We start from the raw sequence: 48,746 nt of genomic DNA, 5'->3' as shown, positions 1-48,746 counted from the left end.
AAAAAATGAATGGAGCCACCTTTAGTTGGGTATTTACTTTTTTGGCTCTAATAGAAAAAAGATTAAAACTGAAAATTCTGGTATTATTTATGCAACGCTAGTGAAGAAAGGAGAATGAAATATGGTAGCTTATAATCTTTTTGGTGGTGGAGCAACATTTGCAGCGATTATTGTTCTCTCTTCATGGGGCTCCCAGTGGGTCTTGCTGGAATGTTGATCTTTGTTGAAGCACTCATTGATATGGGACGTACAGCATTTAATATAAATGGTTCCATGATTGCCGGAACATTGACATCCAAGATTCTAGGTAGTCATAATGTAGAGAAATTCAACGATAAAAAACCTATTGACAACGTTTACATTTCTGGTTACACTAAGGTTAACAAGTTAATAAAAGGTGATTGAGACGTTGAGACCACACTATTTTTGTATTTCCTTTTTTAAGGGAATGCATATTACAGTGTGGTCTTTTTGTCATACCTAAAACTCAGAAGTATAACTTGTGAAAAACAATAAGGGGTGAGTCAGGAATGACCGAATTTTCCGGGGAACTTGTTGGTACCATGATTTTGATTATTTTTGGTGCGGGGGTAGTTGCAACGAGTGTATTAAATAAATCGAAAGGTCAAGATGCTGGATGGGTATTGATTACCCTCGGCTGGGGACTTGCAGTAGCACTCGGGGTCTATGCTGTGGGGAATGTTTCAGGTGCACATCTTAATCCAGCTGTTACATTAGGATTTGCAGCAATTGGTGATTTTCCATGGGATAAAGTTCCGATTTATATTACGGGACAAATGATTGGGGCATTTTTGGGAGCAGTTATCATTTATTTTGCATTTTTACCTCATTGGAAAGAAACGAAAGACACTGGTCCAAAGTTAGGAGTATTCGCGACAGGACCAGCTATACGCAGACCGCTTTCCAACTTGGTCACAGAGGTGATTGGTACATTTCTTCTTCTGTTAGGTTTATTATTTATCGGAGTGAATGAGTTTACGGAAGGATTGAACCCGGCAATTGTTGGTCTATTGATCGTCGCCATTGGGATGTCATTAGGCGGCCCAACAGGCTATGCGATTAATCCTGCTCGAGATCTAGGTCCAAGAATTGCTCACGCGCTTCTTCCGATCCACGGAAAAGGAACCTCTGATTGGGGATATGCTTGGGTACCGATCATTGGTCCAATTCTGGGCGGTATTTACGGAGCATTATTCTTTAAGGCTATTTTTGAAGGTGTTTATACGGCAGCGTTTTGGGTAGTAAGTGTTATTATTGCGGTACTATTCATTTCAGCAGCAATCATAGAGAAGCAACATGATGATAAAGAACAAAGTAAGAGTCGAAATATAAAGATATCATGAATGGAGGAGAATCAATGGGTAAATATATTCTATCCTTAGATCAAGGAACTACAAGTTCACGTGCAATTTTGTTTAATCATGAAGGAGCAATTGTGGAGACTGCTCAAAGAGAATTTGAACAGCATTTTCCGAAGCCAGGTTGGGTGGAGCATGATGCGAATGAAATTTGGACATCGGTCCTTGCGTGTATCGCGGAAGTCTTACGAAAAGCAGATGTAGATCCGGAACAAATCGCAGGAATTGGGATTTCAAACCAAAGGGAAACAACCGTTGTTTGGGATAGAGCTACAGGTAAACCGATCTATCATGCAATCGTATGGCAATCCCGTCAAACAGAGGAAATTGTTCAGGAGCTCAGAAACGAAGGATATAATGACTTGTTTAAAGAAAAAACCGGACTCCTTCTAGATCCATATTTCTCCGGTACAAAAGTAAAATGGATTCTGGATCATGTGGAAGGTGCAAGAGAAAAAGCGAATAATGGAGAGCTTCAGTTTGGAACAATTGATAGTTGGCTCGTTTATAAACTATCTGGTGGACAAGCTCATGTAACGGATTATTCCAATGCCTCACGTACCTTAATGTTCAATATTTATGATTTGAAGTGGGATGACGAGCTGTTAGAGATTTTATCGGTGCCAAAAAGTATGCTGCCGGAAGTTCGTCCATCATCCGAAGTATATGCTCATACCGTTCCTTATCATTTCTTTGGTAAAGAAGTCCCGATTGCAGGTATAGCAGGGGATCAACAAGCTGCATTGTTTGGACAAGCCGGCTTTGAACAAGGTATGGTCAAAAACACGTATGGTACTGGTGGATTCCTGGTCATGAACACGGGTGAAGAACCGGTAGATTCAAAAAATAGTTTACTAACGACCATTGCTTGGGGTGTGGACGGAAAAGTTGAATATGCGTTAGAAGGAAGTATCTTTGTATCCGGTTCAGCAATTCAATGGTTACGTGATGGTCTGAAATTAATTGAAACATCACCAGAAAGTGAAGAATATGCAACGAGGGTCGAATCGACGGATGGCGTGTATGTTGTACCAGCATTCGTTGGCCTAGGTGCACCTTACTGGGATAGTGAAGCACGTGGTGCTGTATTTGGAATAACCCGTGGCACAAAGAAAGAGCATTTTATCCGAGCTACCCTTGAATCACTGGCATACCAAACGAAAGATGTGGTAGATGCTATGGTTGCCGATTCCGGAATTGATGTGAAGTCTCTTCGCGTTGATGGTGGTGCGGTGACAAATGACTTCCTCATGCAATTCCAAAGCGATCTGTTAGACGTACAGGTTGATCGTCCAGTCATCAATGAAACGACAGCTTTAGGTGCAGCATATCTTGCTGGTTTAGCAGTCGGCTATTGGAAAGACAAAGAGGAAATAGCAAAACAATGGAAAGTTGATACTACGTTTACACCTGAAATGAAGCAGGAAAAACGCGATGAATTATATAAAGGATGGAAAAAAGCTGTAGAAGCGGCTAGAGTGTTTAAATAAAGCTCCCTTCTCAGGTTCAACCTAACAACAAATCGTAGAATCGTAGTTTCATGACTATCATCTTATAACGATGTATGTTATACTAAAGTCAAGTTAATATGTTGGACGGAGAATCCTGAGAGACCACAATACTCTATATACTATAGAGCTATTTGTGGTCTCTTTTTCGTCTAAATGATCACATATATTGAAAACAAATGAAGGAGTGGTCCAATGTTTTCTAGTTTAAGACGAAATGAAATTAAAACGAAAATGATGAATGAATCGCTTGATTTACTTGTGATCGGTGGAGGAATTACCGGTGCAGGAATCGCACTTGATGCCGTCACAAGAGGGATGAAGGTTGCTCTTTTAGATATGCAGGATTTTGCTGCAGGCACATCCAGCAGGTCTACGAAACTCGTTCACGGTGGACTTCGCTACTTAAAGCAGTTTGAAATTGGTGTCGTTGCCGAAACAGGAAAAGAACGTGCCATTGTCTATGAAAATGGTCCGCATGTCACTACACCAGAATGGATGATGCTTCCGTTTTATAAAGGAGGTACGTTTGGTCCATTCACGACCAATATCGGTTTACGTGTATATGACTTTCTTGCCGGAGTAAAAAAGGCAGAACGGAGAAAAATGTTCACCGCAGAAGAAGCGATGGAACGTGAACCATTATTAAACTCGGAAAATCTTAAAGGTGCCGGTTACTATGTCGAATACAAGACAGACGATGCGAGACTGACGATTGAAGTAATGAAAAAAGCTGTTGAAAATGGCGCGCTCGCATTAAATCATATGAAGGTCGTTAACTTGATTTATGAAAATAAGAAAGTTGTTGGTGTGGAAGTGGAAGATCGTACCGATGGTTCCATTCACCAGATTTTTGCAAAGAAAATCGTCAATGCAACAGGTCCTTGGGTGGATACGTTACGTGAAATAGATCATTCCAAAAAAGGAAAGTATTTGCATTTAACAAAAGGGATTCATCTCGTATTTGATGGCAAACGATTCCCGCTAAAACAAGCAATATACTTTGATACGCCGGATGGACGAATGCTGTTTGCGATTCCGCGGGACGGAAAAACATATGTGGGTACAACCGATACCGTTTATGAAGGCGATATTACGAATCCGAAAATGACGATAGAGGACCGGGATTATGTTCTGAAGGCCATTGATTATATGTTTCCGCAAGTGAATATCAAGCCTGAGGATGTCGAGTCAAGCTGGGCTGGATTACGTCCGCTTATCCATGAAGAAGGAAAAAAACCTTCAGAGATTTCCCGTAAAGATGAAATATTTGTATCCGAATCTGGGCTCATCTCCATTGCAGGAGGAAAGCTGACTGGTTACCGGAAAATGGCGGAAAGTATTGTTGATCTGGTTGGAAAACAGTTCCAAGAGGAAGAAGGTAAATTATTCTCGTCCGCACAAACGAAAGAATTGCGTATCTCAGGTGGAGATGTTGGCGGATCAAAAGGTTTTGCGAACTATATCAAGGAAAAGGTTGCAGAGGGCAAGCGGCTAGGTATGGAAGAAGAGCAAGCTAGAAGTCTTGTAAAAAGATATGGTTCCAATATCGATGTGATTTTTGAACTGTATCAACAAGCGAAATCCGAAGCTCAAACTGAAAATCTCGATCCAATCGTATTAACTGTTCTTCGTTATTCGCTAGAGTACGAATTAGCTTATAAGCCAGTCGACTTTTTCATTCGCCGGACAGGGGCAATGTTCTTTGATATTCATTGGGTCAGGGAGCATAAAGAACAAGTGATAGATTATATGGCGGAAGCGTTACAATGGTCCAACGAACAGAAGGAAGAATATACGAAAGAATTAGAGCAGTTGATGAAAGAAGCGACACATCCGGTGGCATAGCGACGAGAATATTTAGACAGCCCTGCAGGTTATAGACTGCAGGGCTTTCGTGTTGAGGGGGTAGTTTTGGGGATAGCGCAGGAACGCTGCCATTTATGATTCGATTCAAGGAGACAGTCCCCCCCTAGGTTGATTTCCCTAATTTCCTCTAAAAAAGTAAACAATTTCCCTACTTTTATCCTGTTATTATTTACAAGATTCGAGCAATTTTTTAACACCCCTTTGCTAGTATGGAAGATAGATAGACTATGTAAAGGGGAGGGGTTCTTTTGAATCGAAAATGGGTTAGCGGTTTATTAGTGGGGTTGGTTGCATTTTCAACGATTCTTCCAGCAGTGCAAGCAGAAGGAAATCCGGTATCGGAAGCACGTTCCGCGTCATCCAATAAAGCAGAACCAATGGTCACAGTTGGAGAAGCCGGGGAGACGCTGTTAGTAAATGAGAATTCTGTAAAGATTGGACCGGGGATTGAACTATCTCAATTTGAACGGTTTGATGCTCGGGGTTGGTTGAATGGAGAAGTGATGACGGTCGATCTTTCTCATGAGGCAGTTTCTACAGACTTGCTTTTTCCAGGAGTAATCTCCAGCGCCAAGCCGCTTTCGGAAATGGCGCAACAAGCCGGTGCAGTTGGTGGAGTGAATGGGGACTTCTTTGATATTAATAATACAAAGGCACCATCAGGCACAATGATACAAAATGGTGAGTTGTTAAAAGGGCCACAGGGATCACATAATCTAACGGCCGGTGTCGATGAGCAAGGAATAGGCAAAATATCCAATATTTTTCTGGAAGGGAACATTCAACTTCCGAGTGGGGAATATAAGCTTGATGCGTTGAACCAGTCCGGTATTCCGGCAAACGGTATTGGACTTTATACATCGGTTTGGGGACAAGCGCAACGAGCTGTTAGTGGAAGCAATGTTTATGAAGTTGTAGTGCGTGATGGTGAAGTGATCGCTGTTTCTGATCAAGTTGGCAGTGGTTCTATTGAAGAGGACACGTTCATCTTTGTCGGAAATGGGACAGGAGCAAATATATTAAAAGAACTTTCTATTGGGGATCCGGTAGATGTGAGTTATGCGCCAAAAATTGACGGAGAAAACCTCATGAAGTTTGCCATTGGTGGAAATGTTAAATTGGTGGAGAATGGACAAGTTCCCGCAAATTTAGATGACAGCACCACTGCTCCGAGAACTGCAGTCGGTTTTTCAGAAGATGGGAAAACGATGATTTTGACAGTGGTAGATGGCCGTCAAGTGGACAGTCGTGGAATGACTTTCAAAGAATTGGGTGAATTAATGAAGGAATATGGTGCTCATCAGGCGCTAAATATTGATGGCGGCGGATCGACTACGATGGTCGCACGTGCACCAGGTAAGGCGGATGCAGAAGTAGTCAATCAGCCATCTGACGGAATGGAGCGTTCTGTCCCGAACGGAATTGGCATTTTTGCGGAAGCTGGAAGTGGGGAACTAGCAAACTTTTCTGTGGACACGGTAAGGCAAGATGAGAAAAGTACGCGCATCTTCCCGGGCTTAAGCAGAAGTTTTGTAGGTCTGGGGCATGATGAAAACTACTTTCCTGTAGATGTAGAAGGAATCAAGTGGCAAGCGATACCAGGAAAGGTTGGTTCATTTGATGAGCAAGGCGTTTTTTATGCTGAAAAGTCAGGGTCAGCTGTAGCTCGAGCGCAAATCAAATCAGTAAAAGGGACAAAGGAAATTACAGTTCTTGGTGAATTGGACCGGATAGAAAGCAGCCAATCCTACCTCGGTCTTGAAATGGGCCGTACGACAACTTTTTCAGTGACAGGTTATGATAAAAATGGCTACTCCGCACCAATTGAAACTCGTGATATCGAATTGGATTATGATGAGGCTGTAATTTCTTTAGATGAGAATCAAGATGGAAGCTATACGGTCACCCCTTTACAAGACGGCGGATCGACAACAATCAAGATCAAGGTGCACGACCAAATGACGAACCTGCCTGTTACCGTAGGCCTCTCGACAGTGGAAATTTCTGATTTTGAAGATGACTCCGGCTGGTCGGTTACGAAATTTCCGGCAGAGGTTGGAGCTTCGATGGATATCGTGGAAGGAAGAACCGGCAATGGCTTACAAGTAAACTATGATTTTTCAACAACAACAGCGACGCGTGCTGCTTATTTACAAGCATCACCAAGAATCGAACTTCCCGGTGATGTACAAAAAATCGGTGTATGGGTGCACGGGGATGGAAATGGTGCATGGCTGCGCACGGTCATCGAGGATGCAGCAGGCACAAATTATACATTAACGTTAGCAGACCAAATCAATTGGTCGGGGTGGAGATATGTGGAAACCACCTTACCAGAAGGAATCCAGTATCCTGTCAAGCTCTGGCGGATTTATCCAGTAGAAACAAATCGAGATAATCAATATACGGGGCAGCTCATTTTTGATGACTTGACCGTAAAGGTACCTCCAGCTATTGAAGGTTCCGAAGAAGATAGCAAGACGGAAGATCCAATCATTATTAAAAACGGTGAAATAGAAGAAGACCGTTGGAAATTCGCGGTTTTATCGGATACTCAATTTGTCGCAGCATCACCGAACAGTCAACAAGTGCAAATGGCTCGGAAGTCGTTACAGCAAATTGTCGCTGCAGACCCAGAATTCCTTGTAATTAATGGAGATTTAGTCGATACAGCTTGGGAAGAAGACTTCACTTTTGCTAAGCAAATATTGGAAGAGGAAGTCGGAGATGCTTTCCCAATATATTATATTCCTGGAAACCATGAAATTACTGGCAGTGGTTCATTAGACAACTTTTTAAAGGAATTTGGAGAGAATCGATATGACTTTGACCATAACGGAACGCGATTTATTTTATTAGATTCTTCAACTGGAAGTTTCCGGACAAGTGATTTTGATCAGTTGATTGAATTGAGAGAATCATTGATTGAGGCAGCAAGCAATCCTCAAATTAATAATGTTGTCGTCGTTGGGCACCATCCGACACGAGATCCTTTACCGACGAAAAATAGTCAGTTAGCAGATGTAAAAGAAGCGGAATTGATTGAGAATTGGTTAACAGAATTCCGTGAGACTTCAAAAGGCAAAGGTGCTATGTATATTAGTGGACATGCACATACCGTTCATATGGAACGGGTAGAAGGTGTACCGTATATGGTGACTGGCTCAGCTGGGAAGGCTCCATATGGTTCGCCTCAGGATGGTGGATTCTATTCATGGACCATGTTTGGCATCGATCCAACTCCTATACCTGACCGGGCATTTGGACCGGAACGTGCAGCTGAAAATAGTAAGGTAGCAGGGAAAGAGTGGGTTCAAGCTGAAGTTAGACCAATTTTAGAATCGATTACTGTCCATGCTCCTGAAACGGTTACGATTGGTGAAACTGTCGAAGTTTCTGCCGAAGGACACCAAGCAGGAAATCTAAACTTCCCACTACGTTACCCGGCATCCGCTAAATGGGAAGGCAGTGACAATGTATTCATCGGAACCGGTGACGCATTGGAACGTGCGAAAAAATCCAATAAGTATGCAGCAGTATTCAATCCAGAGACTGGTGAATTGACAGCAATTCATAGTGGCAAGATTTCACTGAAAGTGATATCTAACTTTGAGGAGGCTGTGGCAGAAGTGGTTGTTCAATAGTGGCTTATTGCTGTAGAATATGTAAGAAGCCCTACAGGCTAAAGGTCTGCAGGGCTTTTATTTTATATGTGTTAAGATTTCGTTGCGGTCTGCTTATCCGACACACCAAGCACATCAAGCAGGAAAACAAACACCGGGATCCCGATGATCAAGCCCCAAACGCCGAAGAAATGCTGGGAAAAGATCAGGACGATGAATGTATAAAAGACTGGTAAATTTGTTTTCGATGACATCAGTTTAGGATTGAGGATGTATGCCTCCACCGCATGAATTACCATGATTCCGACAAGCAAGTAAAATACCGTCAGGAAACCGCCGATTGTAAAGGCGATCAATGATAAAGGAATCAGTGAAATAATAACCCCAGCGACTGGAATCAGTCCCAGGAAAAACACCATAAATGACAATGCGAAAATTTGCGGAAAACCGAGCAACAGCAAAATAATCGCTGTCAAGAATGTATTGATAAGTGCAATCATGAATTGTGCTTCAATAACTTTACCGAATGTGCGTGAGAACTTACTGCCAAAATATTCGATTTCATAATAAAACGGAGCAACTTTACTACTCTTGAATTGATTCGTGAATTGAATCAAGCGTGGTTTTTCGATTAGGAAAAACAAGCTTAGTATGAGAGCAATCAATACTTGCACGCTGAAGTTGCTGATATCGCTTAATGATTTAAGCAAGAAGGTAAAGCCATCTTGCAAGTAAGTCGTAACCTCGTTGCTGGTAATGATCGTTTCAATGTAACGGAAGATTGGATGATCATAAGAATCGGTGGAGAAGTTTGAAATATGCTTGATAAGCTGGCTGATCTCCATTGTTATAATTGGTAAGTATCTGACAACCCCAACCGTCAACAAGCTGACGATAAGCGTGTACAGCAGTAAGATAAGCAACGTACGATGAATTTTGACGCGTTTCAGGGTAAACTTGACGAGCCCATTCATTAAAAATGAAAAAATAAAGGTTAAGAGTATGATATTCATCATGCTCCTCATACTGAAAAGAATCAGGATGATCAAGGCAAAAATAATGACTCGTCTAACCTCTCTTTTCCTAAAAAAGTCGATAATTGATTCCATATGCAAGTTCCCCTCGTATTCCGATTAAAAGAATGATTTTTATTTTTTTATCTTATATTCTAGTATCCACTTTTATGGATGAAAATACAAGAAAGGAATCCGGGGTTTGATGCTTGGGGGATCTATTTTTTAAAAAAAATCTAACCGGATAAGTAGTAACCGACCCACATTTCTACTAGATTCCTCAGTATAATGATTTCCAGCCAATAGGAGGAATATCTTATAGACTGGCCTATTCCCCGCGGAATACAGGCTTTCTTTTCTCAGTAAAGGCCCGAACCCCTTCTTGAGCATCTTTTGTTCCAAAACATTGTTTAATAAAAGCATACTCCTGCTTTAGAATCGTGGTCAGATCCAAGTCAGGGCTTGCAGCTAGCAATCTTTTGGATAACGTTATTGCTATCGGTGGTCCTGCTGCTATTTCCTTGGCAACATTCATCACCTGTTCGAGGAACTCATGATGGGGGAATATTTCGTTGACCAATCCGACTCGTTCTGCTTCATCCGGATATATGTCCCGACCGGTTAGAATTAATTCCGCAGCCTTAGCTTGTCCAACCAATCGTGGCAAGAAATAAGTTGTCCCCGCATCAGGACTGAGACCGCGACGGATGTATCCAGTTGTTATCTTTGTATCAGCGGACATGAAGCGAAGATCACAAGCTAAGGCTAGCGCGAGGCCCGCACCGGCAGCAATGCCATTTATTGCAGCAATCACTGGCTTATCACAGTGAACGATTCCTAATGCTTGATGGCCAACCCAGCCTAAATCATCCAATTTTTGATAACGAGATGAAGTGTCTGCTTTCCTTTTCGCATAATCGTTCAAATCAAGACCCGCACAAAATCCTCGTCCGCTACCGGTAATGACAATGACACGGACTTCATCATCTGCAGAAGCCTCGGAAATGGCCTGGATAATTTCATTACTAAGTGTTTCATTTATAGCGTTTAAACGTTCAGGTCTGTTCAGTGTTAATGTACGGACGCCATCTTTTGTCTCAACCATAATATGTTCCATTCATCATTCCTCCTAATAGTTCAGAAATAGTTTGTTGTTAACCTGAAGAATATTCATTCACGTTTCTTTAAAGCTTTTTTCTATGGATAAAATCTAATTTGATGTAGATTGTTCTCTCTAAGGTGGAATTTATAATAGAGGTCATTTAAGGGTGTATCGTATTCCAGGTGACTAGTAGATTTAGGTGAGAGTCATTATTCCTGTAATTTTTCAATACCTAGATATACAGAATTCAACAGTTTTAAATAATCTGTAGATAAATCTTTCGCTGGGGTTTCAAAGTCTTCATTAATCCAACTTACAATCAAGCCAAACGTGCCGTAAGCCCAAAGAATGACGGCAGAATCCGTGTAGTTCGTACATAAGTTATTAAAGAGAGGATGTTCATTCTTCTTTAATTCATTAATTATCGTATCGACAAATTTGTTCATAAAGCCTGGAATGGATTCAGGTTTATTCCAAAGTTTATACAAGTTTTTATGTCTTAAAATGTGTTCAAAGATTGTAATTTCTTGTAGTTGCAACTCTTGAGGTGGCTTTAATATAAAGGATATCGTCCGAGAAAAATCTAATAAGGTCTCCCTAATAATCTCATCTACTAATTCTTCCTTATAATTGTAGTAATTGTAAAAAGTAGTTCGGTTAAAATCTGCATGATCTACGATATCTTTTACGGTAACTTTTTCATATGGCTTTTCTTCAAGCAACTCGATAAAAGAATTCTTTAAGCTATTTTTAGTTCGTCTCACCCTTCGACTTTCAATACTGTGGACCATTACCATGGAAAATCACCTTTCTTTTTGTTTTTTTCAACAGTTTTGGGAGAACTGTTGTATCTGGCAACAAAACATAGAAAATTAATGATTGATGTATCATCCAATGGGGTCTAAGATTAGTATTTAATAAAGCCTTTCTGAGTTGACTTCATCATTTCTTTGTTTCTATTTTACATCAAACTACAAATGAAAGCGATTACATTCAATCGACAATTTTCTCGTCTAGTAAACTCAGAAATTAGAACACTAAGGTAAAAAGATCAATGATGTTTGATAGAAAGGCCTCTCAATAAATGAAAAGGAGTGAGCTGTAAGCGCGAGAAAGTATCGTTACAAACCGTTCCATCAAGGGAAATTTATTGTTTCCCTATATGAGAAGAGTTGAAAAGGAAGTTCTATAGGAGACAGCTGTGAATATACTAATTTTAACCTTTCACTAAGACATAAAGATACTGATTGGTCAGTATGTAGCTGATTCATGTAACGAAAATACTAGTTAGTCAGTATGTACGCTGGATGATGTATTGAGGATACTGATTAGTTAGTATGCAAAGAAAGATCGCGTTTAATAAATACTGATTGGTTAGTATGTACAGCGGGTTCATTTCTAAAAGATACTAATCAGTCAGTATGTATCGGGGTAGTACTAATTTTTCTAATAGGTTAGTTCAATTTATTAAAAATATATAAGTCTAAGGAGATGAGAGGTATGGATTTCAGCTTATCAGATGAGCAACGGATGGTGCAAAAAACAGTAAGGGATTTTGTTAATAAGGAATTAATTCCACTTGAACAGGAAGTATTGAAAAATGAAAGGGAAGGAAGACCCGGAATTGCAAGGGAAAAAATTAGAGAGTTACAAAATAAAGCGAAAGATATTGGTTTCTGGGGAATAAATACGCCTGAAGAATATGGTGGAGCCAATTTAGGTCCGATGATGGCTGCATTAATTGCAATGGAGATGGGACGTACTTTTGTGCCGTTCAATTTTGGCGGATCAGCAGATAACATTTTATATGAGGGCACGGAAGAGCAAAAGGAGAAATATTTACTCCCAGTGATTAATGGTGAAAAGCGGTCCTGCTTTGCAATTACTGAACCTGATGCGGGGTCGGATGCTCGAGCGATTAAAATGCCAGCTGTGAAAGATGGGGACCACTGGGTGCTTAATGGAGAAAAGGTGTTTATCACGGGTGGAAATGAAGCAGATTTTGCAATGGTCTTTGCAGTAACGGATAAAGAAAAGGGTGCGAACGGCGGTGTAACCTGTTTCTTGGTTGATCGTGATATGGGCTGGCGCTCTGAATATATCCATACGATGGGAGAATGGGGACCGGCGACATTAGTTTTTGAAAATGTACGTGTACCGGAGGAAAATGTATTAGGTGAAGTTGGACATGGATTTAGATTGGGAATGAAATGGATTGGTCAAGGAAGATATATGATTCCAGCAGGAGCAATTGGTGCAGCGGAAAGATTGCTTCAAATGGCGATTGAGTATGCCAAAACAAGACAGACTTTCGGAAAGCCTATCGCTGAAAGGCAAGCTATCCAGTGGATGATCGCAGATTCAGCGGTGGAAATAGAGGCAGCAAAATGGATTGTTTTACGTGCTGCATGGATGGCGGAAAATGGGATGGATGCTCGACACCAGTCTTCGATGGCGAAGCTGCATGGGGCAGTTATGGCGAATGAAGTAGTGGATCGTGTGTTACAAATTCATGGTGGAATGGGCTATACAAAGGAATTACCGATTGAACGTTGGTACCGGGAATTGAGACTTACTCGTATTTTTGAGGGAACCGATGAGATTCAGCGTCGTACGATTGCTAGAAACCTATTAAAAGGACATGTAAAAGTAGGGGAATTACTATAGTCTTAGTCACGAATACTAATGATTACTAGTTTAATAAGTTCTCATGGCTTCAGGATACTGAATACTCAGTATGAAGGTGGGGTGTATGAATGAAAACAGAAAGAATTGCAGCAATCGTAGGAGTTGCAGAATCAGATCTCGGTAAAGTTTCTAATAAAAATGTTTTGCAGCTTCAAGCTCAAGCGGCAAAGGCTGCTTTGGATGAAGCGGGTTTAACTAAAGATGATGTCGATGCATTGTTTACTGCAGGAAATTGGACTTGGGCTCCTAATTTAATGTTAGCAGAGTATCTCGGCATCGAGACGAAATATTCGGATTCCACGAACATAGGTGGTTCATCATTTGAGTCGCATGTAGGACATGCGATGGCAGGGATTCAAGCAGGATTATTCGAAGTTGCATTGATTACTTATGGGAGTACGAACCGCACGAGTCCTACGAGAAACACATATAGTGCTCCTTTAACTGGCCAGTATGAGCAACCATATGGTTTACCGGGAACGGTTGGATCCTATGCTTTAGCAGCGATGCGTCACATGCATCAGTATGGAACGACTTCAGAACAATTGGCTGAAGTCGCTGTTGCTACAAGAAAATGGGCGACATTAAATGAGAGGGCTTACAAGAGGGAGCCTATCGATATCTCAGATGTCCTAAATTCTCGGATGATTGCTGAGCCTCTCCATTTATTGGATTGTTGTTTAGTGACTGATGGAGGTGGTGCAGTAGTTGTCGCATCAAAAGAGGTGGCAATGAGGACGAAAAAGCGTCCGGTTTGGATATTGGGACATGGAGAGGCGCACTCGCATAACACGATCACGAACATGCCTGATTTAACTGTGACGAGCGCCCGTGAATCGGGAGAACGAGCATTTCAAATGGCGGGAATTTCTCGGGATGAGATTGATGTCGCAGAAATTTATGATTCATTTACGATAACGGTCTTGTTGACTTTGGAAGCATTAGGTTTTTGTGAACCTGGTGAAGGTGGGCTGTTTGTAAGTGGTCAGCGGACAGCACCTGGAGGAGATTTTCCCATGAATACAAACGGTGGTGGATTGTCTTACTGCCATCCAGGTATGTATGGTATCTTCCTTCTCATTGAAGCGGTGCGGCAACTCAGACAGGAAAGTGAAGCACGACAAGTGAATGATGCAAAAATTGCTTTAGTACACGGTACTGGTGGAGTATTATCCTCAAGTTCCACGGTTATTTTAGGGAGGGATTAACATATGAATCTCCATATTCCCAAGCCCGTATACGATGAAGAATCGAAGCCTTTTTGGGAAGGTCTAAATAATGATGAATTACTCATACAGCAATGCCGTTCTTGCCATAAGAACATATTTTATCCGCGGTCCTTTTGCCCAAACTGCTTCTCTGAAGAAATCCAGTGGAAAAAAGCTAGTGGAAAGGGGAAAATCTATAGTTATACGGTTGTGCATCATGCATTCGGCCCATTTAAAGAAGAAACTCCATTTATCGTTGGAATAGTGGAGCTCGATGAGGGTGTAAGAATGCTGACACGGATTATTGGTGAGCGTAATCAAGTTCAGATTGATAAAGAAGTGACGGTCGTTTTCCAAAGAATAAGTGAAGACTTCACACTGCCGTATTTTATGTTAAGTAATGCAAATTGAATAATAAAATCTAATCCGATCATTCATAGATATGGTTTTGTCATTTAGATAGAACGGAGGAAGCTGTCGTTCTTTCGTTCTATCCCTCAAATTATTGGGCAGCGAAAGTAGATGAAGTGTAATGATGGATAAAAAGGTTTTTTTTTTACTAGGATTCATTATGTTTTTGACCATGACTGGTTATGGGATTGTTCTCCCTACATTACCTTTTATCGCCGATGATATAGGATTAACCTCTTTTGAAATGGGGTCCCTCATAACCGGCTGGGCAGTTTCTCAATTAATTACTGCCCCAATATGGGGGCGCTTTGCAGATAAATTGGGCAGGAAGCCTGTTTTGATTTTTGGATTGTTTGGTTTTGGGGTGGCTTTTCTTATTTTAATACTAGCCCAAAGCTATTGGCAATTGCTGGTTGCCCGGATTATTGGGGCTGCTTTAAGTTCTGGAACACACCCAGCTGTGTTTTCTATGGTAGCTGATTTTTCAACTCCGAAGAACCGAAATCTTTCCATGGCACAGATGGGCGCATTAAATGGCCTGGGGTTCCTATGTGGTCCGGCTATCGGTGGTCTATTTACGCCATTTGGGATTATGGTCCCCTTTATCGTTGCGGGCAGCTTAGCGTTAATCACGATACCTCTAGCGTGGATTTTTATTAGAGAGCCGATGGAGAAAGAAACTCAACTGGACGAAGAGGAACATCCATCGTTTTGGCGTTCGATCTCCATGGTGGCAAGAACCGGTTATTGGGATTTATATACGATTACGCTTGGTTTATCTATCGCTGCATCTAGTTTTTACGGATTACTAGGATATTTTATGATAGCACGGTACGATGCGAGTGCATTATATGTGAGTTTGGCTTTTAGTGCACAGGCAGGAACATCCGTTACCGTTCAACTATTTCTTCTAAAAAAACTGTATGCAGTCTTCGATGAAGAGAAATTAACCAAGATTGGCTTAAGCATTGTAACGATTGGATTTATCGCGATTGCTACAGCACCTGTTCCTTGGATGGTTATTTTTGGTTGTATTCTGACTGGATTCGGGCAGTCGTGTGTGAGACCAACAGTGATTTCACTCCTATCCAAGCGGGGGGAAATGGGGCAAGGAATCACCATGGGGCTGCAGCAGTCTATGGATAGTCTAGGGAGAATCATAGGTCCACTCTGGGGTGGGTGGATTTTTGTGTATCTTGTACCAGGACCGTTTATGACATCCGCTTTAATCACTTTCTTATTATTGGTCATGGTGTTGGTGAATTCAGGAAGACAAGTCCATTTACCAAGTGTGGGAAAAGAAAGATCTCGCATGTAGGGTGAGCGAGCCACTTAGATAATTACCAACTAAATAGACGGAAAATATAAATTATTCAATGTGTTGATTGTTGAAGAATTAGAAGTCGTTCGGTAATAAAGTTTTGTGGAGGGATACCATGCTTCTTACACAGTTATTAGAAGAGAATATTAAATCTTTCGGTGAGTACTCACTTCTCTATTATGGGGATAAATCGTATACGAATATCGAAACGAGGAATATCTCAAAAAAATTTTCGGCTTTAATTAGTGGGTTGGGGATAGCTGAAGGGGATCGAGTACTCGTTTGTATGCCAAACTGTCCAGAAGTAATCTTTTCCTATCAAGGTATTTTACGATCTGGATCAGTAGTTGTACCTGTCATGTATCTATTACATGAAAAGGAAATCAATTTTATTCTAGAAAACTCAGAAGCAAAAGCAGTAATCACTTCCTCACATCATCTTAGCAAAATACTAAGGGCCACGGATGGATTAAAAGAAAAGCCAAAAGTGATTTGCGTAGATAGTCCGAAAGTAGAAGATTTGATTCACAACCATGATGTAGAAATTATTGAATGTGAAAAAGTCCTTTCAAAAATAGATGTAACGAAAGAGCGGAGTCCTTTATTGGAAGAAGAGGATATGGCAGTTATTTTATATACTTCTGGGACGACTGGACAACCAAAAGGAGTAATCCTCACACACAAAAACTTATACTCGAACACTTCCAACGGTTTATCGCTCAGAGATAAGGATGAAGAACGAGGAACCACATTAGGTGTTTTGCCGTTGGCCCATATCTACGGATTCGGGGTCATGAATGGTATCTTGATGCAAGGTAACTCTGTCGTTATTTTTTCTAAATTTGATGCGGAGGAAGTATTTCAGGCGATTGAGAAATACAAGGTTAAATCTTTTGCGGGTGTACCGGCTATGGTCTATGCGATGGTGTATGACCCGAACGCTGATAAATATGATTTATCTTCTCTAGAGACGGTCGGTTCTGGCTCAGCGGCACTGCCGGTAAGTTTACGGAAGAAATTCATTGAAAAGTTTAATGCTGAAGTGCGTGATGCCTATGGTTTATCAGAAGCATCACCAGGGGTTGCCACACAACGGAATGATATGCCGATCAAGGAAGGGTCTGTAGGTCTTCCGATGCCAGGTGTCAAGATTAAAATAGCTGACGAAAATGGCGACGAGTTACCTGTAGGAGAAGTTGGAGAGTTATTAATCCAAGGTGACAATGTTACTCAAGGTTATTTTCGTAATGAAGAAGCTACAAGGGAAGCGTTTAAAGATGGCTGGCTATGTACTGGAGATATGGCCAGGGTGGATGAAGATGGATATTTATACATCGTCGACCGCAAAAAGGATTTAATCATTCGTGGGGGGTTCAATATCTATCCTCGAGACTTGGAAGAACTGCTTGCAAAACATGAAGCGGTCCTAGAAGTGGCTGTCATTGGCGTTCCATCTGAGAGAATGGGCGAGGAAATCCTAGCTTGCGTCGTTAAGAAGGAAGATGTCGAAGTAACGGAACAAGAATTATTAGAGTATTGTCAAATACACGTGGCTAAATACAAATCTCCAAGACAAATTGTCTTCATCAAAGAACTGCCAAGGAATGGTGTTGGGAAGATACTAAAGATGCGACTAAAGGATATGTACCGGGATCATCAATTTCAAAATTGACAAAAGCAACGGTTCTATTTGAAGGAGGAAGAGAATTTGGTAAACACTAAAACTCCATTGTTGCAGGTTGAAAAAATGACGACAGTCTTTCAAACAAGAAAAGGGACTGTTGAGGCAGTGAATGATATTTCCTTCAGTATAACTAAAGGGGAAACAGTTGCTATTGTTGGCGAATCTGGTTCTGGAAAAAGTGTTTCTGCCTTATCCATACTAAAATTATTGGAAAGTAACGGAAAGGTTTCATCAGGAGCAATCCTGTTTAATGATTTGAACCTTGCTGAGTTAAGTAATGAGGAAATAAGAAAAATCCGTGGGAAGGACATTGCAATGGTCTTCCAAGATCCAATGTCCTGTTTGGACCCGGTATATACCATAGGAGATCAAATTATCGAGACCATTAAGATTCATGAAGATTTATCGAAAAAAGAATATGTGGAGCGAGCAATAGAGCTTTTACGACTTGTGGGTCTGCCAGATCCTGAAAACAGAATACACACATACCCTCATCAATTATCAGGAGGGCAGAGACAAAGGGTAATGATTGCCATTGCACTCGCTTGTAGACCCTCATTAATTATCGCGGATGAACCGACGACGGCTTTAGATGTAACGGTTCAAGCGCAAATCATGGAACTATTAAAAGATCTACAATCAAAATTTGAAACTTCCATTCTGTTGGTGACACATGACTTAGGCGTCGTCGCTGAAATGGCAGATAGGGTTGTTGTTGTTTATGCTGGCCAGGTTGTAGAACAATCGAGTGTGATTGAATTATTTGAGAATCCGCAGCATCCTTATACGGAAGCTCTCATGAGGAGTATTCCGAGGATCGAAACTGACCGTAATCAGCGACTGCAGACAATCAAAGGTAATGTCCCAAGTTTAGATGATACTCCGACCGGATGCAGATTCCATCCCCGTTGCCAGTTCGCGACAGAAAAGTGTCGTGTGGAGGAGCCTCCAATATTTCAGGTTGCTGATAATCGGATCAGTAAGTGTTGGCTTGTCGACCCTGATTCTGACATAGAAATATCATACCCTAGCGCTACCAAGGAAAAAATAGATGAAGATGTTTATATCGATGTATCTAATCGATTAGAAGAAAAGGAATTATTATTGGATGTCAAAGGACTCAAAAAGCACTTCCCGATTACAAAGGGCATATTATCCAGAACGGTTGGCCATGTCCAAGCTGTGGACGGTGTCTCCTTTCATATCCGTCAGGGTGAAACGTTAGGGCTAGTAGGAGAATCTGGATGTGGGAAATCTACGGTCGGAAGATTAATTACAGGTCTGATTGATTCCACCGACGGAGAAGTCAGCTTTGATGGCAATGATTTAATAAGCAGTAATCGTAAAACCATGAAAGATTTAAGGAAACGAATGCAATTTGTATTCCAAGACCCTTATAGTTCATTAAATCCTCGCATGACTGTACTTGATATTATCGGAGAGCCCTTAGAAGTGCATGGACTGGCCAAGGGATTAGATAAGCAAGAAAGAGTAGGGGAATTATTGGAAACGGTTGGATTATCCAAAAATGATATGAATAAATTTCCACACCAATTCTCAGGTGGACAGCTACAACGGATCGGAATAGCTCGTGCCTTAGCTACAGAACCAGATCTGCTTATCTGTGATGAAGCGGTTTCCGCATTAGATGTGTCGGTGCAGGCGCAGATTCTAAATCTGCTGAAAGATTTACAGAAGAAAATGGGGCTTTCCTATTTGTTTATTTCTCACGACTTAAATGTAGTGAAATATATTTCTGACCGGATAGCGGTTATGTATATGGGAGAAATAGTGGAAGTCACAGATTCCGAGACGCTTTTTGAGAATCCAATGCACCCTTATTCCAAAGCTCTGATTTCTGCAGTGCCGATACCAAATCCTACGATAGTGCCTGAAAGAATTATATTGGAAGGTGAAGTACCGAGCCCATCCAATCCGCCTAGTGGCTGCAAATTCCATACACGTTGCCCAATGGCGACGGAATTTTGTAAGCAACAGAAACCTGTACTTAGAGAACTATCATCAGGTCATATCGTATCATGCCATCTGTTCGGAGAGGGGGAAGAGAAGTGGGGGAATATATTGTAAGGAGATTAATATACGGTGTTCTCGTTCTATTCATCATGGTAACCTTTGTTTTTGTTGTGATGCGAGCAGTTCCAGGTGATGTAGTCACACTCCAATTGGCAGATTCAGGTGCAACAGAGGAACAAATCCAAGCTTTAGAGACTGAGTTAGGTCTGGATAAAAGTATGATAGCCCAGCTGGGTGACTGGTTGACAGGAGCATTTCAGGGAGACCTGGGAAATTCCTTATGGTCGGGGTTGCCAGTAACAGAAATCATTGGTGATAGACTCCCTGTTACTTTACAGTTATCGCTCATGTCAATCGTACTAGCGATTTTAATCGGGATACCTGTTGGTGTTATCTCTGCTGTGAAGCATAATACGTTTATTGACCATCTGTTACGCATTACTTCAGTTGGTGGTTTATCGATTCCAAACTTTTGGTTAGGGTTGATCTTGCTGACTGGCTTTGCTTTGGTCTTCAATTGGATTCCTCCTTTGGGTTATCAATCATTTATTGAGAATCCGGTTGTGAATGTACAACAAATGATACTACCAGCGATTTGTCTAGCGATCACGCTGAGTGCCAGTATTGTTCGAATGACCCGCTCTGCAGTACTGGAAGTTTTACATTCTGATTTTATCAGAACCATCCGCTCAAAAGGCGCAAAAGAGCGGGTCGTGATTTATAAGCATGCACTTAGAAATTCCCTAGTCTCTGTCATTACATTAATTGGCCTTCAGGTAGGTTATCTACTTGGAGGAACAGTTGTATTAGAGTCGATATTTTCCCTTCCAGGTTTAGGCAGTCTTATCTTTGAAACGGTCTCCGCAAGAGACTATCCTGTTGTTCAGGCTTCTGTACTCATCTTTGGAGCGATGTTCTTGCTAGTTAACTTGTTTGTGGATGTGATGTATGGCTGGGTGGACCCGAGAATAAGAAACAGTTGACGGAGGTTGATTGACCAACCATAGAAAGGAAGTGATTCAATGTCCCAAGTACAAATAGAATCTGAGATTCCGATAAAAAAGCATCTTGCAACAAGAACAAGACTTTTAAGAGTTAAAAATCAATGTATCCGATTTATTTCCATGCAAAAGATAGGAGTGATCTCCGCTTTATTTATATTGCTCGTTATTGCTGTTGCTATTTTAGCTCCTGTCATTGCGCCTTATGATCCGGTTGCTCAAAATAGAGAAGCTTTTTTGTCAGCTCCTACGATGCAGCACTTGATGGGAACGGATGATTTAGGGAGAGATGTATTTAGTCGAATTATCTATGGAGCTAGAATTTCTTTACTGGTTGGTTTTGCTACGGTTATCATTTCCATCATCTTAGGAACAATCATTGGGATGATTTCCGGTTTCTTTGGTGGAATTGTAGATATGGTTATTCAAAGGATTATGGATTCCATCATGGCAATTCCAGCATTAATATTAGCTCTGTTTATTGCAGCTTTACTTGGGCCGGCAGTTCAGAATGTGATTATTGCTCTAGTTATTATTGAGATCCCGCGTTTTGCTCGGATTGTCCGTGGGGAAATGATGCGGATTAGGGAAACGAATTATGTAGAGGCTTCACGCTCGGTAGGTGCAAATTCATTACGAATTATCATGAAGCATGGTTTACCAAATATGATGGCGCCAATTATCGTTATGGCAAGTTTGGCATTTGGGCAAACAATCATTGCGGAAGCATCCCTTAGCTTTCTTGGGATAGGGACGCCACCACCAAATTCATCTTGGGGATTGATGCTTAGCAACGCTAGTAGATATATGGAAAGTGCCCCTTGGCTTGTATTTTTTCCTGGTTTAGCTCTAAGTCTATTAGTATTAGCGTTTAATTTGTTGGGCGATGCATTGCGAGACTTCTTAGATCCAAAACTATCCTCATAGTCTTCGAATAAAAAAAATTAAAAATAAGGGGAGGGTATTGCATGTTTAAAATCAGAAATTTATCCGCTGTGGTTTTATTTGGATTTCTGTTGTTCTTCGTAAGTGCTTGTTCTTCTTCTGATTCTAGTACCGATAGTAATGCCAATTCTGAAGCAGAGTCAGCGAATGGGGAAGCAAACACTTCAGAGCCAAAATACGGCGGGACGTTTACAATGGTTACTCCAGCTGATCCCGATACATTGGATCCCCATCGTCAATCGTCCATTTATACACATCAAATGGCTGGATTTGTTTATAACAAATTAGTGACGTATGAAACAGGGCCTGACGTTGATTTCACGGATTATAATGTCGTTCCAGACCTTGCAGAAGACTGGGAGATATCTGAGGATGGAACAGTATATACCTTTTATCTGCGAGAAGCATATTGGCATGATAAGGAACCTGTAAACGGCCGCCAAGTGAATGCAGAAGATGTCGTTGCCACGATGGAGAGGATTATTGAACTGCCTGGGCATCAAGCCGCTCTTTTATCAGAGGTAGAGAGTATTGAAGCAGCAGATGACACTACCGTAGTTTTTACATTAAAACAGCCATTTGCTCCATTTCTAAATTTTATGGCCAATCATTTTATGTGGATTTTACCTAAAGAGGCGATAGATGGCGAAGTAGACTTGACAACAGATGCGATTGGGACGGGGCCATTTGTTTTGGAGAAGTGGGATGACAATGTTCAAGCGACGTATTCACGTAATCCGAATTTCTTTGAAGAAGGAAAACCTTATCTGGATGAATTGATATATAAAGTTGTACCTGACCAGGGTGCACGTATTGCAGCATTCCGGACGGAGCAAGCGGAAGTAATAGGTGGAATATCACCAGAAGAACTAGATACCTTGGTTAAAAGTAACCCAGACATAACCGTAAGAGAAGTATTGTTTCCTACGCAAGAACAAGTATATGTAAATATGGAAAGAGAGCCGTTCAATGATTTGCGGGTTCGTAAGGCGATTAGTATGGCAATTGATCGTCAATCGATGGTAGATAGCATCTATGGTGGTGGAGAAGTGAGTGGACCAGTAAATCCATCTTTAGGCAGCTGGGCATTACCATTAGAAGAAAGGGAAGCACTTCTACCATATGATCCAGAAGGGGCGAAAGAATTACTGGCAGAGGCTGGATTCCCTAATGGATTTGATACGACCTTAATTGTAACAGATGGATATGGTGAACAACTGGTTCGTGTTGCCCAATGGATTACCGAGGATTTGAGAAATGTCGGCATTAACGCAGAAATGGAAGTTGTCGAATATGCTACTTACTTTTCTGAGAGATGGCCAAAGGTTGATTATGATATCGGTGTAGGCTATCAAACGTATTTCCAAGAGCCTGATGAATGGTTGCGTACTCAAATGCATTCTCAAGGTGCACGTAATTGGTATAATACGAAAGATTCAGATCTAGATGAAATGCTGGATGACCAACGGATGATCTTAGATGAGAACGAGAGACTGGAAAAAGTACACGAGATTCAACGATATATACTAGAGAATGTCCTGAATCCAATTCCGGTATCGACTTACTATGTGATGACTCCGCACCAGCAGTATGTGAAAAATTACGAGCCTCATGCATCTTATGGTCATATTCATATGAAAAATGTATGGCTGGATAAGGAATAGTAGGTGATGTTTATCATTAATTTTCCATCTATTCAGTTTTCTTATGGTGACAGTTGGTTTTCTAACCTATAAAATAACTTCAAAAAAGGATTTGAATGAAACATGGTGCAGAGAATAGAGAAAATAGAGCTATCCACCAATTTTCCGATAGGTCCTGTAAATGTATATCTAGTATTTGGGGAAAAATTGACACTTATAGACGCAGGGATCCAAACAGAACAGGCATGGAATGAATTAATAGCTGGCCTTCGTTTGTTTGGCCTAACCGTACAAGATATTGAGCAGATTGTACTGACCCATCATCATAATGATCATATGGGACTTTTACAATGGATTTTAGAGAAGAATCCAGTTCCGGTTTATGCGCACAAAGATACGGAGACATACCTGGCAGACGAAGCCTATATGAAATGGAGTGGAGAGTTCTTTGACCGACTTTTTGTTGAGTTTGGTCTGACTGAAGAAGTGGCAGAGAAATGGGCTTATCGTAAACGCGACCGGGATGTATTGGCAGGTTTGAAGATAGAAAAGGGACTTCAAGAAGGGGATGGCATACCCGGTTTACCTGGCTGGGAAGTAATTGAAACAAAAGGCCATTCCCAAGACCATATCTCTTTGTACCATGCTGGAGAACAAATTTTCATATGCGGAGATCATGTCATTGATGATATCCATGTTGGAATTTTTCTAGATGCACCACTTCCTGGAGAACAGCGTGCTAAACCACTGATACAGTATATAGCGAATTTGAAAAAATGCCTTAAGCTTCCTATCAAGATAACCTACTCTGGTCATGGTCCTGACATTTATGACATCAGTCGCTTTATCCATGCTCAGTTTGAACGGACGGAATATCGTGTACAACGAGTGAAAAACGTATTGGAAAAAGGGAATGCAACCGGGCTCGATATTGTGAAGAAGATGTACCCAGAACGTTATAAAAAAGGATTGATTACATTTGTTTTTGAAATCATCAGTGTTCTGGACTTATTAATGGAACGTAATGAAATTTTTGCAGAGAAGCAGAACGGGGTATACGTATACAGTCTAATTTGATAGGTACAAATGTTTTCTCAAAACAATAAATCTATGAAGGGCTATAAGGTTATAGCGCATTCATTGAAGGAGGAAGTAGGATGGCGGATCGATTTAATGGAAGGATAGCTTTTATTACAGGAGGAAGTCGTGGTATAGGAAAAGCAATTACTGAACAATTTGCAGAAGAGGGTGCGAAAGTAGCAATCATCGATATTAATGAAGAGGCATTGCAGGAAACGGAAAGGGAATTCAAGGAAAAGGGCTATGACATTCTCGCTTTAAAGGCAAATGTGGTAGAAGCGGAAGAAGTGGAATCTGCAATCAGTGAGGTCGTGAATCAATTTGGTTCATTGGATATTTTGGTGAATAATGCTGGGATTATCCGAGACAATCTTCTATTTAAGATGACGGACAGTGACTGGCAACAAGTAATAGATGTGCACTTGAAGGGTGCATTTAATGCTAGTCGAGCAGCACAAAAATATATGGTGAAGAATAACTATGGAAGAATTATCAATATATCCTCGACGTCAGCTCTAGGTAATCGAGGGCAGGCTAATTATTCTACAGTGAAAGCAGGACTACAAGGCTTTACGAAAACACTGTCTATTGAACTTGGAAAATATGGGATTACAGCAAATGCCGTTGCCCCAGGCTTTATAGAGACGGAAATGACGAGGGCTACGGCAGAAAGGATTGGTGTCCCTTTTGATGACTTTGTAAAGGCCGGTGCAAGCAAAATCCCTGTTGGTCGGAGTGGAAAGCCAGCCGATATTGCGAATGCCGTTGCCTTTTTTGCCGATGAAAAATCATCCTTTGTCAGCGGGCAAGTGATTTTTGTAGCTGGAGGACCTAAAACATAAGGAAGGGAGAAGGAATTAGATGTACAAAGATTTAATTGGTAAAAGATCGGAAAGAGTGAAAAGTACGGTTGAAAGAGGGATGGTCAGACGTTTTGCTGAAGCTGTCGGCGATTTGAATCCTATTTATATAGATGAAGAGGTTGGTAGAAGGTCAAGATACGGAAGGAATATTGCGCCACCGACTTTCCCGCGTGTCCTAAGTTCCGGTGTTGTGGAAGGGTTGAACCTTCCTAAAAAAGGACTGATACATGGAGAGCAAAATTATCATTATAAACGTCCACTGTTCGTAGGGGAAGATATCTATTCCTATTCTGTAATTGAAGATTATTACGAAAAACAAGGAAGTAGTGGGTTAATGGGTTTCTTATCAACAAAACGATATGGTGAAAATGACAAGGGAGAAGTTATATTTACGGAAGAATCCGTCATTATCATCACGGAAACTGTGAGAAAGGCGATGAAAGTATGAGTCATATTTTAGAATTAAAGAAGAATGATACGCTTGCTGTCACGCTTGATCCTGTCTCCAGAATGGACTTAATTAAGTATGCCGGGGCTTCCGGTGATTTCAATCCGATTCATACGATTGATGAAGAGGCAAAAAAAGCAGGTTTACCAGGTATCATTGCACATGGAATGTGGACAATGGGCAATTTAGCAAAATTGTTTACACCGTATTACGAGGAAGGGTTTATTCAAGATTACCAGATTCGCTTTTCAGGGATGGTCTTCCTGCATGATGTTGTTACGCTTCAAGCAGAATTGAAAGACAAAGCAGCAGACTATATGGACTTTGATGTGAAAGCAATGAATCAAAAAGGCAGAGAGATCATTAAAGGGAAAGTTCGTTTTGCGACATATCAATAGAACTGGTCCGTTGGGAAAGGCATAAGTAAAAAACGATTAGGAGTTGTAAAATATGAATAGAGATGCCGTAATTGTATCGGCGGTACGAACTGCTATCGCTAAACAGGGAGGAGCCCTGGCTAGTCTCCCCGCTCATGTTTATGGGGGAGAAGTGCTGAAAGAGGCGGTAAGACGAGCGAAAGTTGATCCAGAAACAATTGATGATGTTATTATGGGAAATGTACTGAGTGGTGGAGGAAACATTGCTAGATTAACAGCATTACAAGCAGGATTACCGATCAGTACTCCAGGACTCACGATCGACAGACAGTGTGGGTCTGGGATTAACGCAGTTGTCCTGGCTTCTCAAGCCATCCGGTCAGGAGCAGGGGATATCTATGTAGCGGGTGGAGTGGAGAGTATGACACGTGCCCCGTATTTAATGGAACGACCTGAGCGGCCTTATAGCTCTGCACCACCAAAATGGCATCGGATGCAACATGCACCAAAAGAAATTGGAAGCCCTCCAATGGGAGTCACCGCAGAGAATCTAGCAAATCAATATCAAATCTCCCGAGAGGAACAAGATGCTTTTGCTTATAGTAGTCAGCAAAAGATGGCAACAGCAATGGAAAAAGGATTATTTGATGAACAAATTGTCCCGATAAAGGTTCCGGTGAGAAAGGGAGAACCGATTGTGTTTGACAAAGATGAACACCCACGACCAAACACGAATTTGGAGGCGCTCTCAAAGTTGCCGCCGGTATTTGCTAAAGAGGGAACAGTAACAGCGGGGAGCAGCTCGGGTTTGAATGATGCAGCATCTGCCCTAGTCGTAATGTCAAGAGAAAAAGCAGAAGAACTGGGTCTTACCCCGCTAGCCGTCGTTCGGGAGTCTGCTGTTGCAGGGGTCGATCCAAACATTATGGGAATTGGACCGGTCCCAGCCACGAAAAAAGTAATGGAGAAATCAGGACTCACTCTCGACGATATGGATCTGATTGAACTTAATGAAGCTTTCGCTGCTCAAGCCCTAGCTTGTGTCAAGGAATTATCTATCAATCTTGAAAAACTGAATGTAAATGGTGGGGCGATTTCACATGGGCACCCATTAGGTGCTACTGGTGGTATACTTGTTGGTAAAGCAGTGTACGAATTAAATCGTTCAGGTGGAAGGTATGGTCTTGTAACAGCATGTATCGGTGGGGGGCAGGGTATTGCAGTTATTTTAGAGAGAGAGTGATTATTAATTGTCCTCCCTTGTATGGATAAAACTGGAAATATATTGTTTCGATGTAATATTAGTGTGCTAATATTATATTATAGAAGTAACAGTTGGGGAAAGGGCGTCTGTGATGAAGGACAAATTAATACAAGCAGCTATTGACCTATTTGATGAAAAAGGATTCAAGGGGACCTCGATTGAAGATATTACCGATAGTATTGGTGCGACTAAAGGAACATTCTATTATTATTTCAAAAGCAAACAAGAAATGCTGAAAGATATTCATCTAACCTATATTTTAGATTTACTGGAGAAACAAAAAGCAATTATTCAAGACCCGAACAAAAGCAACTATCAAAAGCTGTATGACATCATCTATTTAATCATAAGTAATATTAGAACAAAAGGAAAAAATGCTAGAATCATCTTCAGGGAAATGAGACATCTCGAAGGAGTGTATTTAGAACAAATTAAAGGGAAGAGAAAAGATTTTAGATTGAATGTCCAAGCATTATTAGAAGATGGCATTGCAAAGAACGAATTTGATCAAAATGTAAGGGCTGACATTTCTGCGTTCAGCATACTCGATATGGTCAATCGAACCTATTATTGGTACAACCCTGATGGAGAATTGACAGAGGAAGAATTGGCTGATTATTATTTAGGGTTCATCCTAAATGGAATAAAATCTAAGGAGCCTTTGTAACACATAAATTAATGGGGGTATCCATTTGTCTACTTTAAATCGGAGTATTAAATTAGTAAGCAGGCCACAAGGAATGCCAACGTATGAAAATTTTGAGCTAGTTACCAATTCATTACCTACTATAAATGAAGGCGAATTATTGATTCGGACGATTTATTTATCAGTAGACCCATATATGCGCGGAAGGATGAATGGAGTAAAAACGTATGTTGATCCATTTCAATTAAATGAAGTACTTATTGGTGGCGTAGTTGGGGAAGTTGTAGAATCAAAGAATAATGATTTCAAAACTGGTGAGATTGTGGAAGGTCGCCTGGGATGGTCAGATTTTTCTGTATCAAATGGCAGTAATATTAGGAAAATAGATCCAACTCTCGCACCGATTTCAACCTCATTAGGAGTAGTTGGAATGCCAGGGCTCACCGCATATTTCGGATTACTTGATATAGGAAAAGCAAAAGAAGGGGAAACCGTCGTCATCTCTGGAGCGGCAGGTGCCGTTGGCATGGTCGCAGGACAAATCGCAAAAATCAAAGGTTGTCGCGTAATCGGTATCGCAGGTTCTGAGGAAAAGGTGAATTATTTAAGTAATCAACTTGGTTTTGATCAAACGATAAATTATAAAACAGAAAATGTATTAGACGCTCTAAAAGCAGCATGTCCTTCTGGAGTAGATATATATTTTGATAATGTTGGTGGAGAAATCTCTGATGCGGTTATAAAATTGATCAATTACAAGGCGCGTATCATTGTCTGTGGGCAAATATCTCAATATAACAATGAACAAATTGAGACAGGGCCTCGTATTCAAGGTCAATTAATCCAACGAAGTGCACTCATGCAAGGTTTCATCGTTTCCGATTATGCTGATCGTTTTGGAGAGGGGTACCGACAGTTAGGAAAGTGGGTAAAAGAAGGTAGATTACAGTATCGAGAAAATGTCGTCGACGGCTTAGAAAATGCCCCGGATGCATTCATTGGATTATTCCGGGGAGATAATATAGGGAAACAACTAGTTAGGGTATCGGAAGAGTAACCTATAGGTTTGGATAAAATTCAAATGTAATTGAATTTTGATGAATGAAAAGTTCACAGAACATAGTAAATGAGCTACCAATATGCGCTTCATAGCCAAATTGGTAGCTTTTATGTTTTTTACAAGTCTCCTATAAATAAGGTTATACCGCTATAATTAGGATCCAATAAAATTCTATTAGATGGTAGCCTTGACTTTAATTAACATAATATTTACTCCCTTTTAATATCTTATTAACATCTACTTTCTATACTATAAGTTGACATAATAGGAGAGATGGAGGGAGTATATTGAAACGAAGGAGAAAGGCACTTCAGAAACTCTTTACTGCATACCTAGCTTTGCTGGTACTAGTAAGTCCGATGTTGCCGATAGCACAGCAGCAGGTGTATGCGGAAAGTGTTTCTGGAAGTGAAGTAGAAAAAGAAGGGGAAGCTTCGATTCAACATGAGCAACCCCAAGCAGTAAATGCTAATGAAGATTTACAGCTGTCTGTCCAAGCTGAAGGTGCTATTGCGGTGGATGTGAACTACATGGTACATAATGAAACAAAAACAATCGCAATGACTGAAAATGAAAATGGTCAATTTACTGCAGTGATTCCAGCTGGTGATTTAGAACAAGAGAAATTCGAATATTGGTTTCTAGGAAAATATGAAAATGATGTACAACAAGCAACGAAGCCTTACATCATACCTTTAAATGAAGAAAATGAAACATCTACAAAGGACGAACCTCAACAAACTGATTCAGAACCACAGCAAGAAGAACATCAAGAAGAATCCTTTCAATTACAACATGATCCAATTACACAAATAAACGGGAGCAATGATTTGAAGGTAACCGCTCATGCACCTGGTGCAGAGCGTGTGAAAATGATCTTTAAATCTGCGAAAGAGTTAGAGGCGGAAGAATTGCTTTTAACAAAGGAAAACGATCAATTCAACCTTTCCATTCCGAACGAGAAACTTTGGTCGACTGTATTCCAGTATGAACTGATTGCCGAAGATGCGGAAGGTAATACGAAATCCACAGATGTGATTGAAGCGTCTGTAACGAAAGATGAGCATACAAAAGACATTCCGGAGCTGCTTATTACAGAAGTCGCACCTCAAACGGAGCAGGCTTATGGCTTTATCGAAATCTATAATAATAGTAATCAACCGGTTCATTTGAATGATTATCAGTTTGTCTATCAGTCTGAGTTGGCTGGAAAAGTAGACTGGGATATAGCGGATGATATAGAAGTAGGACCGCAAGAAACGGTTGTCATTTGGATACATAACAGTGAGAAGACCCTGACAGCCGATGATTTTAATACTTTCTATGGAACAAATGTCGCCGAAAGCAACCTCGTATTTGTTAAAAGTGAAGCAATGGCTGCTGAGAGTGGTACGATAACCATGAACGACAAGTCAGGACATACGATAGTACAAGCATCCTTTGATGGTGAGGATGTCTCCCAAAATAAAGGGATAATCTATCTCTATCCAAGCGAAGGCACTTCCATGCAAAAAGCAGGTATCAGTACGGAAGTTGACCCGGAAAACTTGATTCCTGGTCAAGTGCCGTCAACTCCAGTTGAAGTAGTAGAGACGGAGCAGGTAGAAGAGAGCTTGGAATCCGATTTACAGAATGATGGACAAGCAGAAACAGAGGAAGATTACGATCCTCAAGCTGTACCGCGTCTGCTTATCACTGAAATCACGCCAGATACAGCCAATATGAATGGCTCGGATGCGTATGAGTTTATCGAAATCTACAACAATAGTGACCAGTCCATCAATATGAAAGACTATCAACTGATTTATCGTTATCCAACGAATACAGCAGACCAAATCTGGAATATTACCGAGGATAAAGTGATTGGTCCACAAGAAACATTCATCGTTTGGATTAAAAATGCAGGAAATAAAGATGCTACATTAGAGGATTTTGAAGCTGCCTATAGTATTGAGTTGTCAGAGAGCCATGTAACAACAATAGGAAGTGGCGGAATGGCAAACGGCAGCGAACGTACAATTATCATTAGTGATATGGTTGGCAACACGATTGCTGAAGCGACTTATAATGACGGGTCCAAAGATGTTTACCCTGACAGAGGGATTATGTATCAATTCCCGACAGAAGGACATGTAATGGATAAAATCGGAGTCGATGAAACGGTCACTCCACTTCACGTTTATCCGGAACAAGTGCCGTCGATCCCGGTGAAGGTAGATACAGAAGCAAGTGCACCAACAATTGGTGAAGCAGCAATTCATCTTGAGGATGGACTCATCCAAGTCGAGGTGCAAGTGGATTCGGAACTACCTGTCACAGGAGTTCAAGTATTCTTCCGTCAAACCACGGCGATGGAATTCCAGTCTCTAACGCTGACTAGTCAAGATGGAGAGAACTTCACCGTCGCGATTCCGGTCGAAGAGATCTGGAGTGAGGGAATAGAATATTATTTCGTTGCCACTAATGACGCAAGACAGGCAACTTCCGATATCGGTGTATTGGACCTTCCCAAAGCGGATATTGACTATCAACAGATTCCACCACTTCTCATTACAGAAATTGTACCGGACACAGCGAATGTGAACGGCGCGGATGCTTATGAGTTTATTGAGGTTTATAACAATACAACGGAAGACATTCGCTTTAATGATTATGTTTTACGTTACCGTTATCCGAATACGGGAGCGGAAGGGGATCTGTTATGGGGACCGCCGCTGGACCATGAGGATATTATTGTTCCTTCAGGAGAAACCGTCGTTTTATGGATCATTAATGGTGGGAATCCACATTTGACTGGCGAGGATTTTAATAACCATTTTGGAACGGATTTAACAGAAGGACAGAACCTCATCAAGATTTATAACAATGGAATGGCAAATGGTACGGAAAGGACATTGGTCATTGCCACGCAAACAGGGGATGAGTTATCTTACGCAGCTTACAATGATGTAACTGGGGTTGATGATACGCAGCCGGATAAAGGAATTTTTTATCGTTTCCCACAAGACGGCAGTATGCAATCTCAAAAAATCAGTGCGGGAGAGTTGGATGCAACTCCTGGTGCTGTGATGATCGAGCAAGTCCCATCGGAAAAAGTGCAGTTGCCGACTGATGTGACTCAACCGGAAATACAAGATAATACAAGAGAAACACTTACTTCAGGAGAAGATTTTCATATCACGGCGACCATCACCGATGATGTTCAAGTGAAATCTGTATTCTTGTACTACCGCACGATGGAGGACACGGATTTTATCAAAGTGAGTCTGCCGCGTGGTGACAATGATGAATTTCTATATACGGTGTACACTCCTGAATTAATCGGACAGAAGCAACTTGAATACTATTTGGTTGCGAGTGATGGAAAAAATGAAAGTCGTACGAACTTGAAAACTCTATCCATTGAACATCCACATGTTCAAACTGGTCTTCGCTTAAATGTAGCGGACGAAGAAGTGATAGCAGGAGAAAAGATCATTAAAGCAACTGCCGATGAATATACGAATGACATCGTCTTATCGGTGGATGATGAAGAAGTTCAAGATACATTCCGTGCTATGGAAAATGAAGCATATTTTGCTTTTGACGTGACGGAAACGAATATTTATTTCCAAAATGGTGTCACGATGGGTGATGAAATTTTAACCATTTTTGATGACACGTATAATGACTTTGTGACATTAACCGTGCCGATTCCGGCAGATAAATTAGAGATTGGTGATAACACAATCTCCATCCGGGCAGGTAATAAAGTCAGCCCATTTGATGAAGGATCAACAGAGAACCGTGACGACTTCACAATTAAAAATATTCGTCTCGTTTTATCTGATGGAACCGTCATTTATGACCCGGCCTACAGTGATCCAAACGTCAATTACCCTGTAGGAGACAGTGCCGGGAAACAGGAAGTGTTTGATTTTACGTTTACGTTAGAAGATGAAATGTTTACTTCGCTTGCTTACGTCTTCGATACGACGATGGTAGAAGATGGATCATACGAAATTAAGGCAGATTTTGAAGAAGAAACAGTTGCAGCAAATGTCATTGCGGATAATACAGCCCCGACCATCGTACCGACGATAGAAAATGGTCAGGAATATAAAGGGGAGTTCCTAATTGATGCAGAAGTTTCCGATGCAAACGGAGTACAAGATGTAACAGTTCAGTTAGGCGGAAATTATATTTCCTTGCCGCATGAAACATCATCTGCCCTACTTGAACCAGGTGAGCATGAAGCAATTTTCCGTGCAACGGACATCGTAGGGAATGTAGAGGAAAAAACAGTAACATTTACTGTCACCGAAGAACATCCTTGGCTGCCTGACTGGTTGAAGGGTACTCCTGAAGATACGAGCGCTAATTTATCGGTTCGAGTGACAGACCCGACAAATGATGCGATGGATGTAACGTTTTATGAGGCATACCAGTACACAGCAGAAGATACGGATCATCTGACGATCAAGCAGTTTGCTTCGACAACAGAACCGCCTGAATCGTTCCAGCCAGAAGGGGAAAAAACGTTAACTGAAGATGAGCTTCAGGAACTTAGCGCATTAGATGGTAATGGAGTTTCAACTGAATCGATGACAGAGTTCCCATATCATCGTTTTGATGTAACTGTCGATGAGAACGTTGATGATGACGATGAAATTGAAATCGTCTGGAATGGTTCATCGTTGGAAGGCAGAAAAGTGACGATGTATGCCTGGAACTATCATACGGAGAACTGGGACGAACTGACGTCTACAGTCGCTAGTGAAGAAGCTTTTGAACTCGTTGGTTCTGTAAAAGGTCCAGAATATCTCAATGACCAAAAGGTGAGCGTCATAGTTCAAGACCAGATTGCAGAATATGGAGAGGATTTCAGTTTTGTTTGGTTTACCGATACTCAATATTATTCTGCACGTTATCCATGGATCTATGAAGACCAGGTCAATTGGATGGTTGAAAATAGAGATGCGTTAAATATTGAATATATTTTCCATACAGGAGACTTGGTTGATGTTTATGATGACTTTGACCAGTGGAAAGTTGCAGATGACAACATGCGCGTGTTGGATGAAGCCGGAATTCCTTATGGTGTATTGGCAGGAAACCATGATGTCGACAACAAGAGCCATAACTACGAAAATTATTATCAGTATTTTGGAGCGGACCGCTTCGAGGATCGTTCATATTATGGCGGTTCCTATGAAAATAACCGTGGCCACTATGATTTGATCAGTGTGAACGGCATTGATTTCATTATGGTTTATATGGGATGGGGTGTTGACCAAGAAGGAATCGACTGGATCAACGAAGTTCTTGCTGCGCATCCAGATCGAGTCGCTATCCTTAATTTCCATGAGTACTTGCTTGCTACAGGTACGAGAAGTCCAATTGGGGATGAGTTGTTTGAAAAGGTAGTTGTGCCGAATGAACAAGTTAAAGCCGTTCTCTCTGGACATTACCATAATGCACAGACATGGATTGATGAAATGGATGATGATGGAGACGGCGTTGCGGATCGTACGGTATATCAATTGCTTGCCGATTACCAAGGCGGTCCGGAAGGTGGACAAGGTTATTTAAGAATCCTTAACTTTAAAATGAACGAGAACAAAGTAGCTGTCCAAACCTACTCTCCGTATCTTGATGATTATAATTTCTATGAACCAGAGGAGTATCCGGAGAAAGACGAGTTTACCATGGAATGGGATCTGGAACCAAAACTCAAAAAAGTAGAGACGGATTATGTTGAAATCAATGTCTATAGTAATCATCAAATTGGCACGGTGGAAAACGTACCAAGTGGAGAAGCTGCACAAGTTACATGGACGGGGCTTCAACCAAACCATGAATATTCCTGGTATGTCCATATAACGGATGAATTTGGCGGATCAACGAGATCTCCAATTTGGAGTTTTGAAACAGTGGATGGAGAGGTAACATTACCTGAAGAAGAAGTGGACAATGATGAAGAAAATGCAGACAATGAATCTGGCAAAGGCGACAACATAGAAGATGATCGAGAGGGAGATGAATCAGGAACAACCGATTCAGACGGAACATCTTCTGTTGGTAAGGATGAGGAAGAAGGAAAAGAAAAACCAGCTGCAGTGTCTTCTGGACATAAGGTTGACAAAGCAAAAGCAAATCAAACCGATAAGTCAAAAGAAACTTCTGGAAACAGCTTGCCGAAGACGGCAACAAGTATTTTCAACTACTTGTTGATTGGACTTACTTTGATTGTAGTTAGTATCGGAATTTTAGTTTCAAGAAGGTTGAAGGTGCGGATGTTGGGAGAGTAGTCTGGAAAGGAACTCGGACACTTTTACGTTACGTGAACATGTGAATAATAGATACGTGAAGTAAGGATATTTGGAGCAGCACGTTCCAGATATCCTTACTTCTTTTATAGAATAAGTCATGAAATAAATGCTAAATCTAACCACTCTACAAGAGATGAATATTATTTACTCTTCTATTGACATACCTAAAATTACTCTGTAATATTAAACTTAATTAAATTAATTAAGAAACATTTCGGGAGCATTATTTTATAGGTGATTTAGAAAGCGTTTACTCAAACACGTAAAGGCATCGCTCTTTAGCTCAAGGATTAGCGGTATCTTTTTTGTAAAAACCCATGATAGGTGTGTTACATATCTGACTGACAACAAATTAGGGGGTAGAAAAAGTGAAAAAATGGATGACAGTAATCATGGTGGTGTTGTTGATATGTATCCTTTCAGCTTGCTCATTTGGGGCTGCTAAAAATACATACGAGGAGTCCGGTGTTCTGACAGCATGGGCTTGGGATCCATTATTTAATGTGGCTGCATTAGAAATGGCAGGAGAGTACTACAAGCAGGAAGATGAGGATTTCAAGCTACAAATCATAGAAAATGGACAAAAAGATATTGTTCAACGATTAAATACTGGATTGAGCTCCGGGACGATGCATGGGATGCCGAATATTGTTCTCATTGAAGATTACCGGGCACAAAGCTTCTTACAAGCATATCCAGATGCTTTTTATGATTTATCGGATTACTTCGATATCGATGATTTTGCAGATTATAAAAAGGCGCCGACAAGTTTTGAAGGGGGCCAATATGGAGTACCCTTTGATACGGGTGTAACTGGGTTATATTTACGGACCGATTACTTAGAAGAAGCGGGATACACTCCAGAGGACCTGACGAATATCACATGGGACGAATTTCTTGAAATTGGTAAGGACATAAAAGAGAAGACAGGGAAATACATGATTTCCATTAATCCAAACGATCCGGATGATTTAAGACATATGATTCAGACCGCTGGTGTCTGGTTCACCGAGGAAGATGGAAGAACAGCAGATATCAGTGATAATGAAGCGGTGAAAGAAGCGGTGCGGATTTATAATGCATTGCAAGAAGAAGGAATCGCTCATATCAATACAGATTGGAGTTCCAGAGTTTCAGCTTTTAATAGTGGAGCAGTCGTCAGTGTGGCGGTAGGAAATTGGATGACGCCGAATATTAAAGCGGAAGAATCACAAGCTGAAAAATGGACGGTAGTGCCGATTCCAAGACTGCCGGTTGAAGGCGCGGTGAATGCATCCAACCTGGGCGGAAGTTCTTTCTATGTACTGAATATTCCTGGTAAAGAAAAGGCAGCAGAATTTTTAGCAAGTACATTTGGTTCAAATAAGGAGCTATATCAGGATCTCGTGACAGAGATTGGTGCCATCGGTACGTATTTACCAGCTTTAGACGGAGAAGCTTTCCAAATTCGTGATGATTTCTTCGGAGGACAAAAAATTATTGCCGACTTTATCACATGGATGGAAGAGATTCCAAGTGTGAATTATGGAATGCATACGTATGCGGTCATGGATATTCTCATTGGTGAGATACAGAAATATAAAAGCGGTAAGAGTCTCGAGGAAGCTCTAGAAGATGCCCAAAAGCAAGCAGAAGGGCGACTTAGTAATTAAAGGAAAGCTACCTATCTATCCTTGCTAGATTGATAGTTATAAAAATAATCATGGCTTTCTATACATCTCAACGTTTGGAGTGATCACAAATGAAGCTTGTAAGAAGTAAAGACTTATTAGGTTGGTTTTTCATCCTGATTGCAGTTATTTTCATTACTTTATTTTATTTTTATCCGATGCTGCAAGCTCTCATCCTATCTTTTCAGTCGGGGATGGGAGTGAATCTGGAATTTGCTGGATTGGATAATTATCGACGTTTACTCAATGACCCGGTGGCATTGACGGCGATCAGAAATACGTTCATTTACTTAATTATTCAGGTTCCGGTCATGATTTTACTTGCCTTGTTTTTCTCTGTACTGTTGAATAATCCTGATTTGAAGTTTAAAGAATTCTTCAGGACGGCTATCTTTTTACCGGCTGTTATATCACTTGTTGCTTATTCGGTTATCTTCAAGTACTTATTCTCAACAGATGGGATTGTAAACAAGTTTCTATTAAATCTATCCTTAATCTCTGAACCGATCGAATGGTTGATGGACCCGTTTTGGGCGAAGGTATTGATCATCATCGCTATTACGTGGCGTTGGACGGGGTACAATATGATCTTCTATTTAGCAGCTTTACAAAATGTGGATAAATCTGTTTATGAGGCAGCTAGGGTCGATGGAGCAAATTCCTTCCAACAGTTTTTCTATATTACGATTCCGATGTTAAAGCCTATCATTCTTTTTTACGGCGATTACATCTACCATTGGAACACTTCAATTGTTCGATGAGCCGATGAACATCACAAGAGGTGGTCCAGGAAATGAAACATTAACCATCTCACAATATATTTATAATCTATCATTCGAGTACACGCCTGACTTTGGTTATGCGGCAGCTGTTTCCTTTGTCATCGTTATTTTGACCGTGATCTTCTCTATCATTCAATTCAGACTTGGTGGTGACAAAAAATGATTAACTGGAAGTCGATCTTTACTTACGTGATATTAAGTGTGGCGGCATTCGTTTCCCTGTTTCCATTTATTTGGATGTTAATCAGCATGACGAATAAATCGGTTGATATTACTCGGGGGAGCTTAATGCCAGGAAGCAACTTGTTTGAGAACTTAAGCAACCTCTTTGCAAACTACAATGTTGGCTCCGCGTTGTTTAATTCATTTTTTATTGCTATTATTGCTACAGTATTATGTCTCATCGTATCCGCTCTTGCGGGATATGGATTTGAAGTTTACCAGAGTAAGGGGAAAGACATTGTCTTTACGATTCTCTTGCTTTCTATGATGATACCGTTTGCTGCTTTGATGATTCCGTTATTTAGGTTCTTCGGAAATATCTCGCAAGTGTTTCCAGCAATCGGAGTGGACACGTTATATGCAGTTATTTTGCCATATGTAACTACAGCATTTTTTGTTTTCTTCTTTAGACAGAATACAAAGATGTTCACGAAAGATTTGATTGAGGCAGGTAGAATTGATGGACTTAGCGAGTTAGGGATATTTTTCAGGATTTATATGCCATCGATGAAAAATACGTTGGCTGCTGCCGGGATTATATCTTTCATGAACAATTGGAATAATTATCTATGGCCATTAGTCATTATACAATCGCCAGAAAATCAGACGATCCCATTATTGATTTCGAATTTAGGGTCGGGATATACCCCGGACTATGGCGTCATTTATACAGCGATTGTGATAGGTACGATACCGACTGCTCTCGTCTTCTTCTTCCTACAACGATTCTTTGTTGAAGGAATGACCGGATCGGTTAAAGGTTGATGAATCTTTTGTTTTTTTAGTACAAGATATTTAATATAGTAGATAGACAGTTATCACATGAAGTAAACGGGGGATACGTATGGAACGTGGTTCGTTTCAATTAATGAAATCCGTCAATAAATCGATCGTTTTAAATAAAATACGAACAGCTGAGCCAATATCCAGAGCTCAAATTGCGAAGGATACTAAACTAACGCCCCCAACGGTGAGCAGTATCGTCAGGGAACTGATGAAAGAGGGGATCGTTACAGAAAGTGACCTTGGAGAATCCAGTGGCGGGCGCAAGCCAAAGATGCTTCAAATCAATGGCGACGCTTTCTATGTCATCGGGATTGATGCAGGTCCTGGTTCTGTAGACTGTGTATTAACCGATTTGTCCGGAAACATACTAAAGCGCTCAGAATCTTATACGTTAACGAAGCCATTAACGAATGATAAATTCCTTTCCATTTTGATCGAAATGGTTGAAGCGATGATCCGATCCACTGGTGGCGATCATGGAAAAATCATTGGAATCGGGGTTGCGATGCATGGGGTCGTTGATGTCCATACGGGAATGTCTTTAGTCGCCCCAAACTTGGATTTAAGAAATATTCCGATTAAAGAAACGTTGGAAGAACACTTTGATTTAACGGTTCAAGTGGAAAACGATGCCCGTGCAATAGCGCTTGGGGAATCGTGGTTTGGCGGTAATGGCGACGTCGATAGTATGGTTGCAGTAAATATCGGTAGTGGTGTTGGAGCCGGTTTTGTGATCGATGGAAATCTATATCACGGTGCACAGGACATTGCGGGAGAGTTTGGCCATATGTCAATCGATTTGCATGGTGAAATCTGCGAATGTGGGAACCCTGGTTGTTTACAGGCCTATGTAAGTGGACATGCTATCGCAGAACGCTATAAAAAACAATTCCAGCTTGAAGATGCGTTGAACGGTGAAGAAATCTATAAGCTGGCAAAAAGCGGGGACGCGGAGGCTTTACAATTTTTACAAGAAACAGGAGAAATCATCGGGATTGGACTGACGAATCTCATTCATATCGTTAATCCTAGTCGAATTGTACTCGGTGGTGGCGTCATGAAAAGCCAGGAATTTATTGTTCCAGTGATTGCTAAAACAATCGAACAACGAGCTCTGACAACCGAGGCGAAGAAAACGGAAGTGACCGTTTCACGCTTAGGTGATGATGCAACATTGTTAGGTGCAGTTTCTCTATTGCTTGTGGAATTGTTTCAGAAATAGTATATAAATGAAAAGCAGTTAATCCTTGTGTTTGGGATTAACTGCTTTTTGTTATTCATGAATTAGAAATTCAAACAACGTATGTTGTCTATATGTTTCATCAGGGTGGAGGATGATGCTTGGAAAGCCTGCGTGATGTAATGAAGCAGGTGAGCCTTGTGTTTCAAAGCATACTCCCAGGTGTTTTTTACCTGCAGCTTCTCTTAGTTGTATATTTTCATTTAAATCATTGGCTGTATATAGGACCATTCCTGGCTGATTACTATACACTTTGAGAACGCGTCCGCTTGTCGGTTCTGTCAACGTCACTTGTTCTCCGCTATGAGTATCATCAAAGATGAAATAATGATCATAACCGTTCAGCTCTTTGGTGAAACTTTCTCCAAGAACCCGACTGTTCCGAAAATCAAACCTTGAATCTTCTACATCAATTATCTTTCCGGTTGGTATAAGTTCTTCATCCAATTCTACAAAACTGTTACTGTTCATTGTTAAGAAGTGGTGTTGCACAGTATCTCTTAGATTACCACATAAATTAAAATACGTATGGTTGGTAAGCGCAATTGGTGTTGATTTGTCAGTTACAGCTGTATAGTCAAGCTGTAACTGATTATCATTGGTTAACGTATAGGTAACGGTAATGTCCACATTACCAGGGTATCCACCGTCCCCATCACGGGATTGGTGGGTTAATGTTAACCCAATGCAATCTTTCGTTTCAAAAGGGCTCACTTTCCAAATGATTTGATGTAACCCGGCAGAACCGCCATGTAAATGATGGTTGCCGTCATTTGCTTCTAATGAAAAGGTTGTTCCGGCGATATCAAAAGAAGCGTCTTGAATTCTGCCAGCGACCCTGCCAATAATCGCTCCAAAGTAATTAGGGTTTGTTTTATAATCTTGATAATCCTTAAAACTTAGTACGATATTTTCCAGCTTACCATTTCGGTCGGGAACAAGGATCTTTGTAATGATAGCCCCGTAGTTTAATACACTAACGGACATGTTTTGATCGTTCGTTAAGGTGTATTCCTCCCAATTTCCAAAAACCGTTTCCTTTTCTATCTTCACTATGTGTCACCTACTTATTCAACGTGTCAATAAATCGTTCAAAAACTGCACGTTCTTTTAGTACACCTGCATCTTCTAGTATTCTCACAAACTTTTGTCCGAGCTCGACTTTCAATATTTCCTTTGCTTCAGCATCATGAGTAAGAGCTGGATATTTTTCGGTTAGTTGGTTTATCCATGCTTCATGGTGTTGTGCGATATTGCTGGACTTTCCTAATAGATAATCTTGAATCTCTTGTAGTTCATCTTTCAATCTTGGCGGTAATACAGCAAGCCCCATTACTTCGATGAGTCCGATATTTTCTTTTTTAATATGGTGAACATCAGCATGCGGATGGAAAATACCCATCGGATGTTCCTTTGATGTCCGGTTATTTCGTAAGACGAGATTAAGTTGAAATACATCACCTTGTTTTTGTGCAATAGGCGTAATCGTATTATGCGGTGTGTCATCTGTATAGGCGATGATATCCGCTTCAGGGTCGGAATAATTGCGCCATGTGTTTAAGATATGTTCTGCTGCACGCACGAGGTCAGCGATTTTTTTCCCTTTCAGACGGATGACCGACATCGGCCATTTCGCAACGGATGCAGATACGTCAGGGAATTGATTCAGTTCAAAATGGAAAGCATCTTCTGCTTTCATCATCGGAAATTCATATCTCCCGGCTTGGTAATGGTCATGACTTAATATTGACCCACCGACAATCGGCAAGTCCGCATTGGAACCGATGAAGTAGTGTGGAAATTGATCCGTAAAGTTGAGCAGCCGTTCGAATGTATTCCGGTCAATTTTCATATCCCGATGCTCTTCACAAAGCAATATGCTATGCTCGTTGTAGTAAACATACGGAGAATATTGCAGATACCAGTTTTCTCCGAGCAATGGTACCTTTATGATCCGGTGATTGGCCCTTGCAGGATGTCCGGTTCTGCCTACATATCCTTCGTTTTCTACACAAAGCAGGCATTTTGGATAATTCAAGTCCCGTTTCATCGTCTTTTCCCGTTTAATCTGTTCCGGGTCCTTTTCTGGTTTGGACAGGTTAATGGTGATATCCAATTCACCATAATCCGATTCGGCTTTAAAGGAGATGTTCTTTGCTATTCGATTCATTTGGATATAGTTGCTGTTCTTACTTAAATGATAAAAGTAGTCTGTTGCTTCTTGTGGTGAAGATTCATATTTCTTATAAAACGTTTCATTGATTACGGACGGTCTTGCGATAAAACAGTTCATGATAGTAGCGGATAGGATCTCCTTATCATCGAACACATCTTCAATCACTCCATGTTCAATAGCATAGGATATGAGATGGTCCAGGATATTCGGGATACTATCATTCGTCGGCTCTACGGCTTCCGGGAAAGTGTCCAAGCCTAATTGATGGATCACCTGATTCCGGACGTAAGGCACATCAGCTGAGTCAATCAATTCTGCGTGCAATGCTTGTTGTATCAGTCCTTCGATATGATTGTAGATCATGCTTCATCTTCCTTTCCGTATCCGGTCGGATGTGTAGAATGCCAGTTCCAAGCATCTTCCATAATTTTTGTAATATCCGTGCGTGTTGGATTCCAACCAAGGATCCGCTTTGCTTTTTCCGAGCTTGCAATTAATGTGCTAGGGTCGCCTGCACGGCGTTTTCCAATTTTCACAGGAATTTCTTTTCCGGTTACGGTCCGGGCTGTCTCGATCATTTCCTTCACGGAGAATCCTTGATTGCTTCCTAAGTTGAAGATATCACTTTTTCCATTATTTCTTAGATATTCTAAAGCTAGTAAATGGGCATCAATTAAATCCTCGACATGGACATAATCCCGGACACATGTGCCGTCGGGAGTATCATAGTCATCACCGAAAATGGTCATGTACTCACGTTGGTTCAAAGCCGTCTGTAAGATAATCGGGACGAGATGGGTTTCCGGTCGGTGATCCTCACCGATTTCGGCCGTTTCCCTGGCACCAGCTACATTAAAATAACGTAGTGAAACATATTTAATTCCATGAGCCGATTCTGTCCATTTCATCATTTTTTCCATCGTCAGTTTTGTTTCGCCATACGTATTGGTCGGATTTGTTGGCAAATTCTCTGTGATTGGTACGGTCTTTGGTTCTCCGTAGGTTGCAGCAGTTGAGGAGAAGACGATATATTTCACATTTGCTTCGACCATCGCTTGCAATAATACTTGGGTTCCGTAAACGTTATTGTCAAAGTATTGGAGCGGCTTTTCCATGGATTCGCCAACGAGCGAGTTTGCTGCGAAGTGAAGCACGGCATCAATCTTCTCTTTAGCAAAAATCGAAGAGATAAAGTCTAAATCCCGCAAATCACCTTCGTAAAAAGTTACTTGTGGATGAATCGCACTTCTATGCCCGGTTGTTAAGTTATCAACAACGACAACCTCTTCCCCCTGATCAATTAATTGATGGACTGCGTGGGAACCGATGTACCCGGCCCCTCCCAAAACTAGTACACTCATCTTAAACCTCCTCCGTTATTTGAATTTCTCTTGCACCTTCGCCAATCGTGGCAGTATAGAATGTAGCTTCATAACCGACTTTTTCTTTATAGACCTTATTAATCTGTTGTTTGATGCTTTCGGCTTTCTCTTTTTCAATGAGGGCGATGGCACATCCTCCAAACCCTGCACCAACCATACGAGCACCGAGTACACCATCGAGATTCCATGCTGTTTCGGAAATCGTATCAAGTTCCACTCCCGTCACTTCATAATCGTCTCGTAACGAAATATGTGACTCGTTCAATAACTCTGCAAAAGCTTCTAGATCCCCTTGTTGTAAAGCATCGAAAGCTTCCAGTGTGCGGGCGTTTTCATAGACAACATGTTTTGCCCGCTTTTGATTTACTTCATCGCTTATCAAATGCTTACTCGCTTCAAATTCTTCTATCGTTAATTCTCCTAAACTGCGAATCTTCAATTCTTGTTGCAAATCTGCCAATGCAGCTTCACACTGAGCACGTCGTTCATTATATTTTGTTCCGGAGAGCTTTCTTTCCTTGTTCGTGTTGATGATCATAATGACGTGATCCGTTAAATTAAGTGGGGCATATTTATATTCCAATGTGTCACAGTTTAATAACATCGCCTGATTTTCTTTACCCATACCAATGGCGAATTGGTCCATAATGCCACTGTTGACGCCGATATATTCGTTTTCTACTTTCTGACCGAGCTGAATCAACTTTATTCGGTCGATTGTTTTCTCATAGATTCCTTCTACTAACACTCCAGTAACGAGTTCGATGGAAGCGGAGGAAGATAGGCCAGCACCATTCGGGATATTGCCGTAATAGAGGATATCTGCACCATGGGAAAGGTGGAATCCGGCATCCATTAAATGTAGAAATACTCCCTTTGGATAATTCGCCCAGTCATGGCTATCATTAAATGTTAAATCGGCAATGTCACAAGTGATGATTCCTTTTTCGGGAAAGTTCATCGAGTAAAAGCGTAATTGTTGATCGTTTCGTTTTGCTGCTAAAGCATAGGTACCATAGGATATCGCCGCTGGGAAAACATGCCCGCCATTATAATCGGTGTGTTCGCCGATTAGATTGATTCGTCCAGGTGCGAAGAAGGTTCTTGGTGTGCTGTTTGTTTGAAAGATAGAATGAAATTGTTTAATCAATGTTTGCATGCGTTCGTTTTGACCTCCTAAAATATTTATTAATATTGATAATTAGTTCGTTTGATAGTACAATATGGTTACAACATAACTTTATTAATTAATTTAATTAAGTTAACATAAGTGTACTATTATTTTTTTAGTTACGCAATAGGGGTGGTAACAAATACATAGAAATGTTGGCGTTTTCATGATTGCGTTTAATAAATAAATTTTTAGGAGGTTATCATGTCATACTTTAATGATTTTAAACAATTATCCGTATTAGAAAAGAATCGTTTGAAAGATCGATCCTATTTTCTAGCCTATTCAAATAAAGAAGATGCTCTTACGTATCAAAGAAGCTATGCGAATGGTTTTCAATTATTAAACGGACAATGGAAATTCCATTATGCGGAAACTCCAGAGACCGCCCCTCAGGATTTTTATGAAGATGATTTTGATGTGTCACAATGGGATGATCTACAAGTTCCATCGAATTGGCAACTGAATGGTTATGGAAGGCCTCATTATACAAACGTTCCCTATCCGTTTCCTGTAGACCCGCCGCATATTCCGAGTGAAAATCCAACAGGTTCCTATCGCCGAGAGTTTTATGTTGCGAAAGAGGCGTTGCAACAATCTACTATTCTTCGTTTTGAAGGAGTAGATAGTGCATTCCATGTTTGGGTCAATGGCGAATTTGTCGGCTATAGCACAGGAAGTCGTTTAGCTTCTGAATTTGATGTGACAGCATTCCTACGTGAAGGAAAAAATACCATCTCCATTCGTGTATACCAATGGTCGGTCACAAGCTATATAGAAGACCAGGATATGTGGTGGTTAAGCGGGATTTTCCGCGATGTGTATTTAATCAGAACGCCGGACACCCATGTCTATGATTATTTTATAAAAACTGAACTAGACGAAAAATACGAGAATGCCGTATTGCAAATAGATACAGAGATTCATTCGAAATTGGAAGGACAGAAATCCTATACGGTGGAGTATGTATTATTGGATGCGGACTTCGAGTTTGTGGCTGAGGATCATGTAGAGACAGCAGTGGATAAAGAAGAGCTGCAACTATCAACGAGCATTCCAGTAACAGCACCGAAAAAATGGACCGCGGAAACACCATATCTCTATCATTTGCTTATTGCTTTAAAAGATGAGAATGGTCATGTGGTGGAAGTGATTCCAACAAAAGTAGGATTCAGACAAGTAGAGTTGAAAGATGGACTGATTCAAGTGAATGGCGTGCCGGTTATATTTAAAGGGGTCAACCGCCATGAACATCATCCTGATTTAGGAAGAGCAGTTCCAATCGATATCATGAGGAAAGATATTGAGCTGATGAAGCAGCATAATATTAATGCAGTTCGTACGGCGCATTATACAAATGACCCACGATTTTATGATCTCTGTGATGAATACGGGTTATATGTCATTGATGAGGCTGACTTGGAAACGCATGGTTTCAACTTGGTTGGGAATATCAGTCAATTAAGTGAAGACCCAGATTGGGAAGAAGCATACTTAGACCGAATGAAACGAATGGTCGAACGTGATAAAAATCATCCTTCCATCATTATTTGGTCATTAGGAAATGAATCCGGTTTCGGCCAGAATCTGATTAACATGTCAGAATGGGCTAAGCAACTAGATGAAACAAGATTGATTCATTATGAAGGTGAAACACGTGCCATCATGACAAAGTCCGATAATGAGCCGCAAGAATTAAATGTGGCAGCGGATATGTTCTCGACGATGTACAGTTCCGTGGAGCTGCTTGACAAATGGGGTAAACGGACAGACTTGGAACAGCCGCATATTTTATGTGAATTCGGCCATGCCATGGGGAACGGACCTGGTGGGTTTAAAGAGTACTTTGAAATGTTTTATAAATATGAGCGCCTGCAAGGTGGATTTGTTTGGGAGTGGATTGACCACGGTATCCGGACAGAAACACCTGAAGGGGAAGAATATTTCGCCTATGGTGGTGACTTTGGAGACCAGCCGAATGACTCCAACTTTGTCATTGACGGAATGGTCATGCCTGACCGGACACCATCTCCAGCACTGCTTGAATACAAGAAAGTGATTGAACCGGTTAAGGTCGAAGCGATTGACTTGGAAAAGGGAATCATAAGAATCCATAACCGTTATGATTTTGCTGATTTGAATCATTTAGCAGCTTCTTGGTCCATCCATGCTGATGGTGAGCTGGAGAGTACCGGAACTATCGATCTTCCGGAAATACAACCTGGAAGTTACCAAGATGTGGAGATTTCTTTTGCAGTCCATGCGAAGAGCAAAACGGATTATTGGTTAACGGTAAATCTAATCGAGAAGAACGATACAAAATGGGCAAAAGCTGGACATGAAGTAGCATGGGAACAGTTCTTACTTCCTATTACAGCTGAGGATACAACAGTAGAAATAGTAAATACCAACGTGCCATTACATGTGGAAACAGTCCGAAACAAGTTGGTTGTCAGTGGCGATTCCTTCCAAGTCGCATTCAACGAGACGAATGGTGATATCGAATCTTGGAAGTTTCAGGGAATGGAGATGCTTGAAAAGGGACCTTCGATTAATTTCTGGAGAGCACCAACCGACAACGATCGAATTGGCCAGCTGGAATTTAATACTCGTAGTGAAGAAAAAGATTGGAAAAAACATCGCGTACACATGATGCATCAACGTTTAGTTGATTTTCAATATGAGCTTTCCGACGAAAAAGATTCCTTGGTGGTTACGGTGAGTAAGAAAATTGCACCACCGGGAACAAACTGGGGATTCGAAATTTCTTTCACGTACGAAATTGCGAATACCGGAATCGTGACGGTGAAAGTAGATGGTAAGAAGTATGGGGAAGGTTCCATCACTTTACCGAAAATCGGAATGCAAATGTATTTGAAAAAATCATTACAGCAAGTGGACTGGTACGGTCGCGGTCCTGGTGAATCGTATGTGGACAGTAAACTGGCCAATCGTTTTGGCGTATGGTCGAAAACGGTTGGCGAGCTGTTTACTCCATATGTTTACCCACAGGAAAATGGTAACCGTACCGATGTGAATTGGGTATCCCTGACGGATCTATCTGGTGCAGGCTTACTGGCAGCTGGTGAATGGTTCAACTTCAGTGCAAGTCACTATACGACAGAGAACGTGGAGAAAGCCCGCCATCAGACGGATCTAGTGGAAGAAGACTTCATTGTATTAAATATTGATCATCAGCAAAATGGTCTTGGCTCTGCAAGCTGTGGACCTGGTGTTCAAGAAAAATATGAATTGAAAAATGATGACTTCCAATTTGTTTTCCATTTTGGTGGGTATTCGAAGAGTGAGATTTCGCCGGAGGAATTGGCTAGGTGGAGTAAGTAGTGGTCGGGGCTGTTTTAAGACTTGGATTGAATTAAATAAATATATTATGGACAACCTGCTTGAATAGCTATTGTAGCTTGAGAAGCGGGTTGTTTTTTCAAATTTTGTTATTGGATGTGCATATCATCGCCCGCAATTTGGTAAAACATGCAATAGAGCTCTTCTCTTGTCGTGAATCGCGTCTGTTTTACGGTAAAACCTACAATAGAACAGTTCTCTAGTCACGAACAGCTTCCGTTTAGAGGCAAAACATGCAATAGAGCTCTTCCCTTGTCGTGAATCGCGTCTGTTTTACGGTAAAACTTACAATAGAACAGTTCTCTAGTCACGAACAGCTTCCGTTTAGAGGTAAAACATGCAATAGAGCTCTTCTCTTGTCGTGAGAATCGAGTCAAGTCCATAATTCTGTGTAAAAGCATATTTTCGACCAGTAGTAATATTATTTGAAATCATAGTGTGAGAGCAGCCACAGCTTTGCTGCTTGCCATTGACTG

The 48,746-nt window shown here is 41.0% G+C and carries 32 protein-coding genes and 2 pseudogenes; 27 read left to right on the top strand and 7 right to left on the bottom strand.

The genetic code is table 11. From position 1 onward, the window contains the following. Window positions 1–142: 142 nt before the first annotated feature. The 5 genes and pseudogenes from ACFSBH_RS02285 to ACFSBH_RS02265 form a co-directional block, all read left to right on the top strand. A pseudogene (locus ACFSBH_RS02285) lies at window positions 143–405 on the top strand (cation:dicarboxylate symporter family transporter); the annotation flags it as partial. Between the two features lie 125 nt (window positions 406–530). After that, entirely contained in the window at window positions 531–1,364 is an 834-nt protein-coding gene (locus ACFSBH_RS02280; protein ID WP_379595858.1) for an MIP/aquaporin family protein, read from the top strand. A 14-nt stretch (window positions 1,365–1,378) separates the two neighbouring features. Further along, entirely contained in the window at window positions 1,379–2,869 is a 1,491-nt protein-coding gene (gene glpK / locus ACFSBH_RS02275) for a glycerol kinase GlpK (protein ID WP_379595856.1), read from the top strand. 213 nt (window positions 2,870–3,082) lie between these two features. Beyond that, window positions 3,083–4,735 (top strand): glycerol-3-phosphate dehydrogenase/oxidase, encoded by a 1,653-nt coding sequence (locus tag ACFSBH_RS02270; protein WP_379595854.1) that lies wholly within the window; start codon window positions 3,083–3,085, stop codon window positions 4,733–4,735. Window positions 4,736–5,004: 269 nt separating this feature from the next. Continuing rightward, entirely contained in the window at window positions 5,005–8,400 is a 3,396-nt protein-coding gene (locus tag ACFSBH_RS02265; protein WP_379595852.1) for a phosphodiester glycosidase family protein, read from the top strand. A gap of 71 nt (window positions 8,401–8,471) precedes the next feature. Here the strand turns inward: ACFSBH_RS02265 and ACFSBH_RS02260 are convergent, their stop codons facing one another. The 3 genes from ACFSBH_RS02260 to ACFSBH_RS02250 form a co-directional block, all read right to left on the bottom strand. Beyond that, a complete protein-coding gene (locus tag ACFSBH_RS02260; RefSeq protein ID WP_251512766.1) occupies window positions 8,472–9,488 on the bottom strand; it encodes an AI-2E family transporter in 1,017 nt (338 codons plus the stop codon). A gap of 232 nt (window positions 9,489–9,720) precedes the next feature. Next, on the bottom strand, window positions 9,721–10,509 hold the full coding sequence (locus ACFSBH_RS02255; RefSeq protein ID WP_251512764.1) for an enoyl-CoA hydratase/isomerase family protein: 789 nt from the start codon (window positions 10,507–10,509) through the stop codon (window positions 9,721–9,723). Between the two features lie 194 nt (window positions 10,510–10,703). Then, window positions 10,704–11,258 carry a TetR/AcrR family transcriptional regulator gene (locus ACFSBH_RS02250; protein ID WP_251512762.1) on the bottom strand — a complete coding sequence of 185 codons (555 nt, stop codon included), beginning with the start codon at window positions 11,256–11,258 and terminating at the stop codon, window positions 10,704–10,706. 736 nt (window positions 11,259–11,994) lie between these two features. On the opposite strand from ACFSBH_RS02250, the gene ACFSBH_RS02245 reads away from it, so the two are divergent. From ACFSBH_RS02245 to ACFSBH_RS02145, 21 genes and pseudogenes are all read left to right on the top strand, one after another. After that, window positions 11,995–13,161, top strand: coding sequence for an acyl-CoA dehydrogenase family protein (locus ACFSBH_RS02245; RefSeq protein ID WP_251512761.1), 1,167 nt, complete (start codon window positions 11,995–11,997; stop codon window positions 13,159–13,161). Window positions 13,162–13,250: 89 nt separating this feature from the next. Then, the gene (locus ACFSBH_RS02240) at window positions 13,251–14,390 is read left to right on the top strand and encodes an acetyl-CoA acetyltransferase (protein WP_379595849.1); all 1,140 of its coding nucleotides are present in this window, start codon (window positions 13,251–13,253) and stop codon (window positions 14,388–14,390) included. 3 nt (window positions 14,391–14,393) lie between these two features. Next, the gene (locus ACFSBH_RS02235) at window positions 14,394–14,801 is read left to right on the top strand and encodes a Zn-ribbon domain-containing OB-fold protein (protein WP_251512759.1); all 408 of its coding nucleotides are present in this window, start codon (window positions 14,394–14,396) and stop codon (window positions 14,799–14,801) included. A 121-nt stretch (window positions 14,802–14,922) separates the two neighbouring features. Continuing rightward, window positions 14,923–16,119, top strand: coding sequence for an MFS transporter (locus ACFSBH_RS02230; protein WP_379595847.1), 1,197 nt, complete (start codon window positions 14,923–14,925; stop codon window positions 16,117–16,119). A 118-nt stretch (window positions 16,120–16,237) separates the two neighbouring features. Then, window positions 16,238–17,794, top strand: coding sequence for a class I adenylate-forming enzyme family protein (locus ACFSBH_RS02225; protein ID WP_251512757.1), 1,557 nt, complete (start codon window positions 16,238–16,240; stop codon window positions 17,792–17,794). A 75-nt stretch (window positions 17,795–17,869) separates the two neighbouring features. Next, window positions 17,870–19,894: an ABC transporter ATP-binding protein gene (locus ACFSBH_RS02220; RefSeq protein WP_379595860.1), complete on the top strand. Its 2,025-nt coding sequence runs from the start codon at window positions 17,870–17,872 to the stop codon at window positions 19,892–19,894. Then, window positions 19,876–20,823: a nickel ABC transporter permease gene (nikB, locus tag ACFSBH_RS02215; RefSeq protein ID WP_251512756.1), complete on the top strand. Its 948-nt coding sequence runs from the start codon at window positions 19,876–19,878 to the stop codon at window positions 20,821–20,823. Before ACFSBH_RS02220 ends, nikB begins: the two co-directional genes overlap by 19 nt. Before the next feature lie 39 nt (window positions 20,824–20,862). Beyond that, window positions 20,863–21,768: an ABC transporter permease gene (locus ACFSBH_RS02210; RefSeq protein ID WP_251512755.1), complete on the top strand. Its 906-nt coding sequence runs from the start codon at window positions 20,863–20,865 to the stop codon at window positions 21,766–21,768. 41 nt (window positions 21,769–21,809) lie between these two features. Further along, window positions 21,810–23,450, top strand: a complete 1,641-nt coding sequence (locus ACFSBH_RS02205) for an ABC transporter substrate-binding protein (protein WP_251512754.1) — start codon at window positions 21,810–21,812, stop codon at window positions 23,448–23,450. 102 nt (window positions 23,451–23,552) lie between these two features. Further along, complete coding sequence (locus tag ACFSBH_RS02200; protein ID WP_379595843.1) at window positions 23,553–24,506, top strand: MBL fold metallo-hydrolase; 954 nt, start codon at window positions 23,553–23,555, stop codon at window positions 24,504–24,506. A gap of 80 nt (window positions 24,507–24,586) precedes the next feature. Beyond that, on the top strand, window positions 24,587–25,351 hold the full coding sequence (locus tag ACFSBH_RS02195; protein ID WP_379595841.1) for an SDR family oxidoreductase: 765 nt from the start codon (window positions 24,587–24,589) through the stop codon (window positions 25,349–25,351). A 19-nt stretch (window positions 25,352–25,370) separates the two neighbouring features. Further along, window positions 25,371–25,820, top strand: coding sequence for a MaoC family dehydratase N-terminal domain-containing protein (locus ACFSBH_RS02190; protein WP_251512751.1), 450 nt, complete (start codon window positions 25,371–25,373; stop codon window positions 25,818–25,820). Beyond that, complete coding sequence (locus ACFSBH_RS02185; protein ID WP_251512750.1) at window positions 25,817–26,218, top strand: MaoC/PaaZ C-terminal domain-containing protein; 402 nt, start codon at window positions 25,817–25,819, stop codon at window positions 26,216–26,218. The genes ACFSBH_RS02190 and ACFSBH_RS02185 overlap by 4 nt, the downstream gene beginning before the upstream one ends. A gap of 52 nt (window positions 26,219–26,270) precedes the next feature. Beyond that, window positions 26,271–27,440, top strand: a complete 1,170-nt coding sequence (locus tag ACFSBH_RS02180) for a thiolase family protein (RefSeq protein ID WP_379595838.1) — start codon at window positions 26,271–26,273, stop codon at window positions 27,438–27,440. A gap of 112 nt (window positions 27,441–27,552) precedes the next feature. Beyond that, the gene (locus tag ACFSBH_RS02175) at window positions 27,553–28,128 is read left to right on the top strand and encodes a TetR/AcrR family transcriptional regulator (RefSeq protein ID WP_379595836.1); all 576 of its coding nucleotides are present in this window, start codon (window positions 27,553–27,555) and stop codon (window positions 28,126–28,128) included. A gap of 25 nt (window positions 28,129–28,153) precedes the next feature. Continuing rightward, window positions 28,154–29,164, top strand: coding sequence for an NADP-dependent oxidoreductase (locus tag ACFSBH_RS02170; protein WP_379595834.1), 1,011 nt, complete (start codon window positions 28,154–28,156; stop codon window positions 29,162–29,164). 290 nt (window positions 29,165–29,454) lie between these two features. Continuing rightward, window positions 29,455–35,457 carry a lamin tail domain-containing protein gene (locus ACFSBH_RS02165; protein WP_379595832.1) on the top strand — a complete coding sequence of 2,001 codons (6,003 nt, stop codon included), beginning with the start codon at window positions 29,455–29,457 and terminating at the stop codon, window positions 35,455–35,457. Between the two features lie 389 nt (window positions 35,458–35,846). After that, window positions 35,847–37,130 (top strand): ABC transporter substrate-binding protein, encoded by a 1,284-nt coding sequence (locus ACFSBH_RS02160; protein ID WP_379595831.1) that lies wholly within the window; start codon window positions 35,847–35,849, stop codon window positions 37,128–37,130. Window positions 37,131–37,219: 89 nt separating this feature from the next. Continuing rightward, a pseudogene (locus ACFSBH_RS02155) lies at window positions 37,220–38,093 on the top strand (carbohydrate ABC transporter permease). After that, a complete protein-coding gene (locus ACFSBH_RS02150; RefSeq protein WP_251512745.1) occupies window positions 38,090–38,917 on the top strand; it encodes a carbohydrate ABC transporter permease in 828 nt (275 codons plus the stop codon). The pseudogene ACFSBH_RS02155 and the gene ACFSBH_RS02150 overlap by 4 nt, the downstream one beginning before the upstream one ends. 79 nt (window positions 38,918–38,996) lie before the next feature. Continuing rightward, window positions 38,997–40,160 carry an ROK family transcriptional regulator gene (locus tag ACFSBH_RS02145; protein WP_251512744.1) on the top strand — a complete coding sequence of 388 codons (1,164 nt, stop codon included), beginning with the start codon at window positions 38,997–38,999 and terminating at the stop codon, window positions 40,158–40,160. Between the two features lie 51 nt (window positions 40,161–40,211). On the opposite strand, the gene ACFSBH_RS02140 is transcribed toward ACFSBH_RS02145, so the two are convergent. Genes ACFSBH_RS02140 through ACFSBH_RS02125 form a run of 4 tightly spaced genes read right to left on the bottom strand, consistent with a single transcriptional unit; the run spans window position 40,212 to window position 44,895 of the window. Beyond that, window positions 40,212–41,231 (bottom strand): aldose epimerase family protein, encoded by a 1,020-nt coding sequence (locus ACFSBH_RS02140; RefSeq protein ID WP_251512743.1) that lies wholly within the window; start codon window positions 41,229–41,231, stop codon window positions 40,212–40,214. Between the two features lie 10 nt (window positions 41,232–41,241). Further along, window positions 41,242–42,717: a UDP-glucose--hexose-1-phosphate uridylyltransferase gene (gene galT, locus ACFSBH_RS02135; protein ID WP_379595828.1), complete on the bottom strand. Its 1,476-nt coding sequence runs from the start codon at window positions 42,715–42,717 to the stop codon at window positions 41,242–41,244. Then, window positions 42,714–43,715, bottom strand: a complete 1,002-nt coding sequence (gene galE / locus ACFSBH_RS02130; RefSeq protein WP_379595826.1) for a UDP-glucose 4-epimerase GalE — start codon at window positions 43,713–43,715, stop codon at window positions 42,714–42,716. Before galE ends, galT begins: the two co-directional genes overlap by 4 nt. Window position 43,716: 1 nt before the next feature. After that, window positions 43,717–44,895 (bottom strand): galactokinase, encoded by a 1,179-nt coding sequence (locus ACFSBH_RS02125; RefSeq protein WP_251512740.1) that lies wholly within the window; start codon window positions 44,893–44,895, stop codon window positions 43,717–43,719. 216 nt (window positions 44,896–45,111) lie between these two features. On the opposite strand from ACFSBH_RS02125, the gene lacZ reads away from it, so the two are divergent. Beyond that, window positions 45,112–48,252 (top strand): beta-galactosidase, LacZ type, encoded by a 3,141-nt coding sequence (lacZ, locus tag ACFSBH_RS02120; RefSeq protein WP_379595823.1) that lies wholly within the window; start codon window positions 45,112–45,114, stop codon window positions 48,250–48,252. The last annotated feature ends 494 nt before the right edge of the window (window positions 48,253–48,746 follow it).

The organism is Oceanobacillus luteolus (assembly GCF_042678205.1).
Lineage (GTDB): Bacteria > Bacillota > Bacilli > Bacillales > Amphibacillaceae > Oceanobacillus > Oceanobacillus luteolus.
Note: the sequence above shows the minus strand (reverse complement) of the source record. Positions and strands in the feature narration are given on the sequence as shown.

What these genes read in the sequence shown, in the direction of transcription:
- ACFSBH_RS02190 (WP_251512751.1), top strand. Translation starts at nt 25,371, where the DNA reads ATGTACAAAGATTTAATTGGTAAAAGATCGGAAAGAGTGAAAAGTACG.
- ACFSBH_RS02260 (WP_251512766.1), bottom strand. Translation starts at nt 9,488, where the DNA reads ATGGAATCAATTATCGACTTTTTTAGGAAAAGAGAGGTTAGACGAGTC.
- ACFSBH_RS02240 (WP_379595849.1), top strand. Translation starts at nt 13,251, where the DNA reads ATGAAAACAGAAAGAATTGCAGCAATCGTAGGAGTTGCAGAATCAGAT.
- galT (WP_379595828.1), bottom strand. Translation starts at nt 42,717, where the DNA reads ATGATCTACAATCATATCGAAGGACTGATACAACAAGCATTGCACGCA.
- ACFSBH_RS02180 (WP_379595838.1), top strand. Translation starts at nt 26,271, where the DNA reads ATGAATAGAGATGCCGTAATTGTATCGGCGGTACGAACTGCTATCGCT.
- ACFSBH_RS02235 (WP_251512759.1), top strand. Translation starts at nt 14,394, where the DNA reads ATGAATCTCCATATTCCCAAGCCCGTATACGATGAAGAATCGAAGCCT.
- ACFSBH_RS02205 (WP_251512754.1), top strand. Translation starts at nt 21,810, where the DNA reads ATGTTTAAAATCAGAAATTTATCCGCTGTGGTTTTATTTGGATTTCTG.
- ACFSBH_RS02245 (WP_251512761.1), top strand. Translation starts at nt 11,995, where the DNA reads ATGGATTTCAGCTTATCAGATGAGCAACGGATGGTGCAAAAAACAGTA.
- galE (WP_379595826.1), bottom strand. Translation starts at nt 43,715, where the DNA reads ATGAGTGTACTAGTTTTGGGAGGGGCCGGGTACATCGGTTCCCACGCA.
- ACFSBH_RS02145 (WP_251512744.1), top strand. Translation starts at nt 38,997, where the DNA reads ATGGAACGTGGTTCGTTTCAATTAATGAAATCCGTCAATAAATCGATC.
- ACFSBH_RS02200 (WP_379595843.1), top strand. Translation starts at nt 23,553, where the DNA reads ATGGTGCAGAGAATAGAGAAAATAGAGCTATCCACCAATTTTCCGATA.
- ACFSBH_RS02150 (WP_251512745.1), top strand. Translation starts at nt 38,090, where the DNA reads ATGATTAACTGGAAGTCGATCTTTACTTACGTGATATTAAGTGTGGCG.
- ACFSBH_RS02220 (WP_379595860.1), top strand. Translation starts at nt 17,870, where the DNA reads ATGACGACAGTCTTTCAAACAAGAAAAGGGACTGTTGAGGCAGTGAAT.
- glpK (WP_379595856.1), top strand. Translation starts at nt 1,379, where the DNA reads ATGGGTAAATATATTCTATCCTTAGATCAAGGAACTACAAGTTCACGT.
- lacZ (WP_379595823.1), top strand. Translation starts at nt 45,112, where the DNA reads ATGTCATACTTTAATGATTTTAAACAATTATCCGTATTAGAAAAGAAT.
- ACFSBH_RS02255 (WP_251512764.1), bottom strand. Translation starts at nt 10,509, where the DNA reads ATGGAACATATTATGGTTGAGACAAAAGATGGCGTCCGTACATTAACA.
- ACFSBH_RS02230 (WP_379595847.1), top strand. Translation starts at nt 14,923, where the DNA reads ATGATGGATAAAAAGGTTTTTTTTTTACTAGGATTCATTATGTTTTTG.
- ACFSBH_RS02185 (WP_251512750.1), top strand. Translation starts at nt 25,817, where the DNA reads ATGAGTCATATTTTAGAATTAAAGAAGAATGATACGCTTGCTGTCACG.
- ACFSBH_RS02175 (WP_379595836.1), top strand. Translation starts at nt 27,553, where the DNA reads ATGAAGGACAAATTAATACAAGCAGCTATTGACCTATTTGATGAAAAA.
- ACFSBH_RS02210 (WP_251512755.1), top strand. Translation starts at nt 20,863, where the DNA reads ATGTCCCAAGTACAAATAGAATCTGAGATTCCGATAAAAAAGCATCTT.
- ACFSBH_RS02280 (WP_379595858.1), top strand. Translation starts at nt 531, where the DNA reads ATGACCGAATTTTCCGGGGAACTTGTTGGTACCATGATTTTGATTATT.
- ACFSBH_RS02125 (WP_251512740.1), bottom strand. Translation starts at nt 44,895, where the DNA reads ATGCAAACATTGATTAAACAATTTCATTCTATCTTTCAAACAAACAGC.
- ACFSBH_RS02195 (WP_379595841.1), top strand. Translation starts at nt 24,587, where the DNA reads ATGGCGGATCGATTTAATGGAAGGATAGCTTTTATTACAGGAGGAAGT.
- ACFSBH_RS02225 (WP_251512757.1), top strand. Translation starts at nt 16,238, where the DNA reads ATGCTTCTTACACAGTTATTAGAAGAGAATATTAAATCTTTCGGTGAG.
- ACFSBH_RS02270 (WP_379595854.1), top strand. Translation starts at nt 3,083, where the DNA reads ATGTTTTCTAGTTTAAGACGAAATGAAATTAAAACGAAAATGATGAAT.